The organism is Mogibacterium neglectum, from assembly GCF_030644205.1.
Lineage (GTDB): Bacteria > Bacillota > Clostridia > Peptostreptococcales > Anaerovoracaceae > Mogibacterium > Mogibacterium neglectum.
Map to the genome: position 1 here is coordinate 1,441,787 of NZ_CP128647.1, position 57,671 is coordinate 1,499,457.

Annotated in this window: 50 protein-coding genes, 1 tRNA gene, 3 rRNA genes and 1 riboswitch (2 of these 55 running past the window's edge); of the genes, 7 read left to right on the plus strand and 47 right to left on the minus strand. The window is 42.5% G+C overall.

What is annotated here, in order from left to right; all coding sequences use genetic code 11:
* The 10 genes from uvrA to QU661_RS06745 form a co-directional block, all read right to left on the minus strand.
* Window positions 1-1,211 carry the 5' end (the start) of an excinuclease ABC subunit UvrA gene (gene uvrA, locus QU661_RS06700; protein ID WP_304989477.1) on the minus strand. Its footprint begins 1,642 nt before the window's first position, so only the first 1,211 of its 2,853 coding nucleotides appear in the window; its start codon is at window positions 1,209-1,211; the stop codon falls past the left edge of the window.
* Window positions 1,212-1,232: 21 nt separating this feature from the next.
* On the minus strand, window positions 1,233-3,206 hold the full coding sequence (gene uvrB, locus QU661_RS06705; RefSeq protein WP_304990472.1) for an excinuclease ABC subunit UvrB: 1,974 nt from the start codon (window positions 3,204-3,206) through the stop codon (window positions 1,233-1,235).
* 68 nt (window positions 3,207-3,274) lie between these two features.
* A complete protein-coding gene (locus tag QU661_RS06710) occupies window positions 3,275-3,778 on the minus strand; it encodes a hypothetical protein (protein WP_304989478.1) in 504 nt (167 codons plus the stop codon).
* Between the two features lie 19 nt (window positions 3,779-3,797).
* Entirely contained in the window at window positions 3,798-5,060 is a 1,263-nt protein-coding gene (locus QU661_RS06715) for an ArsB/NhaD family transporter (protein ID WP_304989479.1), read from the minus strand.
* 22 nt (window positions 5,061-5,082) lie between these two features.
* A complete protein-coding gene (locus QU661_RS06720; RefSeq protein ID WP_304989480.1) occupies window positions 5,083-6,201 on the minus strand; it encodes a cation diffusion facilitator family transporter in 1,119 nt (372 codons plus the stop codon).
* A 53-nt stretch (window positions 6,202-6,254) separates the two neighbouring features.
* Entirely contained in the window at window positions 6,255-6,641 is a 387-nt protein-coding gene (locus tag QU661_RS06725; RefSeq protein ID WP_304989481.1) for a thioesterase family protein, read from the minus strand.
* A 92-nt stretch (window positions 6,642-6,733) separates the two neighbouring features.
* Window positions 6,734-9,097, minus strand: coding sequence for a peptidase U32 family protein (locus QU661_RS06730; protein WP_304989482.1), 2,364 nt, complete (start codon window positions 9,095-9,097; stop codon window positions 6,734-6,736).
* Window positions 9,098-9,300: 203 nt separating this feature from the next.
* Window positions 9,301-10,494 carry a pyridoxal phosphate-dependent aminotransferase gene (locus QU661_RS06735; RefSeq protein WP_304989483.1) on the minus strand — a complete coding sequence of 398 codons (1,194 nt, stop codon included), beginning with the start codon at window positions 10,492-10,494 and terminating at the stop codon, window positions 9,301-9,303.
* Between the two features lie 144 nt (window positions 10,495-10,638).
* The gene (locus tag QU661_RS06740; RefSeq protein WP_304989484.1) at window positions 10,639-11,280 is read right to left on the minus strand and encodes an amino acid ABC transporter permease; all 642 of its coding nucleotides are present in this window, start codon (window positions 11,278-11,280) and stop codon (window positions 10,639-10,641) included.
* A gap of 75 nt (window positions 11,281-11,355) precedes the next feature.
* A complete protein-coding gene (locus QU661_RS06745) occupies window positions 11,356-12,189 on the minus strand; it encodes an amino acid ABC transporter substrate-binding protein (RefSeq protein WP_304989485.1) in 834 nt (277 codons plus the stop codon).
* Between the two features lie 417 nt (window positions 12,190-12,606).
* On the opposite strand from QU661_RS06745, the gene QU661_RS06750 reads away from it, so the two are divergent.
* A complete protein-coding gene (locus QU661_RS06750) occupies window positions 12,607-14,007 on the plus strand; it encodes a sodium-dependent transporter (protein ID WP_304989486.1) in 1,401 nt (466 codons plus the stop codon).
* A gap of 124 nt (window positions 14,008-14,131) precedes the next feature.
* Here QU661_RS06750 and QU661_RS06755 read toward each other — a convergent pair whose 3' ends face one another.
* The 4 genes from QU661_RS06755 to QU661_RS06770 form a co-directional block, all read right to left on the minus strand.
* Window positions 14,132-15,655, minus strand: coding sequence for a shikimate kinase (locus QU661_RS06755; RefSeq protein ID WP_304989487.1), 1,524 nt, complete (start codon window positions 15,653-15,655; stop codon window positions 14,132-14,134).
* Between the two features lie 183 nt (window positions 15,656-15,838).
* Window positions 15,839-16,195 (minus strand): DNA-directed RNA polymerase subunit omega, encoded by a 357-nt coding sequence (gene rpoZ / locus QU661_RS06760; RefSeq protein ID WP_304989488.1) that lies wholly within the window; start codon window positions 16,193-16,195, stop codon window positions 15,839-15,841.
* Complete coding sequence (gene gmk / locus QU661_RS06765; RefSeq protein WP_304989489.1) at window positions 16,173-16,835, minus strand: guanylate kinase; 663 nt, start codon at window positions 16,833-16,835, stop codon at window positions 16,173-16,175. Before gmk ends, rpoZ begins: the two co-directional genes overlap by 23 nt.
* Window positions 16,836-16,928: 93 nt before the next feature.
* Window positions 16,929-17,819 carry a YicC/YloC family endoribonuclease gene (locus QU661_RS06770; RefSeq protein WP_304989490.1) on the minus strand — a complete coding sequence of 297 codons (891 nt, stop codon included), beginning with the start codon at window positions 17,817-17,819 and terminating at the stop codon, window positions 16,929-16,931.
* 267 nt (window positions 17,820-18,086) lie between these two features.
* Here QU661_RS06770 and QU661_RS06775 point away from each other — a divergent pair, with 267 nt between their 5' ends.
* Window positions 18,087-19,790 (plus strand): Rqc2 family fibronectin-binding protein, encoded by a 1,704-nt coding sequence (locus QU661_RS06775; RefSeq protein ID WP_304989491.1) that lies wholly within the window; start codon window positions 18,087-18,089, stop codon window positions 19,788-19,790.
* Window positions 19,791-19,969: 179 nt separating this feature from the next.
* Here QU661_RS06775 and QU661_RS06780 read toward each other — a convergent pair whose 3' ends face one another.
* The 16 genes from QU661_RS06780 to QU661_RS06855 all read right to left on the minus strand — a co-directional run bounded on the left by QU661_RS06780 (window position 19,970) and on the right by QU661_RS06855 (window position 31,588).
* A complete protein-coding gene (locus QU661_RS06780; RefSeq protein ID WP_304989492.1) occupies window positions 19,970-20,401 on the minus strand; it encodes a Dps family protein in 432 nt (143 codons plus the stop codon).
* Window positions 20,402-20,523: 122 nt separating this feature from the next.
* On the minus strand, window positions 20,524-21,231 hold the full coding sequence (locus tag QU661_RS06785; RefSeq protein ID WP_304989493.1) for a flavin reductase family protein: 708 nt from the start codon (window positions 21,229-21,231) through the stop codon (window positions 20,524-20,526).
* Window positions 21,228-22,346 (minus strand): RluA family pseudouridine synthase, encoded by a 1,119-nt coding sequence (locus QU661_RS06790; protein ID WP_304989494.1) that lies wholly within the window; start codon window positions 22,344-22,346, stop codon window positions 21,228-21,230. Before QU661_RS06790 ends, QU661_RS06785 begins: the two co-directional genes overlap by 4 nt.
* Window positions 22,339-22,785: a signal peptidase II gene (gene lspA / locus QU661_RS06795; RefSeq protein WP_304989495.1), complete on the minus strand. Its 447-nt coding sequence runs from the start codon at window positions 22,783-22,785 to the stop codon at window positions 22,339-22,341. Before lspA ends, QU661_RS06790 begins: the two co-directional genes overlap by 8 nt.
* 14 nt (window positions 22,786-22,799) lie before the next feature.
* On the minus strand, window positions 22,800-23,471 hold the full coding sequence (locus QU661_RS06800; protein WP_304989496.1) for a DivIVA domain-containing protein: 672 nt from the start codon (window positions 23,469-23,471) through the stop codon (window positions 22,800-22,802).
* 57 nt (window positions 23,472-23,528) lie between these two features.
* Window positions 23,529-23,813 carry a YggT family protein gene (locus tag QU661_RS06805; protein WP_304989497.1) on the minus strand — a complete coding sequence of 95 codons (285 nt, stop codon included), beginning with the start codon at window positions 23,811-23,813 and terminating at the stop codon, window positions 23,529-23,531.
* Between the two features lie 3 nt (window positions 23,814-23,816).
* Window positions 23,817-24,353 (minus strand): cell division protein SepF, encoded by a 537-nt coding sequence (locus QU661_RS06810; RefSeq protein WP_304989498.1) that lies wholly within the window; start codon window positions 24,351-24,353, stop codon window positions 23,817-23,819.
* A 115-nt stretch (window positions 24,354-24,468) separates the two neighbouring features.
* The gene (locus QU661_RS06815; protein ID WP_304989499.1) at window positions 24,469-25,167 is read right to left on the minus strand and encodes a YggS family pyridoxal phosphate-dependent enzyme; all 699 of its coding nucleotides are present in this window, start codon (window positions 25,165-25,167) and stop codon (window positions 24,469-24,471) included.
* Window positions 25,167-26,186: a biotin/lipoyl attachment domain-containing protein gene (locus QU661_RS06820; protein WP_304989500.1), complete on the minus strand. Its 1,020-nt coding sequence runs from the start codon at window positions 26,184-26,186 to the stop codon at window positions 25,167-25,169. The genes QU661_RS06815 and QU661_RS06820 overlap by 1 nt, the downstream gene beginning before the upstream one ends.
* A 61-nt stretch (window positions 26,187-26,247) precedes the next feature.
* Window positions 26,248-26,991 (minus strand): tRNA (guanosine(37)-N1)-methyltransferase TrmD, encoded by a 744-nt coding sequence (gene trmD, locus QU661_RS06825; RefSeq protein ID WP_304989501.1) that lies wholly within the window; start codon window positions 26,989-26,991, stop codon window positions 26,248-26,250.
* A gap of 22 nt (window positions 26,992-27,013) precedes the next feature.
* Window positions 27,014-27,583: a ribosome maturation factor RimM gene (gene rimM / locus QU661_RS06830; protein WP_304989502.1), complete on the minus strand. Its 570-nt coding sequence runs from the start codon at window positions 27,581-27,583 to the stop codon at window positions 27,014-27,016.
* A gap of 123 nt (window positions 27,584-27,706) precedes the next feature.
* Window positions 27,707-27,937, minus strand: a complete 231-nt coding sequence (locus tag QU661_RS06835) for a KH domain-containing protein (RefSeq protein ID WP_304989503.1) — start codon at window positions 27,935-27,937, stop codon at window positions 27,707-27,709.
* 13 nt (window positions 27,938-27,950) lie between these two features.
* Window positions 27,951-28,193, minus strand: a complete 243-nt coding sequence (rpsP, locus tag QU661_RS06840; protein ID WP_094234694.1) for a 30S ribosomal protein S16 — start codon at window positions 28,191-28,193, stop codon at window positions 27,951-27,953.
* Window positions 28,194-28,255: 62 nt separating this feature from the next.
* Complete coding sequence (gene ffh, locus QU661_RS06845; RefSeq protein WP_304989504.1) at window positions 28,256-29,599, minus strand: signal recognition particle protein; 1,344 nt, start codon at window positions 29,597-29,599, stop codon at window positions 28,256-28,258.
* Between the two features lie 32 nt (window positions 29,600-29,631).
* Complete coding sequence (locus QU661_RS06850; RefSeq protein ID WP_304989505.1) at window positions 29,632-29,997, minus strand: sigma factor-like helix-turn-helix DNA-binding protein; 366 nt, start codon at window positions 29,995-29,997, stop codon at window positions 29,632-29,634.
* 94 nt (window positions 29,998-30,091) lie between these two features.
* Window positions 30,092-31,588 (minus strand): APC family permease, encoded by a 1,497-nt coding sequence (locus QU661_RS06855; protein ID WP_304989506.1) that lies wholly within the window; start codon window positions 31,586-31,588, stop codon window positions 30,092-30,094.
* A gap of 380 nt (window positions 31,589-31,968) precedes the next feature.
* Here QU661_RS06855 and QU661_RS06860 point away from each other — a divergent pair, with 380 nt between their 5' ends.
* The 3 genes from QU661_RS06860 to QU661_RS06870 all read left to right on the plus strand — a co-directional run bounded on the left by QU661_RS06860 (window position 31,969) and on the right by QU661_RS06870 (window position 33,620).
* Window positions 31,969-32,214, plus strand: a complete 246-nt coding sequence (locus tag QU661_RS06860) for a hypothetical protein (protein ID WP_304989507.1) — start codon at window positions 31,969-31,971, stop codon at window positions 32,212-32,214.
* 98 nt (window positions 32,215-32,312) lie between these two features.
* A complete protein-coding gene (locus tag QU661_RS06865; RefSeq protein WP_304989508.1) occupies window positions 32,313-32,780 on the plus strand; it encodes a leucine-rich repeat protein in 468 nt (155 codons plus the stop codon).
* Window positions 32,781-32,957: 177 nt separating this feature from the next.
* On the plus strand, window positions 32,958-33,620 hold the full coding sequence (locus QU661_RS06870) for a GntR family transcriptional regulator (protein WP_304989509.1): 663 nt from the start codon (window positions 32,958-32,960) through the stop codon (window positions 33,618-33,620).
* 206 nt (window positions 33,621-33,826) lie between these two features.
* On the opposite strand, the gene QU661_RS06875 is transcribed toward QU661_RS06870, so the two are convergent.
* The 9 genes from QU661_RS06875 to QU661_RS06915 all read right to left on the minus strand — a co-directional run bounded on the left by QU661_RS06875 (window position 33,827) and on the right by QU661_RS06915 (window position 44,823).
* Window positions 33,827-34,519, minus strand: a complete 693-nt coding sequence (locus QU661_RS06875) for a methionine ABC transporter permease (protein WP_304989510.1) — start codon at window positions 34,517-34,519, stop codon at window positions 33,827-33,829.
* Window positions 34,512-35,573, minus strand: coding sequence for a methionine ABC transporter ATP-binding protein (locus QU661_RS06880; protein WP_304989511.1), 1,062 nt, complete (start codon window positions 35,571-35,573; stop codon window positions 34,512-34,514). The genes QU661_RS06875 and QU661_RS06880 overlap by 8 nt, the downstream gene beginning before the upstream one ends.
* 121 nt (window positions 35,574-35,694) lie before the next feature.
* The gene (locus QU661_RS06885; protein ID WP_304989512.1) at window positions 35,695-36,573 is read right to left on the minus strand and encodes a MetQ/NlpA family ABC transporter substrate-binding protein; all 879 of its coding nucleotides are present in this window, start codon (window positions 36,571-36,573) and stop codon (window positions 35,695-35,697) included.
* A 547-nt stretch (window positions 36,574-37,120) separates the two neighbouring features.
* Window positions 37,121-38,086: an alpha/beta fold hydrolase gene (locus QU661_RS06890; protein WP_304989513.1), complete on the minus strand. Its 966-nt coding sequence runs from the start codon at window positions 38,084-38,086 to the stop codon at window positions 37,121-37,123.
* A gap of 230 nt (window positions 38,087-38,316) precedes the next feature.
* Window positions 38,317-38,433: ribosomal RNA gene (rrf, locus tag QU661_RS06895) — 5S ribosomal RNA — on the minus strand.
* Between the two features lie 118 nt (window positions 38,434-38,551).
* A 23S ribosomal RNA gene (locus QU661_RS06900) occupies window positions 38,552-41,443 on the minus strand.
* 249 nt (window positions 41,444-41,692) lie between these two features.
* Window positions 41,693-41,768, minus strand: a tRNA-Ala gene (locus QU661_RS06905).
* A 36-nt stretch (window positions 41,769-41,804) separates the two neighbouring features.
* Window positions 41,805-43,321 (minus strand): 16S ribosomal RNA (locus tag QU661_RS06910).
* Together the 16S, 23S and 5S rRNA genes with 1 tRNA gene alongside form the textbook arrangement of a ribosomal RNA operon.
* A gap of 791 nt (window positions 43,322-44,112) precedes the next feature.
* The gene (locus QU661_RS06915) at window positions 44,113-44,823 is read right to left on the minus strand and encodes a DUF308 domain-containing protein (RefSeq protein WP_304989514.1); all 711 of its coding nucleotides are present in this window, start codon (window positions 44,821-44,823) and stop codon (window positions 44,113-44,115) included.
* 305 nt (window positions 44,824-45,128) lie between these two features.
* Between QU661_RS06915 and sstT the strand changes: the two genes are divergently transcribed.
* Window positions 45,129-46,364 carry a serine/threonine transporter SstT gene (sstT, locus tag QU661_RS06920; RefSeq protein WP_304989515.1) on the plus strand — a complete coding sequence of 412 codons (1,236 nt, stop codon included), beginning with the start codon at window positions 45,129-45,131 and terminating at the stop codon, window positions 46,362-46,364.
* Between the two features lie 373 nt (window positions 46,365-46,737).
* Here sstT and pgeF read toward each other — a convergent pair whose 3' ends face one another.
* From pgeF to QU661_RS06945, 5 genes are all read right to left on the minus strand, one after another.
* On the minus strand, window positions 46,738-47,505 hold the full coding sequence (gene pgeF, locus QU661_RS06925; RefSeq protein WP_304989516.1) for a peptidoglycan editing factor PgeF: 768 nt from the start codon (window positions 47,503-47,505) through the stop codon (window positions 46,738-46,740).
* Between the two features lie 12 nt (window positions 47,506-47,517).
* Window positions 47,518-48,420, minus strand: a complete 903-nt coding sequence (locus QU661_RS06930) for a phosphate acyltransferase (RefSeq protein ID WP_304989517.1) — start codon at window positions 48,418-48,420, stop codon at window positions 47,518-47,520.
* A 245-nt stretch (window positions 48,421-48,665) separates the two neighbouring features.
* A complete protein-coding gene (locus QU661_RS06935) occupies window positions 48,666-49,241 on the minus strand; it encodes an indolepyruvate oxidoreductase subunit beta (RefSeq protein ID WP_297968229.1) in 576 nt (191 codons plus the stop codon).
* Window positions 49,241-51,019 carry an indolepyruvate ferredoxin oxidoreductase subunit alpha gene (iorA, locus tag QU661_RS06940; RefSeq protein ID WP_304989518.1) on the minus strand — a complete coding sequence of 593 codons (1,779 nt, stop codon included), beginning with the start codon at window positions 51,017-51,019 and terminating at the stop codon, window positions 49,241-49,243. The genes QU661_RS06935 and iorA overlap by 1 nt, the downstream gene beginning before the upstream one ends.
* Before the next feature lie 252 nt (window positions 51,020-51,271).
* Window positions 51,272-51,988: a pentapeptide repeat-containing protein gene (locus tag QU661_RS06945; protein ID WP_304989519.1), complete on the minus strand. Its 717-nt coding sequence runs from the start codon at window positions 51,986-51,988 to the stop codon at window positions 51,272-51,274.
* A gap of 384 nt (window positions 51,989-52,372) precedes the next feature.
* A riboswitch (Lysine riboswitch) is annotated at window positions 52,373-52,545 on the plus strand.
* Between the two features lie 96 nt (window positions 52,546-52,641).
* On the opposite strand from QU661_RS06945, the gene QU661_RS06950 reads away from it, so the two are divergent.
* Window positions 52,642-54,294: a Na+/H+ antiporter NhaC family protein gene (locus QU661_RS06950; protein WP_304989520.1), complete on the plus strand. Its 1,653-nt coding sequence runs from the start codon at window positions 52,642-52,644 to the stop codon at window positions 54,292-54,294.
* Between the two features lie 111 nt (window positions 54,295-54,405).
* Here the strand turns inward: QU661_RS06950 and QU661_RS06955 are convergent, their stop codons facing one another.
* The 3 genes in view from QU661_RS06955 to QU661_RS06965 are tightly spaced (at most 28 nt apart) and all read right to left on the minus strand, a layout consistent with a single transcriptional unit that may run on beyond the window.
* Window positions 54,406-54,885, minus strand: a complete 480-nt coding sequence (locus QU661_RS06955) for a DUF3592 domain-containing protein (RefSeq protein ID WP_304989521.1) — start codon at window positions 54,883-54,885, stop codon at window positions 54,406-54,408.
* 21 nt (window positions 54,886-54,906) lie between these two features.
* A complete protein-coding gene (locus QU661_RS06960; RefSeq protein WP_304989522.1) occupies window positions 54,907-56,247 on the minus strand; it encodes a penicillin-binding transpeptidase domain-containing protein in 1,341 nt (446 codons plus the stop codon).
* A gap of 28 nt (window positions 56,248-56,275) precedes the next feature.
* Window positions 56,276-57,671 carry the 3' portion of an FtsW/RodA/SpoVE family cell cycle protein gene (locus QU661_RS06965; protein ID WP_304989523.1) on the minus strand. It continues 233 nt past the right edge of the window, so 1,396 of the gene's 1,629 nt are visible here — the last part of the coding sequence; the start codon falls outside the window, past its right edge — the gene reads right to left on this strand; the stop codon is at window positions 56,276-56,278.

A 57,671-nucleotide genomic window follows, 5' to 3' on the forward strand; every position in this document is an offset into this window, starting at 1 on the left:
ATATAATCTGAATTAGTCTCGCCATATCTTCTCTCTAGACTAGGAATCACACCTTCAAACGTATGATTCATATGGGATACACGGCCAGACTTGCTAGTATAGGTGTATTTGAGCTTACGATTACCAGTTCCATGCAGCAGTTCATTTCTAAAGTCTATCGGCAGCTCCTTGTAAGGAACACCGAGGTCTGTCTTGTGATCTATTGCCAGCTGGTTGAGCATCTGGCGGTAGAATCCCATCGCATCCATCGTCGAGAACACCTGCCCCATCGCGCCATCGAGTATGCTCTTATTCGGTTCGGATACGACGTTATCATCATCGATTTTTAGCGTAAATCCTAGACCAGTGCACGTTTCACAAGATCCATATGGCGCGTTGAATGAGAACATTCTAGGCTCCATCTCCTCGATCCCCACACCGTGCTCTGGGCAGGCGAGTTGAGTGCTAAAAGTCTCCTCCGCATCCTTAGTCTTGCCGTCTTCGGTCTTATACTGAAATAAAATATTGGTAGTCCCTTCACCTTCTTTAACGGCGAGTTCAACCGCTTCAGCAATACGGCTTCTATTTTCAGACCTTAATACAATTCTATCGATAACTATATCTATGGTGTGTTTCACATTTTTGTTGAGGTTAAATTCCTCCTGCTCATCCACTCTAATCATCTCGCCATCGAGCCTAATTCTGATAAAGCCGTCTTTCTTAATACGAGAGAGTATATTCTTGTGCTCTCCTTTGCGCCCCTTGATTATCGGTGCCATGACGGTTAGTCTGGTACCTTCATCGTGAGCCATGATATGGTCAACAATAGTGTCTACAGACTGGCTGGATATCTCCCTACCGCACACTGGGCAGTGAGGAATACCGACTCTAGCATACAGAAGTCTTAGATAATCATATATCTCTGTAACCGTTCCGACAGTCGACCTCGGATTCTTATTAGTGGTCTTCTGGTCAATTGAGATCGCTGGTGAAAGTCCCTCAATTAGTTGCACATCTGGCTTCTTCATGAGTCCGAGGAACTGTCTCGCATACGAGGAAAGTGACTCCACATACTTCTTCTGTCCCTCTGCATATATCGTGTCGAATGCAAGCGAAGATTTACCAGAACCTGAAAGTCCGGTAAATACAATCATCTTATCGCGAGGAATCGTAAGATCCACGCCCTTAAGATTGTTCTCCTTTGCACCTTTAATTACTATGTTTTTCTCCATAGAAATACCCTTTCAAAATATCTATGCTCTCTTGCTGCTCCTTAGATCAAACAGTAGATCCCTGAGCTCTGCTGCTCGCTCGAACTGAAGGTCTTTAGCCGCCTGCTTCATCTCCTTCTCGAGATTCTTAATCGTACGTTGCAGCTCCTTCGTCGTCATTTCCTTTGGATTCTTGAGTTCAGTGTCTCCGGTATACGACTTCGTCGCCTCGATTACATCACGTATAGGCTTTATGATAGTCTGTGGTGTAATTCCGTGTTCTTCATTATATCTCTCCTGGATTTCACGCCTTCTCGCAGTCTCATCTATGGTGTACTTCATCGCCTTGCTGATGCGATCAGCATACATGATAACTCTGCCGTTCTGGTTACGTGCAGCTCTCCCGACAGTCTGAACCAGCGAGGTCTCTGTGCGGAGGAATCCCTCTTTATCAGCATCTAGGATAGCTACGAGCGATACCTCTGGTAGGTCAAGCCCCTCTCTCAGAAGATTGATGCCGACTAGAACGTCGAATTTACCAAGGCGAAGATCCCTGATTATCTCTAGTCTCTCGAAATTATCTATTTCAGAATGCAGATATCTGACCTTGATCCCTTCATTTCTTAGGAATCCCGTGAGGTCCTCTGCCATTCTCTTGGTGAGTGTCGTGATGAGCACTCGCTCTCCATTATCCACAGTCTTATATATCTCGCCGATTATATCATCTATCTGACCTTCAATCGGCCTAACTTCTATTATCGGATCAAGAAGTCCCGTCGGTCTGATAATCTGTTCTGTTGTGACGCCATTTGAGTTCTCGAGCTCGTATTTCCCTGGCGTAGCACTAACGAATAGAATATCGTTAGTGACCTCATTAAATTCTTCGAACTTGAGCGGTCTGTTATCCAGTGCCGAGGGGAGTCTAAATCCAAAGTCGACAAGCGAGCTTTTTCTTGCCCTATCCCCATTGTACATCGCGCGCAGCTGAGGCAGCATTACATGCGACTCATCGATTATAGTTAGAAAATCATCCGGAAAATAATCAAGAAGAACGTAAGGTCTCTCCCCAGGCTTCAGGAAGTTCAGATGCCTCGAGTAGTTCTCGACTCCCTTACAGGTTCCGACTTCCATCATCATATCCATATCGTAGTTGGTACGCTGGGTGATACGCTCAGCCTCAAGTAGCTTTCCATTCTCCTTAAACCATTTTACACGTTCATCAAGTTCTTCTTTTATGGTGCCGACAGCAAGCTGCATGTCCTCCTTGCTAGTTACGTAGTGGGATGCTGGGAATATTGAGATATGATTACGTACACCTGTGATTTCACCAGTCAGAGCGTTCATCTCTTTGATTTCCTCTATCTCATCTCCAAACATCTCGACTCTTACCGCCTCTTCTCCACCAGCAGGATATATATCGATTATGTCGCCACGAACTCGAAATGTACCGCGATGGAAATCGATGTCATTTCTCTCATACTGCATGTCGATGAGTTTTCGCATCATCATTGTCCTGTCCATCTCCACCCCTGGTCTCAGAGATAAGAGCTGATTTCTATACGAATCAGGGCTACCGAGACCGTATATGCAGGAAACACTAGCAACTATGATAACATCTCTACGCTCGAGGACTGCCGCAGTCGCAGAGTGCCTGAGCTTGTCTATTTCGTCATTTATATCAGCATCTTTCTCTATATACGTGTCAGTAGAAGCGACATATGCCTCTGGCTGGTAGAAATCATAGTACGATACGAAGTATTCAACGGCATTGTTAGGAAAGAATTCTTTCATCTCTCCGTGAAGCTGCGCTGCCAATGTTTTGTTATGCGAAATTATAAGAGTTGGCTTCTGCACCTTCTCTATTATCTTCGCCATCGTATAAGTCTTGCCAGATCCAGTAACGCCAAGTAGAGTCTGGAAGCGCTTTCCAGACTCTATACTCTCAGCTATTTTCTCTACAGCCTGTGGCTGATCACCCATCATCTCGAATTCAGAATGAACTTTGAACTCAGGCATTTTAACCTCGACTTTCTCATCATACAAGAACATTCATCCATATACTCAATTCACTGTCATAATTTCAGCTACTTATTTTCAATATCTATCAGTCTTTCATTCTCATAGAGCATTGGGCATTCGCGGGCAATCTGTTCGATTGTCTCTCTTATACGCTCCATCTCTTCAGAGAATTCTTCAAAAGCAGCTGTTGGAACATTTCTATTTAGGAAAAGTTGTTCAATCTCTCTGTTGAACTGAGTTAGATTATCTGTGAGCTCGATGAACTGTTTGAACTTGTCCGATTTGCTAGCGTTTTTAAACTTTGTTATATCGCGTCTGATAAAATCCACAACATCCGTCTCGCCATAGAATTTGCCGAGAAGCATCGGATACGGATTTACCCTGCGTAGGTACATAGCATGATCACGTCTGAGATCCAGCATATACTTGATAGTAAGCTCATCGTTGATTTCAAACTCATATATATTGATATGGGCAGGCATGTTCTTAACGTTCGTCGCACCGAGCTGCTTGACCATCATATTAATCATATCACTTGTTACTCTGTCTGTTGTAAGTGTGTTTGCCATTTATTGCCTCCATTCTCCGCTACATTCCGTACTTAACTAACAGGAATACCATAGAAATAGCTACTGATCCTAGCATAAACGGCATTCCGACGCGCAGATAGCTCTTAAATGTAATCGGGTATCCGTGCTTGGTACTGATATCTGAGAGTACTACGTTTGCCGAAGCTCCAATCATCGTTCCATTTCCTCCAAGACAAGCTCCAAGTGAAATTGCCCACCACAGTGGTTCGACATCCATGCCGTCTGCCTTTAATGCGAGCACTAATGGAATCAGCGTTGCTACGAACGGTATGTTATCGAGGAACGACGACAGAATAGCTGATGCCCATAGCAATATTAGCATCATCATAACTGGGTGGCCTTCTGTCTTCTCGATTACCACAGCCGCCATCTGCTTGATAACTCCAGTTTCCGTAAGTCCTCCAACTACTACGAAGAGCGACATGAAGAACGCAATAGTCGTCCACTCTACATCCTGAATAGCATTCTCAACGCTTGTACCACCTATAATAAGCATAATTGCTGCTGCCGCAAGCGCAATTACAGATGATTCAATTCCTAGCCTATCATGGAATATAAATCCCAAAATTACGAGGCAGATAACTACAACTCCCTTGATGAGTAAAGGCCTATCAGTAATCGATTTATTAGGATCAAGATTCATAATCTTGGATGTATCAAGTCCCTCTACCTCAATCTCCTTCTTATACTCGAAGCGCATCGTGATAATCATGAATACGATTACAAGCACAACGGCAAAGCCAGTGTTTTCGAGAAAGTCCATAAAAGAGAGTTTTGCAGCACTTCCAATCATGATATTTGGAGGGTCACCGATGAGTGTTGCCGTACCTCCGACATTAGATGCGAGAATCTGCGTCATCAAAAATGGTACCGGATTAATCTCAAGCATCTTCGCAATAGCGATAGTCATCGGTCCGACGAGCAGTACCGTCGTTACGTTATCTAATATTCCAGATAGAATTGCGGTGATTAAGATAAAAGCAATCATTATCTTCCACGGATCTCCATGCACCACCTTTGCCGCCTTAATTGCGACATATTCGAACAGTCCCGACTGTCTGATTACAGCGACCAATGTCATCATTCCCACGAGAACACCAATGGTATTGAAGTCGATATAGGAGAGTGCTTTCTCACCGCTCATAACACCTGTGAATACGAGTACCACAGCACCAGCGAGAGCAGCCGCCGCTCTATGAACCTTTTCACTCATGATCAGTCCGATGACGACCACGAACACTACAATAGCAATAACTTCCATTACTTACCCCCTTACACTTTGATCAGTCACTTACATCCAGATCAACTGTGATTTTCACTTCGTATTCTGGATATTTGGACTTAATCTTGTTTAGTATATTATCGCGAACCTGTATCCTGTCCGGGGCATCGAAATCCACGATTATATCGAATAGCATCAGCATCTTCTCTTCATCCAAGTAGAATCCATGCATCTGCAGCACGAACTCTTCCGACATCACAATTCTCGTGATATCGCTCTTGATTCTGAGCGCCTTATCATCAGTCGTATTCATCGAATATACACCGACTGTAGCAATGGCAATACCATATTTCTTATATATCTTTTCCTGAATCAGCCTTGTGAGTTCATCAATCGTCGCAGCTGTATAAGTATCTGGAACTTCGATATGAACCTCGCCAATCACGGTATTAGGTCCATAGTTATGAAGTAGCAAGTCGTATGCCCCATTTATCCCATCTATCTCTAGGATTGTATCTTTGATTTCTTTCGTAAGCCCACTATCTGCTCTTTCTCCTAGAATCTTACTTATGTTCTCTCGGAGCATATCTATACCGGCCTTTATGATGAATGCTGCTATAAATGCACCTAGATAAGCCTCAAGGCTTATGTCAGATACAATGTAAATTCCTGCTGCTACTAGTGTCGAAATCGAGATAATGGAATCAAATAGCGCATCACTCCCTGATGCTACAAGAGATTCTGAATTAATCTTGATTCCAACGGATTTTACATATCTTCCGAGTAGCAGCTTCACAGCGACTGCTGCTCCTATTATCACTAGTGATACGCTCGAATATGACGGTGTTTCAGGATGTAATATATTCTTTACAGATTCCTGAAATGCTGTAATACCGGCATAGAGTACGATTACCGCAATAACCATTGCTGTAAGTTCTTCATATCTTCCATGCCCCAGAGGGTGATGTCTATCGGGTGCTTTACCAGCAAGACGAGTTCCCACAATTGTAATAATCGAAGATAATGCATCGCTCAGATTATTTAGAGCATCCATGACGATAGCGATGGAGTTAGTAGCAGTCCCTATAACTGCTTTAAAACCCGCCAAAAGCACGTTGGCAATTATCCCTATTACACTTGTCCTAATTATTATTCTATTTCTATTAGTCTGTTCATTCATAAATCTAAAACCTCCACAAGTTTATCTCATCCAATCACACTTTTTCAATATAGCTATTCACTTAACTTGCTGTTAGCTTTGCTTTGAAATTTGTCATTCGAGATTATAAATCTCTCGTGTGTACCCTCTCCGATTTTATCTTTCTCGTCAAATGCAGATACCCTGAACACCAATCTCCGCCCAGAAGCCTCGATGAGTTCGGATTCGCATCTCACGCGCATTCCGATAGGTGTCGCAGCTAAGTGCTTGACCTTGATACTCGTCCCTACAGAACCCTTTCCTTCATCAAGTTCAGACTTAACAGAATCAGCAGCTGTTCCTTCCATTAGCGCGACCATCGCAGGTGTTGCATACACTTCTAAGTCTCCGCTCCCCATGCTCCTCGCTGTGAGCTCCTTTGTCACGATAATTTCCTTAAAACCTTTAATTCCTGTATCCATCTCTGTTCTCCAAACTGTTATTATATGCTTGTGCCTAAAATCCTTCAAACAAATTATAGAATTAAGTGCATTCGAGTGATTAGTATATGATGCTAAACATAGAGCCTAAAATGCCCTTCATGTAAGCATTTAATCACCCTTCCTACGATATCACCACCTTCTCCACATGGCAGCACGACCGACTGGCTGCTAAACGCATTATTTAGAATCCTAACATCGTGTTCACGTCTGCTCTTTAGCCTTGCAGCAGGGAATCTGTGCTCGGTCTGCATTAACGGATAGTTCCCTTCTGAAACACTAGCCTTCTCTAAGCTCCAGCGAACATCACTTGCCCCAAGCGCCTTAAGCACTTGGATACTCATGTGATTATATGCGTTTAATCCATAGTCCGCAGTAACTTCCGCTCCTATTTCTATCATCTTTCGTAGCCAGCCGAGATTTGATATGAAGATGCCTCTCGTAAGCGCAAGTTTTACCACCCACTCATAATTTTCCTGTAAAATCTGTTCCTCGATTCCCTTTGTCACGCTTCCTATATAAGGGACTATTTCTGGTGGCAAAGACTCACTACCTCTGCATAGTTCAGTCACTATTCCTGCCATTGGTAGCAGCACTTTATATGATAATCCTGGCACTGCTCCAGTTCTTGAGCTAAGAACCGAAGCTCCGCCATCTGCCTCGAAAGTACGCCAATCGTCTATGCTGCTGAAATATAACTCGAAGCTTTGTGATTCCTGAAGTTTTCCGCTCTGCTGTTCTTTATTTATAGTCCCAGATCGTCCTAGCAAATCATGAAGTTCAGAGATGACGAATTCTATATCAAACTCATTTCTTCTAAACTCTAACGTCTTACTAAGTTCAGATAGGCAGCATCTACGAAGTGAGTTTAACTCCGAAGTCTTTACCCTAATCTGGGAATCGCCTATTATTCTGAGTTCACTTAGTTCAAATGGTGTATTCCCAGTCTTCGAGAGTGCCGTTTCATATCTCTCAACCGGTGTTGGGCTTTCATAATCGAAGTCAAAAGGTCCAGCCTCCACACTTACACTCTTCTGCATGCAGCTTGGCCATCTGTCATCGTCCGGTAGCTTTACTGTGTGTGATTTAAGCACAAGCATATTCCCTTCTATATTCAAGGTCATATTGATCTTACGGCGACGCTTAACTTTTCTGGTGTCCTCATCTTCAAAGAAAGTTGCCCCCTTATACGACTGCCGTGCAACTTCAAGTTGAGACTTCTTAGAGGTCCTGCGTACTATATCACCAACCGATATATTTCCTCTAAAATCTCCAATTCTATACCTCTCAGTACCCAGTTCCTTAACGTAGCTCAGCACCGTGCTTGATAGAGGTGCATCTCCTCTGCCATATATCTCGGCACCATCTCCGATCTCTGGTTCTCTACTAGTAACTATATCCACTAGTGTCGATCCCTTCTTAGTAGCAATGACGCTACCCATATCAAGTCCTTGATTCTTAACGATATCCCCAGACATAAGGCTATTTCCGCTCTCACCCCTCAGATATGCATCGGTAAACTCTCCTCTATTAAATATCTGTAGAAGCGCCTCCCTGTCTTCATTCGAAACTTCTATATATCCCTCATCTTGATACATATCTATGTATTTGCGATATATAGAAGTCACGATTGCTACGTACTCAGCCGATTTGAGCCTACCCTCGATCTTGAAGGAAGCTGCACCGGCAGCGATGAGCCCGCCGAGTTCATCCAGAAGGCACATATCGCGCGGGCTCATCGGGTGGCTCGCCGCCGCGAGCCGCCTGCCGTCCTCGCCGTAGCTCCTATATGCGAGGCGGCAGGGCTGCGCGCAGCTTCCCCGATTGCCACTCCGGCCTCCATAATATCTGCTGTATTGGCACTGGCCGGAGTAGCATATGCAGATGGCGCCGTGCACGAACACTTCGACCTCAAAATCCGAGACACTATCTGATCCGATCCTGCATATATCCTCGATTTCTGGCAGGGCCAGCTCACGAGCTACCACTACGCGCTTATAACCGAGCTCGTGAGCTACCTTTGCGCTATTTGCATCTGTGATAGTCGCTTGTGTAGACATATGTAGCTCTAGGTCTGGAAGCGCTCTACGAACCAGTTCACCGAGTCCAAGGTCCTGCACGATAATCGCATCGACTCCGGAATCATGTAGAAATGAAGCATATCTAAGTGCAGTCTCAAGCTCATCATCACTTAAAAGAGTATTCATAGTAACATAAACCTTCACCCCACGTTTATGAGCATAATCTAGCGCTAGCACTAATTCATCATCATTAAAATTTTGAGCGCCAGCACGAGCATTGAAAAGCTGCCCACCAACATATATCGCATCAGCTCCATTCTCTACAGCAGCCAGAAATTGCTCCATTCCCCCTGCCGGAACCAAAAGCTCTACTTTGTTACTATTTATGTTTCTTCGTTTACTTTTAGCCCTCTCCATACCGCCATTCTCTGTATATCTCTACATTTTACAATCATTTAATCTTTTATTAATTACAATATATCACTTTATTATACACTCTTAATCGTATTTTATAATTATTAATCACAGAAAAAAGCAATAAAAGACCGCACACAAGTGGATGCGGTCTTGACTGAATTGTATATATGTAAGTCTAGCATATATATTATATATAAGCTAAGTTACTTAGCCTTGTATGCTTCGAGCCCTGTACGAATCAGCTGACAAGCTCTCTTGATATAGCTACTCTCTAGAACGTAAGCAATGCGAATCTCACTCTTACCATTTCCCAATGTCGAGTAGAATCCAGCAGCAGGTGCAAACATGACAGTTTCATTATTATCCCTATACTCAGTAAGCAAGAACATTAGGAAATCTTCAGCATCATCTATAGGAAGATCAACCATCATATAAAATGCCCCACCAGGCTTATGACATATTACATCGGGAATTTGCATAATTTCTTCATATGCAGTATCCCTTCTCTTGCAATATTCCTCATTCATCTCTTCATAGTACGAACTAGGAAGCTTAAAAAGTTCAGTAGATCCAATCTGCTCTAGTGTAGAAACACAAAGCCTTGATTGTGCCAGCTTGATTATTCCTGTCATTAATTCTTCATTTTTAGACGCCACAAATCCTATTCTAGCTCCGCATGCAGAAAATCTCTTTGAAACAGAGTCGATAACAATCAAGTTTTTCTTTAACTTATCTATATTAGCAAAGCTTCGCGGCTTAATACCATCATATACATATTCTCTATATGCCTCATCTGCAATCAGCCAGAGATCGTTTTCAATAACAAAATCTGCTATTATATCCATCTCTTCAGCTGTAAGCGCAAGTCCTGTTGGGTTGCCCGGATTAATACAGACGATGACCTTGGTTTTATCTGTCAAGGCAGCCTCTAGCCTGTCTCTGGATGCGTACCGATATCCTTCCTTTGAGCTTGTTGGAATCGGGCATATGCTTCCACCTCTTACGAGTGCAAAAGTCTGATAATTGCTATAGAACGGTTCTGCAATAAGAATTTCATCACCAGGATCTATAATTGCGGTAAATGTCATAGTGAGAGCCTCTGAAGCACCCATGGTAACAACGATATCCGTAGGTTTATATTCAATGCTGTACTCTCTCTTATAATAGTCACAAATAGATTCTAGGAACTTGATGTCACCTTGAGACTGCTCGTACATAAGAACATCTTCATCAAAAGCGCGAACAGCATCCATAAAACATTTAGGCGTCTTTATATCAGGCTGTCCGATATTTAAATAATATATCTTAACGCCAGATTCCTGAACTTCAGTTGCAATAGGGTTAAATTTCCTAATGGGCGAAAATTCCATCGCCTGTGAATTTCTGCTTAATTTCATATACCGCATCTCTTTCTGTAAAAATAAATAATTATTTTCTCAATTATTTATATTGTAGCACAATTAAATCATTTTGTACCCATTTACGTACATACTATAACTTTTAATTTAATTATCGTACTGATTAAAAAATCAAATAGCTTTTTAGTACTGTGAATATTTTGCTTCCGCCCTGCTTAGCCCAAGAGTCATAATAAAGGTAAACAGTAAATAAATACCTGCAGCTAGTACATATGGAATAAGGGTTCCATCACGATTAACTATACCTTGAGATACCTTCATCATCTCAGCTAACGTGATAGTCGAAGCGAGAGCCGTGTCCTTGATAAGCGTAATTACCTCATTTGAAATCGGGGGAATTACTATGCGGAACATCTGTGGAATTACCACTTTAGCGAGAGTCTGCCTCTGCGCAAATCCTAGAGAGTAAGCCGCTTCATATTGTCCCTTATCTATGCTGTTAAATCCTCCTCTATATATTTCAGCAAAGTATGCCGCATAATTGATCGCGAACGTCAGCACAGCTGTTGGAAATGCCTCCATACGAATTCCAAGCTGAATAGGGAAAAAGAAATAAAAGAAGAACAATTGGAGCATAAGCGGTGTTCCTCTGAATATAAATACGAAAGTCTTACAAAACCACCTCAATGGGGCAATCTTACTTTGTTCTCCGAGGCATATCGGTAGTCCAAGTGGTAGCGACAAGACCAACGTTAACGCGAATAACTTTAGCGATATCAGTGCCCCGCTAATCAATACCGGCATAATCTCCTTTATGTAAGCCATCATAATCTCCTTCAACATCTATAGCCAATGCCAGCTAGGCATTGGCTATGCAAATTAGATATACTAACAATATTCCTATTTATCATATCCTTCAAATACCACCAAATCCTTACCAAACCATTTCTCGCTGATTTTCTGGGCTTCACCACTATCAATAATCTCTTTGAAAGCCTTATTGAATTCTTTAGTGAGTTTCTTATCACCCTTTCGGAAGCCTACAGCATAGTAGTCAGCGCCGAAGTTAAATGGGGACTCATATAGTTTATCCTTGTTTTCATTGTTATAAATCGCATAAACTTCATCGATTGCTACCGCTTTGATACGACCTGCCTTCATATCTAGGATAGCTTCGTCATACGTCTTATATTCTGATATATTATTCTTAAACTCATTGTACTTATCGTTCTTCTTGATAACCTCTAGTGCAGATGAATCAGCTTGTGTACCAATTTTAATATTCTTAAGATCATCGGCACTATTGACTTTCACATTTGGATCGAGTGACATGATTAGTATTCTATTCTTAAGATACTTGTTTGATAAAGACATACTTTTCTGTCTGTTAGAAGTTGCAGACATGCCGTTCCACACGCAGTCGATGTTCTTTGACTTGAGTTCCCCCTCCTTAGCGGACCAATCGATGGGTTGGAACTTAACCTTAATTCCCATCTTCTTAGTAACAGCTCTAGCTAGGTCAATATCAAAACCGACTAGCTTATCAGCTTTGTCCCTAAATCCCATAGGCGCAAAAGTATCATCGAGACCAACGACAAGTGTTCCCTTATTCTTGACATATTCAAGGTCAGATTTTGAATTAGTTCCACATCCTGTAAGTCCGATTGATGTCATAATAATCAATGTGAAAGCAATACATCTAATCATGTTCTTTACCACTATTTTATTTTTCATAGCTTCTCTCCATTACATTTCTAGTTCTTAATAAAATTTAAAATTCTTCACTATTAATACACATCACTACTTGTTCGTATCAGACTAAGCTTCTATCATCTTCCTAAATATACATATGTAGGAATCATCTCTACTGATTAAAACCTAATCTAAACAATCCGCTTTCAATTTAGCACAGTAAAGTAGTAATGTGATAGTGTAATGTTAGCATCTGTTACTATGCATGTCAACGGGTAATTTTAAACATTATTTACTTGTACATATTTTATCGATGATAATTTTTTTACACACATTAAATAATAAATTTGTATTTTTATCGATAATTTGAGCTTATTTTTTGTTTCTATTGACAACGTATTAAATTTTCTTGTATAATACCAACATTCGAAACGAGAAATTTAACCGGAGGAACAAAAAATGCCTAAAAAGGAAGTAAAAAGAGAGTCTTGGGGTAGCTCGATGGGCTTTATGCTCGCTGCTATAGGGTCTGCCGTTGGACTTGGAAACATGTGGGGATTCCCATACAAGCTGGGAATGAACGGAGGCTTTGCCTTCCTAATACTTTATTTATTACTAGCTGTATTCGCAGGATATGTACTGATTATGACTGAGCTTTCTCTCGGAAGAAAGACACACAGCTCTATCATCCTCGCTTATAGAGAGGTGAGCAAAAAGTACACGATCGTAGGATGGTTCGGTGCACTCGCTCCATTCTTCATACTCGGATTCTATTCATATCTAGGTGGATATTGTCTAAAGTACACTATAGCGAATCTCGGAGATTTATTTGGTGCAAGCTGGGGTGTAAACGGCTTATCTGGTCCTGAGTACTTTGCAAGACTATCAGCAGACCAGACTCAGTCAGCAGTTTATACAGCTATATTCCTTGTTTTAACAATAATTGTTGTTGCACGTGGTCTATCTGAAGGAATAGAAAAATTCAACAAGGTAGCTATGCCTGCACTTTTCGTAATGCTACTTGTTATCATCATAAGAAGTGTAACTCTTCCTGGTGCTTCTGCAGGTCTCTCATTCCTGTTCAAGCCTAACTTTGAAGTATTCAAGGGCACCGGCTGGATAACAGTTCTTGCCGCAGCAGGCGGTCAAGTATTCTTCTCGCTATCCCTCGGTATGGGTATCCTTGTAACATATGGCTCATACATGAAGAAGGAGCAAAACATAGAGAAGAGCAGTTTGGTTATACCTTTTGCCGATACAGTAATCGCACTTATGGCTGGTCTTGCTATCATGCCTGCAGTATTCGCAAGTGGACAGAGTCCACAGGGTGGTGCTGGCCTTCTGTACATGACTCTACAGACAGTATTTAATGGCATGGGTAAGCTTGGTCCTATATTCGGTGTGCTATTCTATGGACTCGTAGTAATAGCAGCTATCACATCGTCTATGTCAGTACTCGAAGCAATCATCGGTTCGTTCATCGACTACGGTCTCAAGAAGGGCTATGGAAATCAGCGTAAGAAACTCGCTTGGGGTTTTGGACTAGTTTGCCTCTGCATGGGATTGCTCGTTGCATACGATGGTCTTGGGAAGTATCTTCCACCTATGTTCGGAAAATTCAGCTGGTTAGATGGTTTCGACCTCCTTGCAGAAGGTGTACTGATGCCAATAGGCGCATTCATAACTACTATCATATTTGGTTGGATTCATCCAGATATGCTTCCTGAAGAAGTACATATTGGCTCTGAGTTTAAGTCTGAGAAGTTCTACAGATTCTGCCTCAAGTGGGTTGCACCTGTATTCACATTCTTCATACTTATAGGTCAGCTTAATACGTTCTTCGGACTAAAGCTATTCTAAGATATATATTTTAAATGAATTTTAGACATCCGTTTCAATAAATTAAGTGAATAATAGAAAACGACCTTCAGCACAAGCTGAGGGTCGTTTCTTGTTTATAGAACACAAATTGCTGAATTGCTTGTTATCTGCCAATTCCATAGATATCTCTTTCAACAATATGCCTTATATGTAGCTTATATCTTTTAGCTACACTTCTAGCAAACCTTCTTATATCTCGCATATACTGCGACTGCTTCGAATCCGCTTCGTTCTTTTTGTTAAAGGTTACATGTTCGTCTGCCATGCGCTTTTCGCGTCCAAACCTATACTTGTTGTTCACCTTTATATCCGCAATTCCATGGTACAAATTCGCCCTTTCCCTGTACAGGTTGTAGACACCTTTCCTCTGGCTTAGCGGTCTGTTCTTAGTAGCAAGAAACTTTGTCGGCCTATCAATATATATAACGAGGCTGTTCTCGCGAATTATTTCTCTATTGGTTTCCTTCAAGATAGAGCCTCCTCCAGTCGCAATCACCTGATGATTTCTAGCGCACACTTCTCGAAGCTTCTTGCTCTCTATATTTCTAAATACTTCGACTCCAGATTTCTCAATTATCTGATTTATAGCGCATCCTTCCTCATGTGCGACCGCCCTATCTATATCTACAAATTTACGTTTCATGGTAAGTGCTACTTGTCTTGATATAGACGATTTACCACTGCCCGGCATCCCAACTGTCACCAAATTAAGCTGTTCTCTAAGGAGCCTCTCCATGACAGATGCAGCGAGCGAATAATCCGGCTCCATATTTCTGCCTTCCCAGATGTCTCTTGCATATATGCCCTGCCATATGAGCATCCCTAGTCCACCGATAGTTTTTATTCCTGCTAATTCCGCATCCTGCATGAACTTTGTTCTATGAGGATTGTATATGAGATCAACCGCCATTTCAGTTTGCTCTAGGCTTTCCCAGTTTACATCACAAGCATCTAGCGGAGACTTACCATTATCTGGGAACATACCAACCGGAGTAGTATTAATTATAATCTCAGCATCTCGCCACTCGTTATCATCGTAATTATATATTTCACTTAGCTTTTGCGAGTTACCAGGCTCACCTATCTGTACTAAACTATCTACTTTATCTCGGTTTCTAGAAACTCTTACAATTTCATTAGCGCCTAATTTTTTCATAGCGTATATAGCCGATAACGATGCTCCGCCAGTTCCTAATATCGCAACCCTTTTACCTGCTACAGTCTCCGCTTTAAACAGCTTCATTAGCCCTAGATAATCAGTATTATAACCTTTGAGTCTCCCATCTGGTAGCACCTTTACTGTGTTTACAGCCTGTATAACTTCAGCCTCTTCAGAAAGCTCATCTAGATGCTCTATCACGGCCTCCTTATAGGGATTAGTTATATTGAAACCGTAAAAACCCGCCATGTGCAGGACTTCTCCTAGCCTTTTACTATCTCGTAGCTCAATTAGGCTATATGCATAGCCACCTATTAGCCCATGCAGCTTCTTTGACAGGCTATGACTTACATTGCCTCCAATCAAGCCATATTTCTTCTCTTCTATAAATACCCCTTGCCCACTCGCCTGCTTTTCACCGATTGTAGCGAGTAGTTTCATAAGGTCCGCTTCTACACTATTTCCCATAAGCAATCTCTCTAATATTCTCGGCAGTACTTGCAATCTCATCAAATTGTTCTGTATCACTGCTTACCAATTTAAATGGAATATTTGTAATGTAATTCTCCATCGTACCGCCTGATATATCTATATATAAAAAATGGAAATCTAAACGACTTCCATTTCAGTTACCATATTACATCCCAGAGCTTAAGCATCCAGATCTGTCTCTTCTGCAACTGTTTCCTCTACTTCAGCTTCACTCTGAACCTCTTCGGCATTCTCGACTTGAGCTGCGTCGGAAGCCAAAGCAGCATCACATTTAATATCTAGTTCAAAGTTTTCAAATGTCTCGCCCTCTTCTTTGTGTCCATCACTTCTCTTGTAAGTTATGAGTCCTTCAGCTATCTCGTTAGTTGCAAGGCTCACAGGTCTCTCTGCTTCAACATCTGTAAGAACTGGCTTACCGTCAATGATATCTCTGGCCCTCTTTGCTGTTAGTACAACCAGTGTGTATCTGCTGTCTGTTAGCTTGTTAAGCTCGTTAATTGCTGGATATAACATCATGATGATTTTCCTCCTGTATTCCCCTCTCGTATTCTCTAACGATTGGCATTATCTTGTTCGGCACACGTCTCCTCTCAGCCATAATTATGGCCTTAAGCTCATACACGGCATCATCAAGCTCGTCGTTGACCACATAGTAGTCATACTCACCAATCAGTTTTATCTCATTAATCGCTTCGTTAAATCTCTTGTCGATTACTTCTTTAGTCTCAGTGCCTCGGTCTATAATCCTCTGGCGCAGCGTAGCGAAATCTGGTGGTAGAATGAACACAAGCACTGCTTGTTCTGGCATCTTCTGTTTTATCTGCAATCCACCTTGAACATCAATCTCTAGAATGACATCTCTGCCTCTTTCAAGCTGTTTAATGACCATGTCCTTAGGTGTACCATAAATGTTATCAAACACTCTCGCATACTCTAGCATCCCACCATTCGCAATCTTCTCTTCGAACTCATTTACCGTAACGAAGTAATAGTCTTTACCATCTACTTCACCTTGTCTTGGCGCTCTAGTCGTCATCGAAGTTGAAAGTGAAATATCTACAGACTCAAGCAATTTCTTGCAAATAGTACCCTTTCCTGCGCCTGACGGTCCCGATATAACAAATAGTCTGCCGTCATTGTGACTCGACTTTCCCATCACTGTCTCCCATATTAAATATTTGGCTAACATTATACCACAAAAACGCTTATCACTCTAGCTATCACAATATCTATTCCGAGGCTACTTCATCTATTCAATATTCTGAATCTGTTCGCGAATTTTCTCTATCTCAGCTTTGAGTTCTAGCATCCATGATGTGATATCCATATCATTTGACTTGGATCCAATCGTATTAGCCTCTCTGTTCATCTCTTGAACTAAGAAGTCAATCTTCTTACCTACAGTCTCTTCATCGCTATTTATAAACGCTCTGAGCTGGTCTACGTGACTGCCGAGCCTCACGATTTCTTCTGTTATATTCGCCTTGTCCGCGAAGATAGCCGCCTCAATGGCAAGCCTCTCCTCTGGAATTTCTACGCTACCGTCTAGAAGTTCAGTGATTCTCGCTTGCAGCCGTTCCTTGTATTCCCCTTCAATCTTTGGGGTTTTCTCTGCTATAAGATTCTTGGTATTTTCAATGATATCGGCCCTGTTGAGTATATCTAGTGCCAATTTTTCTCCCTCAACAGTTCTCATCGCACTAATGCCTTCGAGAGCTTCCTTGAGTGCCGTCATCAGTTCTCTTGTAATTTCCTCTTCATCCTCTGCAGCTGGTGAGGTGGTCAGCACATCTGTCATTCCAGCGAGAAGACTTAATGACACCTGTCCATCACCTGCGAGATCAAAGCTATGCCCTAGCTCAGTAAGCGCATCATAATATAGTTTTGCCGCTTCTAGGTTAAGGTTTACATTCGTTTCACTCTTGCCAAAATTATCTATGGACACACCGATTTCAATTTTACCACGCTTTAGGACTTCCTTTGCAGCCGCTTTTATTTTCTCTTCTGCAAAAGAGTATTTTCTAGGCATCTTTACGGTTATATCGCAGTATCTGTGATTCACAGCCTTAACCTCTACGGTTATACTCCGCTGATTATCGCAATATATGCCTCTACCGTATCCTGTCATGCTCTTGACCACGTATCCACCTCCTCGTGTTTAACCAATTTATTATATCTTTTATGCACTTTAAAGTAAACAATTAGAGCTTTAGTTGCCATATACCTACAAGACCAAAGAATCTTTCAAAAACTCTCTAAAATCTCATGAAAGTTTGTATATACAAAGTTTGTCAAGTCTAGGTGTTAAACCTCTGCACAGCTTGAAAAATGCGGATCTCCGTGATATGCTATTTACCATCGTGTCGTCATCAGAGCAAATTTTTCTGATGTCAGAAAGGAATACGAATTGGCATTTGACGGTATAATCACATCCGCAATAGCATCAGAGCTATCGAACACCATTACGCTCGGCAAGATTGAGAAAATCTATCAGCCGACGGGAGAAAATTTATTAATACAGATTCATACGAGAGAAGGCAATGTAAAGCTCCTTGCCTCGTGCGGTAGCCAGTCTGCGCGCATCTGTCTCACAGATGATAAGTACATTAACCCGATGCAGCCTCCTAACTTTTGCATGCTTCTAAGAAAGCATATTCAGGGTGGACGCATAACAGAGATAAGGCAGCGAGATTCTGAGCGCATCATAGAGCTCGATATTGAGGCTCAGACAGAGCTCGGTTTCACCACCTCCAAGAGACTCATCGTTGAAATTATGGGGAAGCATAGCAACATAATTCTCATCGATATCGATTCTGGCAAAATCATCGATGCGATCAAGAGGATTTCTATAGATGTAAATAGATACAGACAGCTGCTTCCAGGTGTTGTCTATGTGTATCCACCTGAACAGGATAAGACGCCTTTTAAAGCAGCATCTGCAGAGGATTTTACGAACAGAGAAGGTGTAACTCTCAGTGAAAAGCTCATTATGAGCCGCATCTCGGGAATTTCTCCAGCCATCGCTAGAGAACTTCTTTCTGTTGATGAACCTGCCATTCGCCTAGCTGAGATTGCCGAATCTGCACAGACGGGATCATTTACACCTGTTGTATATTTTGATGAAGATGATATGCCTCTCGAATTTCACATAACAGAGCTATCAGAATACCACGAACTAAGGCAGAAGGAATTTGACAGTCTCAGTCATTGTATTGAATTCTACTACCAGCACCGTGCAAGCACTAATATAGTCAAGCAAAAAATAGTACCGCTACACAAAGTCGTGAAATCAGCGCTAGACAAGGCGCTCCTCAAGAAAAAGAGATTATCTGAGGACCTGCTTAAGGCCGAGAATTCGGATAAGTATCGCCTATATGGTGAGCTTTTGACAGCCAACATCCACCTGATTCAAGCGGGTGCTCGATCTGTAGAGGTTGTAAATTACTACGATGGAAGTAATATCACTATTCCGCTTTCGAAAAAACTCTCTGGCGCTAAGAACGCCCAGCAATACTTTAAGAAATATTCAAAGGCTAGAACAGCGATAAAAGAGAAGGCAGCCCAGCTCGAAGAGGTTGAGGCTGATATCATTTACCTTGATAGCGTAATACAGAGCCTTGACTCTGCAAACACTGAGCTAGAGCTGGATCAGATCAGAGAAGAACTATCAGAGACTGGATACATTAGATACCGCGGCAAGCCGATTCAGAGACGAAAGAAACAAAAACAGACACCGCTCGAGTACAGACTATCTGACGGACACTATGTATTTGTCGGTAGAAATAACAAGGAAAACGACCAGCTTACTACAAAGACCGCTAGTCGTACCGATATCTGGTTTCATACCAAGGACATTCCTGGTTCACACGTCATCCTCGTAACTGAATCAGGTGAGTCACTTGAAGATATTTCAGCTGGGACCATATATGAAGCGGCTTCCATAGCTGCCTACCATAGCAAGGGAAAGGATAGCGACAACGTCCCAGTCGACTATACTCTAGTTAAGTATGTCAAGAAGCCTAGCGGTGCGAAGCCAGGAATGGTGATTTTCACGCATAATTCTACAGTTTATGTCGCTCCAAAGCTGTCTGGTTATACTAACAATAACTAGGTTCTTCAATTCATTTAGTTATATGATAAAAATATAAAACCGCTATTATCACTCTAGTTTAGTGATTTTAGCGGTTATTTATTCCTAGTTTGCAGTATTCTAAATGAACAAAAATACCGCGAATTGTCGCGGTATTTGTATCTGATTATTATATGGCGGTGAACCCTCTAAGATACCTATTAACCGAGAAGTGCTCTTACAAACCAAATCTGCTTATTATAATAAGCTATCTGATCCTCGAATATGGATACACCAGAGAACCAACCCTCATTATCGCAAGCATTTCTAAGTTCTGTTGCCTGCTTACGGAGTTCTTCAAGGTCTTCCTTTACGATTCCAAGAGCCTCTTTAATATCGAATTTCTTGGCGTCAATCTCCTTTATCGATGTATTTTTAAGGTAATCAGCCATCTTTACATCAGGAGATGCTGAGTAAATTTTCAGATGCTCTGCAACAGCATCGTAGTATTCAAATATCTCGTTATAGAGGCTTTCAGTAAATTCGTGCACTGCTACAAACTGTGGTCCTTCCACATTCCAGTGAATATTATGAAGTTTAAATATCATAACACCTAGATTAGCAATGTAATTATTAAAATCTCTTTCTAACATTTTGAACCCCCTTTATGTTTAAACCCTTGTAGTTAGTTAAGACTAACTACACTTCGATGTCATACTATCATAAGGTGTCCTATCTAGCAACCGCTATAGAGAATTTTAATCTCCATACTTGATTAATTATAGTTTTTTCTTTTATCAATATTACTCTTAGCTTTGATACCATTGTTAGGTTGCCTGCTGGAATTCCTACGGCTTCTTGATTGCTGTCTTCTAGCACCTCTCGCTTCCTTCTCCTTGCGGCGCCGCGTCTTCTCCTTCATGACAGAAAATCCAAATCTACCCATATCTTCATCATCAAGTCCATAGTATCCGCCATGGTTAAAGGCGATAAGATTCATTCGACCAAAATCATAGCTACCGTTCTCATCTACAAATTCGGCACTGATATGAGCATCTACGACTTCAGCTATAAACATATCATGAGTTGGGTACTCTCGTACTTCCATAACCTTGCACTCAAGGTTGATCGGCGATTCGGCAATCATCGGAGTATCATTGGTCACTCCGGGGATCAAGGTAAGACCGAGTTCGTTAGCCTTGTCGATATTACGTCCAGATCTCACCCCAGCAAAATCAGTTGCTCTTGCGAGCTTCTCAGTGGTAAGGTTTATTACGAACTCTCCATTCTCTGAAATTATCGCATGACTGTACCTTGATTTTCTCACAGAAATATACAGAATAGCAGGGTCAGAATTGATGATTCCGGTCCACGCAATCGTAATGATATTGTTCCTCTCCGTAGTACCTGCAGTCACCATAACAGCTGGCAACGGATACAGCAGTGTGCCTGGCTTTATCTTTATTTTCTCGTTATTACTCATCTGTTCTCCATATCATCCAGCTTGTCCAGCACCTCTTGAAAATACTCAGGTATCTCGCTAGAAAACTCCATGTACTCACCTGTCCTAGGGTGTTCGAATCCTAGTAGTCTAGCATGAAGAAGCTGACCAGTCAGTCCAAAAGGATGTTTCTTCGGTCCATATAGCGTATCCCCAACTAGTGGATGCTTGATAGAAGCCATGTGGACTCTAATCTGATGTGTGCGTCCCGTCTCAAGCCGTGCAGCTACAAGAGTGTATTTACCGTAACGCTTCAGGACTCTAATGTGCGTGACCGCATCTCTTGCTCCTATTCCGTTTACAGCCTTTCTGAGTCTATTGATGTCATCACGACCGATTGGCGCATCTATGGTCAGTTTATCTTTCTTGATGTTATCAAAGACTAGCGCTACATATTCCCTAGTAACTGAATGTACCTTGAGTTGCGCGGCAAGCGATTCGTGTGCACTGTCATTCTTGGCTATCATCAGTAGGCCGCTCGTATCCTTATCAATCCTGTGGACGATTCCTGGTCTAATCGCTCCATTTATGGACGAGAGTGAATCTCCACAGTGATACATTATGGCATTAACGAGCGTTCCACTAGGGTTTCCAATAGCAGGGTGCACAACCATGCCGCGTGGCTTTTCAACTACTATTATGTCTCCATCCTCATATACTATATCGATAGGGACATCCTCAGGGGCAGCGTCGATTGGCTTCGCCTCTGGAATGGAAATCATTATAGTTTCGCCTGACTTGACTTTGTACTTTTTTACTACCTTCTTCCCCGAGACGCTGACTAGACCGTCCTCGATGAGATTCTGAGCGTAGCTCCTAGAGAGGTCGGTCACTTCACCTATGTAAGCGTCAAGTCTCTTACCTTCATCGGATTCTAAGGGGGTAAGACTCTTGACTTCTCTAATCTGCCCATGTGAAGCAGTACCAGGTTGCAACGCTAACTCTTCACCTGTTACATCATGGCTTTCCATATTGCCATCTCCGGCTAAGCTCATATCCGCTTGAGTAGAAGTCTCTGTTCCCCCGTATGCGAAGTTATCCAGCTTCTCTGGTGCAGCATCGCGTATATTCACTTGTTCCTGTCTTGGCTTAAGCATCTTTTCTGTCCCCAATTATTACCCACAGAATCAGAACTGCGCATCCGATCGTAACGCAGATATCTGCAACGTTAAACACTGGGAAGCTCCCCACCGAAATCATGTCCGTCACAAATCCCAGAACAGTTCTATCGATGAGGTTTCCAATTCCACCAGACATTATGAGAAGTACTCCAAACTCTGCGAGCCTCTCTTTTTTCTTTCTGAGGTGTAGTAGGAATAGTATTCCCGCTATCATTGTTATTATAGGCAAAATTACTGTGATGAGCTGCGAGTTCTGGAATAAGCTAAAAGCGGCTCCCCGATTCTGGACGTATGTAAAATCTAATACGCCACGGCAAACGGGGAGCGTTTCTCCAATTTCCATGCGGCTTCTCACAGCGAATTTTGTAATCTGATCTATAATCAGAAGCCCACTCGCTATAATTACCAACATCATGAATCTTCTCTATTCTACTTTAGTATAATAGTATCGTCGATTGAACCCTGTTCCTTAGCAAGGTTCTTAAGGCTCTCACTGAGATCTGAAACTGTAGCCTTTTCAGTATTCTCCTCAGCCTTATCCTCTTTCTTCTTGATAACAAGAGTATCCTGAGTAACTGCAGCTTCATCTCCACCAAATGGCGTCTTGAGCTCCTTGTCGATATCAGGAATGTCACTTCTATCAAGGTCAGGAAGAAGACCATACTCGTCGTTGTCTAACTTTTCCATCTCGAGCTTAAGCATAGCTTTGTAGTTGCTTCTAAGTCTCTCAACCTTCTGTTTGAGTACCAGGTGCTCATCGTTGAGCTTCTTAACTGTAGTTTTTGCTTCTAGAAGCATGCTCTCAGCCTCTAGCTCAGCATCTCTCATCATGAGCTCAGCTCTTCTCTCAGCACTTGCAGAGATATCAGCCATAAGCCTCTTAGCTGTCTCGAGTGTGTCGAGCATAGCTGTGTCAGACTTCTGCGACTCCTCAAGCTGCTTCTCGAGGAACTTAATCTTGTGAGCCATGTTTCTATTATCATTAAGAACCTTCTCATAGTCAACAATTATAAGGTCTAGAAATTCATCAACCTCTCTTGAGTTATACCCCTTTTTGTCACGAGTAAAATCTTTCTTATCGATATCTATTGGCATTATCATAGCATCGGTACCTTCCCTTCTATTTCTCTCTTAATCAAGTATAATTATGGCTTTCGCCTAAAAAACATTCGTTATCAGCCTTATGGCTAACACCTGGAAAACGCGAATTAGTAAAAACGCAATCATCGGCGCCCAGTCTAGACCCATCTGCCCGTGGCCATTCTTATAGATTATCTTTCTAATCGGATTGACAAGCGGACTTGTAAGCTGGGTTCCCATCTGATATAAGCCTCTCATGAACTCACTAGTTCCTGCAAACCAGCTTAACACCGCTGTCACTACAAGCATCATCTGTAGTATTGAGCAAAACCACGTGATGGCTCTTATCAGAACTAAATCCATCAATTACCTCCAAGGGCTGCTTTTCTCGCCAAGCTGTCCACCTTCAGCACTCTCACGGTTAACCTTCGCAGCTATGTCAACATTAGCAGGTGCAAATATGAATATGTTAGATGTCACTCTTTGTACATTTCCATTAAGTGCATATGTTGCTCCACTAAGGAAATCGAACATCTTACGAGCTAGCTCAGTCTCAACATGTTCTAGGTTAATAATCACAGGCTTTCTCGACTTAAGATTATCTACGAGCTTAGTACACTCGTCGAAATTCTTAGGTTCGATTACAAGCATCTTAAAAGGACCTGAACCATTCATCGAATAAGCTTTATTCTGTGGTCCCTTTGAAATTAGTGGCTCAATCTTATCATATGCCGCATCTGACTTGTGAATGCCAGTCTCTGGACGAGATTGACCCATTGGAGCGACTGGTTTCTCGTCGCCTCTCATCTTATCCATTTCTTCAGCGATTTCATCTTCTGAAACTTCGATTTCGTCCTCTGACTCCATTCCGATCGCCGCTTTAAGAGCATCCTTAAAACCCATGACTCTTTCCTCCATTTTACGTCAATTTAATATCCATACTATTATATTATTAATTTTCATCGTTCAATGAAAACTGCGTGAGATTTTCTCACCTATATCATCTTATTCTACCACATTAACGGTAATCGCGCTGTCCAAAAATTGAACTTCCTACTCTTACAATCGTAGACCCTTCCTCAATAGCAATTTCAAAGTCCGCAGACATTCCCATTGATAGTGTGTCTATATATGCACGCTCTTTAGGGAAGTCGAGTTTCTTGAGTTCTTCAAAAATTCCTTTCGTCTCCTTAAAGTATCTACGGGAATCCTCCGGATTATCCGCCATAGGAGGAATACACATAATACCGCGAACCCGCACAGAATCACATTCAGCCACAATACACTCTATAAGCTCCTGTACATCTCCCTTAGGGATTCCTGTTTTTGACTCCTCCTCAGCAAGGTTAATCTCAATCAGAACATCCATTACAAGACTTGCAGCTGCTGCCCTCTTGTTAATCTCCCTTGCAAGCTTAAGCGAATCAACAGAATGAATCATAATTACCTTATCAATTATCTGCCTAACCTTGTTAGTCTGTAGATGTCCAATGAGATGCCACCTCTCCGGATGGACTTCATCATACTTGCTCAGCAGTTCCTGAACCTTGTTTTCACCAAAGTCAGTAGCCCCTGCATCGATCGCTTCCTTTAGTTCAGCCGGCTCATGCTTCTTCGTAACAGCCATGAGAATTACATCTTCTGGACTTCGTCCCGAGCGCTTTGCAGCAGCATCCTTACGCTTCAATATTTCTAAATAATTGTCCCGAATACTCATTATTTGCTAACATCCTTTGCATTTTTTATATCGCGCCTGCTCGGCGATTTAACAACTTCGTCATAAGTGCTAATCGTCTTGACATAATTGCCTTTGCTATCCATGTATATGTCTTCATATACGGCAGCCTTCTCACCATTATTAGCCTTGATACTAATCGCCTTGAATTTCAGCCTCCCGATTTTATCCTTAGTGATGATGCCTTTTTTGCCATCTTTCTTGACAATGCTTTTAGTCAAAATCACTACACCATCTGAGCTTGATGCAGTAACATTAGCTTTCTCAAATCTACCTGTAGTGAAACCGTCAAAATACTGTCTACATCTAAGAATTATACGCGCACTCTTCCCTTTTCCTTTGTGGAGACCAACGACAACAGCATTCATATTCTTATTAGCAATGGAAATCTTGACATTTTGCCCCTTAGCATAGTGATTGGCCGTCTCTGAATCCGCATAAAAAATATACCACCAGCTACCATTTTCGATTACCTTAAATACAGGTTCACCTTTAGCTACTTTCCCGTCAGACAGCTCACTAATTTTTGACTTTCCTAGTTTTTCAAATTGGTTCTCTGACATATTAAATATATTATCCGAATTCAGGTATTCAAGGCCATCTAGCTTATAAGTGATATATCCTGGATGTTCGGTGTTTCCGTTATCAGTGCTTATAACAGCATCTTCCTTCTTAATCTTCTTCAGAAGAGAATCATACTTATCGCTAGAACTACTAGCTCCTTCTCCAGAGATCTTGACAACCTTAGAGTTTCCCTTTACCAGCTCACCTTCAGTAACTGTACGCTTAACATTCCCTGCTTTTCCAGCTGTGTAAACGGTCTCATTTCTCACTATGTAGCCTTCTGTCTCGTCTTTAACTTCAACGTTTCCGTACTTTGCTACATAAGACCTATCAAAAAGACCTGCAACTGAAGGCAGCACATATACGATTACCAAAACGGTAATCAATGCAATTACATATATCGCTCCCCAGAATAAAGTCTTTTTTTTCTTCATCATCCACACCTCTACAGAATGATTTTACACGAAAGATTGTACTATAACAATGCTTTATCAGCACCTAATTCTCAATAACTGACTCAATTAGAAGACGTTCCTTCTTGGGGTATGCCTTTTCATCAGTTCTGAATTTCTCAACGAATTCCTGCCACATATCAGGTCTTCTTTCTTTTGTTATCCTCATAGATTGCTCAAATCTCCAGAGCTCTATTCTCTTGTGGTCACCGCTAAGTAGAGCCTCTGGAACTTTACCCTCTTCCATGGTCCTTGGCCTTGTGTACTGAGGGTATTCTAGAAGTCCCGAATAGATTGATTCCTCTAGCACTGACTCATCTGATGCCAACACGCCCGGAATAAATCTGGCAACCACATCGACTAGCACCATCGCGGGCAGCTCTCCGCCCGTCAGCACATAGTCCCCAATCGAAATCTCCTCGGCGGAGAGTTCGGTGAGGGCTCGCTCATCAACACCCTCATAGTGCCCGCAGAGGATTGTGAGCTCGCCCTCACCAGCAAGCTCTTCAGCAGTCTCCTGAGAGAGCTTGCGCCCGCGAGGCGACATGTATATAGTTCTGCCTGCGAACTCATTCTGCCTATAACAAGAAACGATAGGCTGAACCTGCATAAGCATACCTGCGCCACCTCCAAAAGGCGTGTCATCGACGCGGCAATGCTTATCCTCAGTATAATCTCTTATATTAACAATATTTAACTCGATAATTTCATTATCGGCAGCCCTTCCTATCATGCTTGACCTAATCGGTTCAAACATCTCTGGAAAGAGGGTCATAATATTAATTCTCATCTACTGCATTCTCTATCTATTATTAAATTAACCCTGGAATTAGTGTGATATCAATAGTGCCATCCTCCAGCGAAACTTCCTTTATAAAGGCATCAACATATGGAATCAGCACCTTTCTGCTGTCCTCAGCTAGAACCACCTCTAGTAAAGTCTGAGATGGATTATCAATCATATCATTTACATCTCCGATGATTTCTCCACTCTCAGAATCGCGAGCACGTAGTCCTATTAAGTCACGGTAATAGTAGTGTCCTGGCTCAAGTTCAGCTAGTTCACTTTCTGGTATGTAAAGTTCTGCACCTGTTAGCTTTTCAGCTGCGGTTCTATCTGCAACATTATAGAACTTCACTACAGGTCTTCCCTTTTGATACCTGATACTCTTAACCTCGAGCTCAATCGATCCATCTACTCCGTAAACTGCATTATCTCCTCCAAACTCTGAATATTTCTTACCATCTACAAGTAGCACCGCCCCCTCATAGAGGTTTTCAGATTCTTCCGCGTAGAGGCGCACCTTGGTCTCCCCCTTTAGGCCAACTGCAGCTCCAACCTTTCCAACACTAACCATCGTATTGTCTTTTGCTAGTGACATATTCTCCTCCTTGGATGCACTCACACCCTCTATCCACACTAAAAATTCACTTCCCTCATTATAGAAAATAAGCATGCGTGAACCACGCATGCCTTGATAATGATAATTGCCCGAGTCGCGCTATTATTCAACGATATCAACAGTGACTCTCTTGTTCTGCTTGATTGCAGCTGCCTTCACAACAGTTCTAATTGCTTTGGCAATGCGTCCCTGTTTGCCAATGATCTTACCCATGTCCTCTTTTGCAACGCTGAGTTTAATCACTATCTCGTTGCCGTTCACTTCTTCAGTCACGACAACATCGGCAGGCCTTGATACTAGTGCTTTGGCAATTGATTCAACTAAGCCGGCCATTATCTCTTCCTTCCTACTTCAAGCAACCCGACTTCTTGAGCAGCGCTCTTACGGTGTCGGTAGGCTGTGCTCCGTTAGCAAGCCACTTCTGTGCAGCCTCGTTATCGATATTGATCTCTGCTGGATCCTTAAGAGGATTGTATGTACCAATCTCTTCGATAAATCTTCCATTTCTTGGAGTTCTTGAATCTGCAACTACTACTCTGTAGAAAGGCTTCTTGTGAGCTCCCATTCTCTTTAATCTGATCTTAACCATTTGTTCCTCCTGATTATCTTTAAAAAATAATATTTATGCTTAACAAATAAATTTGTTATAAGCTAACCCATTAGTCCTCTAAAAAGTTTGTTCTTCTTAAGTGCCGCCGGATTATTAAACTTCTTCATCATCGACTTCATCTCATCAAACTGCTTGATAAGTTGGTTGATGCTCTGTACCGTCTGACCGCTTCCAGCTGCGATACGTTTTCTCCTACTTGCGTTTAAAATATTTGGATTCTCACGCTCTGCATTAGTCATCGATTGGATAATCGCCTTCATTCTATCGAGGTCTTTCTTACCCTTCTCGAAATCAATCTGTTTCTTATCAGCTGCTGAGATTCCGGGAATCATATCGATAAGCTTCGCAATTCCGCCCATCTTGCTGATCTGTCCCATCTGCTCTAGGAAATCATTCAGGTCGAATTGATTCTTCCTAAACTTCGCTTCCATTCTTGCAGCTTCTTCTTCGGTATAAGCATTTTCAGCCTGTTCGATGAGGCTCATGACATCGCCCATTCCGAGGATTCTCGAAGCTATCCTGTCTGGGTGGAATGGCTCGAGGGCATTATACTTCTCACCAGTACCCATGAACTTAATTGGCTTGCCAGTAACCATCTTGGTTGATAGCGCAGCACCTCCGCGGGAATCTCCGTCCATCTTGGTCATGATTATGCCATCTATGCCGAGTTTCTCATTGAACCCCTCTGCGATGTTAACCGCATCCTGACCTGTGAGTGCATCAACCGCAAGTAGAATCTCGTGAGGTCTAATGCCCTTCTTCAACTGAACCAGCTCTTCCATCAGTGCTTCATCTATCTGCAAACGTCCTGCTGTATCGACAATCAGAACGTTACAGCCCTTACGCTGAGCCTCTTCTAGAGCAGCCTTAGCGATAACCAGTGGCTCATTCGACTCCCTCATGGTATACACAGGAGTATTTACAGCCTTACCAACTACCTCTAGCTGATCTATAGCCGCTGGCCTATACACGTCACATGCGCATAGCATCGGCTTCTTGCCATTCTGCTTTAGCCAAGCAGCCAGCTTTCCACAGGTTGTTGTCTTACCAGTACCCTGGAGACCAACCATCATATAAACAGTAAATCCACTTGGCGAATATGTGAGCTTGCTGTTCGCTCCGCCCATCATGTCAACAAGCTCTTCCTTCACAATCTTGAGCACTTGCTGCCCTGGAGTAAGACTCTTGAGCACATCTGCACCCATCGCCTTCTCTTTAATAGTAGCAATAAATTGCTTTACGACCTTGAAGTTAACATCAGCCTCGAGTAGCGCTAGCTTTACCTCGCGCATCGCCGCATCGATGTCCTTCTCACTTACAACACCTTTGCCTCGTAGATTTCGAAATGTTTCTTGTAATTTTTCCGATAAACCTTCGAATGCCATACCTTATCCTATCTCTCCATATATGAAGGCTCTTATAGATCGAGAGCCCTATGCATAAATTCATTCATCTTTGAAAGTGCTCCGCGAAGCTCCTCCGCATCATCCACCGAGCTCATGCTTTCCAGCAGGTTATCAGCTTCAGAAATCAGAGCATTATTAGCTTTCCACTCTGCAACGAGCCCTAGCGCAGCTTCGTACTTCTCAAGGCTGCTCTCTGCTTTCTTGAGTACGTAGTGAACACCTTGCCTACTGAGTCCAAGTTCTTCTGCAATCTCTGTCAGCGACAGATTATCCTCATGATAGAGATCCATAATCTCGCGCTTGTTCTCATCTAGCAGACTACCGTAGAAGTCATACATTAAGCTCGCATATTCAACATTGCTTATAATTTCTTTCATACCGTAAAACTATAACATAACAAAAAACAGCTGTCAAGTATTTCTCTTGACAGCTGTACCTTTCTTTTGATTTATCTGGTTTCCCAGTTCCTATTTACAAAGCTCTTACTTCATTTGCCGAACGCACTTCTCTATGAGCTCTCAGCTCTTCGAGATCTTCTACAGAATACTCCACCGCTATATCTAGATGTTTTCCAAACTGTTCTCCGTACTTCTTCTTGTTTAATACAAAGAATGCCGCTCCCATCAGAGCCCATCCGCCGGCCATCAGCCACTCCTGCATCGCAAGCGTGCTTCCTGAGCCTGGAATCAGGTACATAGATACCATTCCTCCAGATAGGACAGTCGCCATAACACCTACAAACTTATAGTGCTTTACGCGATAAGGTCTTGGCATATCAGGCGCCTTACGTCTTAATATAAGGAACGAAATTGATACCATGCAGTAAGCTAGACAGCAGCCGAGATTTCCTGCATCACATATCCATACGAGCATCTGCCTACCCGCAAGAGGAGCGAGCATTGAGATAACTCCGATTAATATTAGTGCATTTACAGGTGTCTTGTACTTATGATGTAACTTGGCAAACGCCTTCGGTATCATGTTCGAATCAGCCATCGAATACATCGCACGGCTTCCGCCAATCATAAACGAGTTCCAGCTAGTAACGATTCCGCACAAACCACCGATTATAACTACATCCGCCATCTTTTTCATTCCGTAAGCTTTTGCCATAGCATCAGCCGTTACTAGTCCAACGTCACCCATCGATGCACTAATCTCCGAAGAATTCATCAGATAACCAACTGCTAGTATTACTAGCGAATAGAATGCAACCGCCATCATAATTGACATTATGAGAATCTTACCTATCTTCTTTAGTGATCCCTGTATCTCCTCAGCAGCTTGCGGAATTACGTCAAAACCAATGAAAAAGAATGGTGTCATTACCGCTACATGTAACACATGACTTAAGGTAGACTGTTTCCCCTTGCCTGCAAAAAGCTGTGGCATAAGGTTGCCTATATCTCCTTTAACGATAGATGTTCCGATGAGCAGTATGCCCACACTAAAGATTATAGCTGTAAGTATCGTCTGAACTATTGCCGCCGTCTTTGCTCCCTTGATATTGACAAAAGTCATAAGAGCAGCAATTGTAGAGGCTAGAGCAAGCCAAGATGCATAAATGTCAAAGCCCGCAACAGTATATAGGTAGCCCTTCAGGAATCCTGGGAATATATAAGAAATAATCGTTGGGAATGCACATGCCTCAAAGCAACCAACTCCGACGTATCCAAGTATAATTCCCCACGTACAGATGAATGATCCGGTTGCTCCCATCGCCTTGTAGCTGAACACATGCTCTCCACCGCACTGCGGCATAGCTGCAGTAAGCTCTGCATAAGTAAGTCCTACAAAGAAAATCATTATGCCTCCAAGTACAAATCCAATTGCCGCTCCGAGCACACCGCCTCTATTTATCCAGTCACCAGTTGAGATTACCCATCCCCAACCAATCATCGCACCAAAAGCTATTACTAATATATCTTTCGATGATAGTACTTTATCGAATTCAGATTGTTTCGTCATTTAAGACACATCCTTTCAAATGTTTATAATCGATGTTGTGTTTCTTTCGTATGCTTTGATATATAATTGAATCTATAATCGTATTAACTGATAGACGTATTATATTAATGAAATAGCTAGTCATAATACAAGATTTCCAAGTGACAACACCTACTGACAACATCATTTTATCTTGATATGTTCACTTTGTCAAAAGTTTATTTTGTGAAGATTTTTTTATCTATTACTATCTATATTCTTTTTATTATTTTGCTCTAATTGTTTGTATCACCTTGATAAGTCACTTAAAACTAATAGAATTGTTTTAATATACTTTATTAATTTAATAAGGTATTGTTTTTCAATTGTAAAAATTGATTTTATTTACTATGGAGGAAACAATGAAAAGAAAACTTGTTGCATTTTTAATAGTATGCATCGTTATGCTGACAGGCTGTGGCGGCGGTTCTAATTCGGATTCTAAGAAGCTTGATAACAACTCAAAAGTTACTAAGAGCAACTTCAAGAAATTCCCTGCTACTGATGGCAAACTATTCGAGTACACCCTTGCTGATGATGGAGATGTTAATCATATCAAGATTACAGGTATAAAGACTCCTGATGAGATAAGCTTAAGGTCGTTGTAGTCCCTAAGACTATCACCGTCAAGACAGTTGATGGGAACGTTAAGAAAACTGTAGTTGCAGTATCAGGGCTTTCTAATCTTAAAAAAGCTGAGGCTATAGTGCTCCCTAACACTGTGAAGGAAATCGGTGATAGCGCTTTTGTTAATAATGACAAGCTCAGATTTGTTCACCTAGGAGATTCTGTGGAAAAAACTGGCGGAAAATTATTTATAAACTCTCCTATTGAGTTCATAGATATTCCAGATAGCATGCAGCATATGGGTAACACGCTGAATAATTATACTTTGCTTAACGATCAGATTGCACAGTCAATTGGTAGTGATCGTCCTCTAAAGTACATTAGGATTCCTGGTACACTTACAGATTTCAGCAATCTTTACCTACCTGCACAAGAAGGTAAAGGCCCAATAGTAAAAACTCCTAAAGGTAGCGAAGGTGAAAAGTGGACTAAGTACTGGGGCTTCAAAGTTGAGTACATAAAAGGCAAAGTTGTCACTCCTGAAAGATCTCTTTGGGGAGAACAGCTTGAGAAACAGCAAGCTGAAAAGAACAAAGAATCTGAATAGGTTATTCTATAGGTCATTTGTATTTGTTTTTCAATTATTTGACTAAGAATGTTATAAACAATCCCTTCTATCTATTTAAGGGATTGTTTTATTTTTAAAAGAAACCTCAATTATATTAGTCCTACCACTATTATGATATAATTAATAATATGGTTTGTGTTTACAGGAGGTCACCCTATGTCATCAATTGAAGATACTAGAGTTTACGAATCGAGATACCAGCAGATTGCTGTTGAAATGGCTGAGAAAATCGCTGAAGGTTGGTATGAAGTAGGTGACCGAATCACCTCACGCTCAACTATAGCCACAACATTTCATGTATCACCAGAGACTGCTAGAAAGGCCATGCAAGTCCTCGTTGATATGGGAATAGTTACAGTAAAGCACGGAAGTGGTACCTACGTTGCTTCTCGCGAGAAAGCCCAGCTTTATTTTGAGAAATTTCACGATACCGTCTCTATAGCGCAGACAAGAGAGCAAATTGTTGAAGCCATTGCCACTCAGCGCCGTGATCTTGAGCATCTCGCTAAGCTCCTTGACGAGTTAGTAGCTCGAAACACTAGAGATCACAACACATCTTACCTGACTCCACACGATATGAAAATAGATGCTAACTGCAACTTTATAGGACAGTCAATTGGAGAACTTGATATCTGGCAGCAGACCGAAGCCACAATCGTAGCGGTAAAGCGCGGTGACGAGACCAACATATCACCTGGACCTTATGAGAGGGTGCAGGTAGGTGATGTAATTCTATTTGTCGGAAGCGACCTATCGAGACAGAAGATGCTCAACCTCTTCAACTCACCAACGCCAGACCCAGCATCACTCACAGACTAATCTAAGTGCAAAGATTTTCAGAATCGAACACCAACAAAACAAAAGGAGAACCATGGCAAAGTACACCCTGGTTCTCCTTTCATTATTTTATGTATCCCTTTTTACGAATTCCGTTATACCAGACCCTTCTGCCAGTATTAACACCCCTTTTAGTTCAATCTATATGTCCAATAACCTTATTTTACGCATCTTTTACGCAAGATAAATTATCTTCTTATCCGCTTATCTTCATTTATTGCCATTCTCGTTCCAACAGTCTGGAATATCTGTACTAGCACAATGAGTAAGAATACAGCGATGAACATTACAAGCTTCTCTGACCGGTAGTAACCGTAGTTAATCGCAATTTTACCGAGACCACCGCCGCCGATAATTCCCGACATAGCAGAGTAGCTAAGCACTGTTGTAAGTGCAATTGTTATATTCGATATCAGCGATGGGACGCTCTCAGGAATCAAAACCCTGAAGATAATCTGAAAAGGGCTTGCCCCCATGCTCACTGCGGTTTCTATGATATTGCCATCCACCTCTCTGAGGCTACTCTCAACAAGTCTAGCTACAAATGGGAATGCTGCAAATACAAGTGGCACTATAGTCGGTACTGTCCCGACAACTGTATGTGCGAAAAACCTCGTAACCGGAAAAACCATAATCATCAGAATTAGAAACGGGATGGACCTAAGCAAATTTATAACCGCATTAAGCACCGATAGTATAAACTTTGGTAATGGCAATATTCCGTCCTTTTCTCCGACTACAAGCAATACGCCTAGCGGAAGACCTACAACTAGTGCGAGGAATGTCGAGATTATCGTTACATATACAGTCTCCCATATGGCGAACGGAATTTCATTTTGCAATATATCAAGCGCAAGTTTTGTAGATTCGGGACTAAACATTCGCCTCACCTCCTATATCATTGTTTTCTATGGGTTTTTTATCACCTCTGTATTTAGAGCCGCCAACAGTAACAGTTACACCATGAGCTGCACTGAGATATTTAACAGCTTCATCTACAATCTTTGGATCATTTGGGACCTCTAGCACAATCCTTCCAAAAGCTTTTCCTTCTACAGACTTTGTCGACGCATAGATAATGCTAGCACAAATCCCTTTATCTTGCGCTAGAGAAGTAATCAGTGGAGCGTGTGTAGTCTCAGATTCATTAAATAAAACTTCTATTGTCTCCGAGCTCTCTGAAGCCACAATCGCTTCCTGTCTCTCCGGAAATACTAATCTCTTCGCTGCTTCAGATTTTGGATTTGCGAAAATTTCAGAAACCTTACCGCGTTCAACAATCTCTCCATGGTCGATTATGGCAACCTTGTCGCAAATGCTCTGTACAACCGACATCTGATGTGTGATTATAACCACTGTAATCCCAAGTTTTTTATTGATATCACGAATGAGGTCTAGTATCTGGCCTGTCGTCTTTGGATCGAGTGCACTTGTCGCCTCATCACAGAGCAAAACCTTAGGATTAGTTGCTAGCGCTCTTGCAATCGCAACTCTCTGCCTCTGTCCACCAGATAACTGTGCTGGAAATACAGACGCCTTATCTTCTAGACCTACTAGCTCCAAAAGTTCATTGACAGCTTTTCTCGACTTCTTTTTATTAACGCCTGCAAACTTTAATGGCAGTTTGACATTTTCTCTAACGTTTTTCTGCATAAGTAGATTGAAGCTTTGAAAAATCATCGTAACATCACGGCGAATTTTCCTAAGCTGCCAGTCCTGGAGTTTGGTTAGATCAATATCATCGATTAAAACCTCTCCCGACGTTGGTTTTTCTATCATATTTATGCAGCGCACGAGCGTGCTCTTCCCCGCACCACTCATTCCGATAATTCCGTAGATTTCACCGTCTTCTACTGTAAAATTAATGTTTTTTAATGCCTCGACAGTACCAACTTCTGTCTTGAACGTCTTGTTTAAATTCTTTATCTCTATCATGCTCTATCATCCTCCCTAAACTCAACAATCCGGCGCCATATCGCATATTGTACGCGCTAGTTGCTAGAAGCAGCTTGCTCATCGCATGCGTTGTCCGCCGGATTATTAGTTTAATTTTGATTTACTTGAGTTTCTTAAGCTTATCTAGAGAATCTGACTTTCCAGCATATAGACCCATTGGCTCATTGTGGATTGCAGCTACAGATACTACCTTTGTACCCTGCTTCTTGTTAAAGTCATCTAGATATGGTACGTGCTGGAAGTAGTTAGCATCAACCTCTCCACTATCAACCACCTTGTTAGGCTGTACGTAATCTGTGAACTCTTTAATCTCAAGGTTAATTCCCTTCTTAGCCAGAATTTTCTTAGCTTCCTGTAGAATCTCAGCATGTGGTGTTGGAGATGCAGCAACTGTGATAGTTGTGCCCTTTAGTGCAGCATAGTTAACGCTTGAATCGTAACCATCAGTTGGGTTCTTAACAACGCTTACTATGGAGCCATCATATTTCTTCTTAATGAAGTTAGCAACTTCTTTGCTCTCTAAAGCAGCCTTAAGCGCCTTAATCTTATCGCTGTTCTGATTTCCTTCCTTAACTGCAAGGATATTCGCGTAATCAGCAGCACTATCTTCTTTTATGAGCGAGTCCTTAACTGGGTTAAGCTTAGCTTCGATTGCGTAGTTTGAGTTGATAACACCGAAATCTACATCCTTTAGAGTATTTGAAACCTGAGCCGCTTCCACTTCCTTAAACTCAATTCCATTAGCATCCTCAACATCCTTAATAGTAGCAGTTATGCCAGCACCCTTCTTTAGCTTGATGTATCCATTCTTCTCAAGTAGAAGAAGTGCTCTTGCTTCGTTTGTTGCATCGTTTGGTATAGCGATTGTTACCTTTTCGGATTTCTTTCCGCATCCAGACAGGACTCCTACAGATGCGAGTATTACCACTAGCAGTGTAACTGCTGTAATTCTAATCTTTGATTTTCCCTTAATGTTCATGTTAGTTTGTTCCTTTCTTATTTGCTTACTTGCTATTCTTTTTCATTTAAGTGTTAACGTGTTTATTTTACTTTAGGCAATAAAAAACTGCCCACATCTCATGCAGACAGCTCATTCGATTACAGTCTTGATGATTGTCTTCGCTAAGAGTCGCTCTCCTTTATTCAGCTCTTATTGTAACTAGCTGACTTGATTATCTATAACTCTTAGCAGATAAAACATCGCAAATGGCGTTCTGCTTATTCAAATATTCTGTTGTCCACATGCACATTCGCATCTCTCTTGAATTTTTTACGCAGATCATTGCGATATCTCCTCTCTCTTTGATGTCCTAATGATACAACGAAAACAAAATCCCGTCTAATTCGTATATATTATTCCTAGCTATAGATTCAACCTATAGAAATGAGCACATAGTGATAAGCTGTGTCAAATAGATGTATTAGTTAGCATCAATATATAAAAGCCTGAAGAGAAATATAATAAATTCCATTTCCCTTCAGGCTAAATTTAACAAGATATGTTTTGCGAAAAAAATGCAAATGATTTATGAAGTATATTTCTCCATCATGCTTTCAAACCCGCAGCCAAGCACATTATTATAAAACTCAGCAAGATTCCACATTACCTCGGTCTTTAAATCTGGATAGTTATGTATTTCATGGCGATATCCAGAATATAGCTGCGTCTTAACATCATGACCTGTGTCGGTAAGCCAATTTGTAACCTCGTAAACACCTCTACCGTACTGCCCTACAGGGTCTTGATCGCCTGCAATATTGTATATCTTAATATGGGTAGGTACCTTAGCTGCCCATTCTGGACCAGTAATATAATCAATCATCTCACAAAAGTATAGAAACGCTTGATTAGTTGTAGGCTTCGTAAAAGCATCTAACGGATCTTCCGCATGATCTCTCTGTACATAAGGGTCCTTGCAAATCCATTCATTCCCTATAGTCACTTCCTCATCGCAGCGAGCAAACATCCATCCCATAAGCGAACTTGCAACAGTAGGATCTGACTCCTTGCTCTTACCATCGGATAATATTTTTTTCAGACTATCAATGCTAGCCTGAAGGTCTGGCCATATACCAGAAGTTCCGCATAACGTTACAGCAGTCAGTTCATCACCGTACTTCGACATAAAATCTCTAGCGATGAAAGAACCCATGCTATGTCCAAATAGCATATATGGGAGATTTGGATATTTTTCCTTAGTAATCTCCATGAGAGTGTGTTCATCTTCCATCATGGTGTGGAATCCTTCATCTCCCCAATCACCCCAGTTATCATTAATAATAGCAGTTTTACCATGACCTACATGGTCATCGGCAGCAACAATATAACCCTCATCTAACAAGTTAACAATCATATGAAGGTATCTGCGTGAATGCTCACCAAACCCATGTATTATCTGAACAATACCTTTAGGTTCACAAGCAGGAACGTAAATCCATGCCTGAACATCATCTCTCTTATTATAAGAACGGAAACTAAACTCATGTAACATAATAGTTCTCCTTTCAGAAAACAGTAAAATATTAGATAAATTAAGATTAACACAGGTAATATTACAAGTCGAGCATATAGTGGTTGCTATAAATTAATAATACGTAACGATTAAAATAAACAAACAAAAACAGTTAAAAAAACAAACCATAAAGAAACTAGAATAAACTCAGTCAAAAGCTTATAAATAAAAAGCATACCATATAGGCAGACTAAATAAAAGCATAAAAAAACCGGCGACGTCCTAATTTCCCAGGCAGCTTCCCACCAAGTATCTTTAGCGCTAAAGAGCTTAACTTCTGTGTTCGGGATGGAAACAGGTGTAACCTCTCTGCTATTGTCACCGGATTATGTAAATCGCTTTCGCAATCTACTCATATTTTGTAGTAAGATGTGTCTTCATCATCTTCTACGCTTTTGAGAGATGTACCCTCAAAATTGAATAACCACCTCATGCTTAAAACCATTTGGTCAAGTGTTCGACCTATTAGTATCAGTCAGCTCAATACGTTACCGTACTTACACCTCTGACCTATCAACGTGATAGTCTCTCACGGGTCTTACCTTTCGGAGGAAATCTTATCTTGAGGGGGGCTTCGCACTTAGATGCTTTCAGCGCTTATCCCTTCCATACGTAGCTACCCGGCTATGCCCTTGGCAGAACAACCGGTACACCAGAGGTATGTCCATCCCGGTCCTCTCGTACTAAGGATAGCTCCTCTCAAATTTCCAACGCCCACAGCGGATAGGGACCGAACTGTCTCACGACGTTCTGAACCCAGCTCGCGTACCTCTTTAATGGGCGAACAGCCCAACCCTTGGGACCTACTTCAGCCCCAGGATGAGACGAGCCGACATCGAGGTGCCAAACACCCCCGTCGATGTGAACTCTTGGGGGGTATAAGCCTGTTATCCCCGGGGTAGCTTTTATCCGTTGAGCGATGGCCCTTCCACTCGGAACCACCGGATCACTAAGCCCGACTTTCGTCCCTGCTCGACCTGTATGTCTCGCAGTCAAGCTCCCTTTTGCCTTTGCACTCTTCGCGCGATTTCCGTCCGCGCTGAGGGAACCTTTGGGCGCCTCCGTTACTCTTTAGGAGGCGACCGCCCCAGTCAAACTGCCCACCTGACACTGTCCCTGTACCGGATCACGGTACTAGGTTAGATTTCCAACATTACAAGGGTGGTATCCCAACGGTGACTCCTCCAACACTGGCGTGCTGAATTCTTCGTCTCCCACCTATCCTGTACATGCAATGCCGAAAATCAATATCAAGCTACAGTGAAGCTCCACGGGGTCTTTCCGTCCTGCTGCGGGTAACCGGCATCTTTACCGGTACTACAATTTCACCGAGCCTATTGTTGAGACAGTGTCCAGATCATTACGCCTTTCGTGCGGGTCGGAACTTACCCGACAAGGAATTTCGCTACCTTAGGACCGTTATAGTTACGGCCGCCGTTTACTGGGGCTTAAGTTCTGTGCTTCGGTTGCCCTAACACTTCCCCTTAACCTTCCAGCACCGGGCAGGCGTCAGCCCCTATACATCAGCTTTCGCTTTAGCAGAGACCTGTGTTTTTGGTAAACAGTTGCCTGGACCTCTTCACTGCGGCCTGCCGAAGCAGGCACCCCTTCTCCCGAAGTTACGGGGTTATTTTGCCGAGTTCCTTAACAATAGTTCGCTCGCTCACCTTAGGATTCTCTCCTCATCTACCTGTGTCGGTTTGCGGTACGGGCACCTTGGATCTCATTAGCGGCTTTTCTTGACAGCGTGAAATCGATTGCTACCGGTCATTTGACCACCCCATCACAGCTCAACCTTATAGAAAGCGGATTTGCCTACTTTCTAGCCTTACTGCTTGGACACGCTCAACCAACGGCGTGCTCAATCTATCCTTCTGTGTCCCCACTTCATTCAAACAATCCTTGGTGGTACAGGAATATCAACCTGTTGTCCATCGCCTACAGCGTTCGCTCTCGGCTTAGGTCCCGACTTACCCTGAGAGGACGAACCTTCCTCAGGAAACCTTAGATTTTCGGCGGACGGGATTCTCACCCGCCTTACGCTACTCATGCCAACATTCTCTCTTCTATACCGTCCAGATTTGCTTTCACGCCTCCTTCTACCTATATAGAATGCTCCTCTACCAATTAGTTATACTAATTCCAAAGCTTCGGTGGTAAGTTTGAGCCCCGTTTATCTTCGGCGCAGGATCACTCGACTAGTGAGCTATTACGCACTCTTTAAATGTATGGCTGCTTCTAAGCCAACATCCTAGCTGTTTGTGCAATCCCACATCCTTTTCCACTTAACTTACTCTTTGGGACCTTAGCTGTTGATCTGGGCTGTTTCCCTTTCGACCATGGAACTTATCTCTCATAGTCTGACTCCCAAGTATGATATCACGGTATTCGGAGTTTGATAGTTGTTGGTAACCGGTGAAGGCCCCGCGAACAGTCAGTGCTCTACCCCCGCGTATCTTTACCTTGAGGCTAGCCCTAAAGCTATTTCGAGGAGAACCAGCTATATCCGAGTTCGATTGGAATTTCACCGCTATCCACAAGTCATCCTAACCTTTTTCAACAGATATAGGTTCGGTCCTCCATAACCTTTTACGGTTACTTCAACCTGCTCATGGATAGGTCACCCGGTTTCGGGTCTACAGCATGTAACTCTCGCCCTATTCAGACTCGATTTCTCTACGGCTCCATTGCTCCAGCAACTTAACCTCGCTACATACCATAACTCGTTGGCCCGTTCTACAAAAAGTACTAGGTCACTTGCGCTCCCTATGCTTGTAAGCATCAGGTTTCAGATTCTATTTCACTCCCCTCCCGGGGTTCTTTTCACCTTTCCCTCACGGTACTATTCGCTATCGGTCACTGGGTAGTATTTAGGCTTGGAGGGTGGTCCCTCCTGCTTCAGACCGGGTTACACGTGTCCGGTCCTACTCTGGTGCCACCTATGCGCTTTCTGCTTCGCCTACAGGAGTATTACCTTCTTTGCTTGAGCTTTCCAACCCTATTCGGCTCGCATAACTTCGTCAATGTCGGTGGTCCACAACCCCAAACTGTAAACAGTCTGGTTTGGCCTCTTTCCCTTTCGCTCGCCGCTACTCAGGAAATCGATTTTTCTTTCTCTTCCTAGGGCTACTTAGATGTTTCAGTTCACCCCGTTCCCTTCATTAAGCTATGTATTCACTTAATGATACATACGCATTACCGTATGTGGGTTCCCCCATTCGGAAATCTGCGGGTATATCGGATATGTGCTCCTTACCGCAGCTTATCGCAGCTTATCACGTCCTTCTTCGGCTCCCAGTGCCAAGGCATCCACCCGATGCTCTTTGTACTTGACCATTCATCTCTTTCGAAATGTTCTCTTGCCTAGTTAGCGTTAACTAGGTCTTATTCACTATTGTATTTTCTCTCAGTGAATTCTGGTTTCTCTCAACAAATAGTCTGTTTGAAATCGTTACCCAATTTGAATCTCCTTCTAGAAGATTCGGCTTGTATCTCGATTCGTTGTCTATTTGTCTTCATTTACACTTGGTGTGTTATTCAATTTTCAAGGTACATCCTGCCACATTGTGGCATTTGCCTTTCGGCTGGTGGAGAATAAGGGGATCGAACCCTTGACCCCCTGCGTGCAAGGCAGGTGCTCTCCCAGCTGAGCTAATTCCCCATAAACTATCATAGTGTAGAGACTAGGTCTCCTTAGAAAGGAGGTGATCCAGCCGCTCGTTCTCGAACGGCTACCTTGTTACGACTTCACCCCAGTCATTGGTTTTGCCTTAGGCGATAGATTAATTAACCGACTTTGGGCACCCCCAACTTCCATGGTGTGACGGGCGGTGTGTACAAGACCCGGGAACGCATTCACCGCAGCATTCTGATCTGCGATTACTAGCAACTCCAACTTCATGTAGGCGAGTTGCAGCCTACAATCCGAACTGGGATCGGTTTTGGTGATTTGCTCCACTTCACAGTATTGCATCCCATTGTACCGACCATTGTAGCACGTGTGTAGCCCAGAACATAAGGGGCATGATGATTTGACGTCATCCCCACCTTCCTCCGAGTTGACCTCGGCAGTCTCGCTAGAGTCCTCAACTGAATGTTAGTAACTAGCGACAAGGGTTGCGCTCGTTGCGGGACTTAACCCAACATCTCACGACACGAGCTGACGACAACCATGCACCACCTGTCTCTGCTGTCCGAAGAAGGGACCGGTTAAGGTCCTGTCAGCAGGATGTCAAGCCCTGGTAAGGTTCTTCGCGTTGCTTCGAATTAAACCACATGCTCCGCTGCTTGTGCGGGTCCCCGTCAATTCCTTTGAGTTTTACTCTTGCGAGCGTACTCCCCAGGCGGAGCACTTATTGCGTTAACTGCGGCACTGAGCCCTAACGGGCCCAACACCTAGTGCTCATCGTTTACGGCGTGGACTACCAGGGTATCTAATCCTGTTTGCTACCCACGCTTTCGTGCCTCAGTGTCAGTTACAGTCCAGAAAGCCGCCTTCGCCGCTGGTGTTCCTCCTAATATCTACGCATTTCACCGCTACACTAGGAATTCCGCTTTCCCCTCCTGCACTCAAGTAGCCCAGTTCGCAAGGCAAGTAGAGGTTGAGCCTCTAAATTAAACCTTGCGCTTAGGTAACCACCTACGCACTCTTTACGCCCAATAATTCCGGATAACGCTTGCCCCCTACGTATTACCGCGGCTGCTGGCACGTAGTTAGCCGGGGCTTGCTCCTAAGGTACCGTCATTTGTTTCTTCCCTTAGAACAGAAGTTTACAACCCGAAGGCCTTCATCCTTCACGCGGCGTTGCTGCATCAGGCTTTCGCCCATTGTGCAAGATTCCCTACTGCTGCCTTCCGTAGAAGTTTGGACCGTGTCTCAGTTCCAATGTGGCCGATCACCCTCTCAGGTCGGCTACTGATCGTCACCTTGGTGAGCCGTTACCTCACCAACTAGTTAATCAGACGCAGGCCCATCCCTGACCGATAAATCTTTGACCGATGAAGCATGTGCTTCATCGGTGTCATGAGGTTTTAATCATCGTTTCCAATGGCTATCCCTCTGTCAGGGGCAGGTTGCCTACGCGTTACTCACCCGTCCGCCGCTTTCCGTTAGCATAATCCCCCGAAGGTTCATGCGCTAACATCTCGCTCGACTTGCATGTATTAGGCACGCCGCCAGCGTTCATCCTGAGCCAGGATCAAACTCTTAATAAATGTTATCTGAAGAATCTTTCGATTCGTCCAAATCCTGTTAATGGATGACGCTTATCGCGTCTCGACTCGTTATTTCCGAATCATTGTTGTTTGTGTTTGAATTGTACAGGGACATACGACATATTGTACATCGTTTGTCTCTTATACGATCTTGAGATCTAATCTCCGGTTTTCACCGTGTCGATCTCTTGACCAGTTTCTACACTATGAAGTTGTCATGGTTCTGCTGACTGCGTTTGAGCGATTTTTGTTGCCCGCTCTCTCGCGACAGCTTAATCATTATAGCGCACCATTTTGGACTCGTCAAGCACTTTTTCCATCTTTTTTAAGATTTCTTGCTTGCCACGCCCTGGCTCGCTCTCTCGTCATCTATTAGAAGTAACGAGTGCTGTTATTATAGAAAATTTAACACTCTTGGTCAATAGCTTTTCCCACTTTAAATTACAATATATTTTATTATTATCTCTTTCGTATTATCCTATCTATATATATGTATAGCTTGTCCCTGTTTTATCTATATATGTGCCACTTATTTCTTTGGCTACTTTGCATACATTATTTTATTTTCTATATATATTGCCAATTATTTGATGTGGACCTACATATACGTATTTTGCATTTTTTTATTTATTATAGGATTAAAAAGATGCGGATTTCCTCCGCATCTAGTTTTTCCCTTTTTCTTTCTTGTGCACAGACCTTTTGACGTAAAGATTTGTAACTATTAGTTCCTCTTTATATATTCCCGCCTATATAGGTTAATCAAATTGAGCCCTATCAAAATCAAAACTCTACTTCTTTTTTCTTCTCGCTCCATCTATACTCTCACGCCTAGATCTTTCTTTTGAGATTTCCTCTTCAAGCTTTTTAATCTTATTACGTTGTTCCCTCGATCTACGTGTAGCTTCGATAGCTATTCTTGTATTTCTCTTCTCTTCCCTTTTTGCTCTTTCCAGCTTCTCTTCGTTTTTACTTAAGAACTCCGGCTTGTTATAATCTAAGCTCATGCCGATTCTAAATCTATCTATCCCTATAAGTATTGCAGCAATTCCAATGAGCAACATCACATGCAAGTTTAGCACACTCTTATTGAAGAACATATATGCGCCGAGCAATACCATAGCTGTCCCGATAACAAAGGTCCTTTTCTCACTTAAAGAATTGGTTTTGATATCGATATTTATACTAAAATCGGCAGCGAGTCCGCTAGTCATGAGCACCATCGCAAAGATGGCTGTAACAACTACATCCTCGCTCACCTGTCCAGATAAGAACATTACTCCTAGAAATGTAGAGATTACCGCCTGGACAACATATGTCTTCGTTATCATGTTCTCTTCATATCCAACATTTCTGAACACAATAAGTTCTAATACTCCCATTATAAGAAGCGCGCTACCTACAACAAATGCAACAGATGTAAATGCCGCAGTTGAGTTGGCCACACAAAAAGTACCTACTATTACCATTATTGCACTAGAAATCATAGCTAATAATCTCATCTAGCACCTCCCAATCTTTTCTAATTTATTAAGTTTACCACACTCGGTATTTTGCCGCAATGAACCTTTACACGCATATACAACTATGTAACATCTACTATCATTTAATTAATTGTATTTGCTTAGATCTTAGATATGTGGCTTAGTTGTATATGTATAGTTGATAACGAGTATTCACGCAAGCTCACCTCAAGACTGTTGCTTTGCACAAAACATTTGTCACAAAATTGTTTTAATTGCACTATATTGCTATTTGTAGTATAAATATCGGTGCGAAATATTTTATTTAATTGAGGGGGTTCTATATGAAATCCATTTTTAGAGCTTGGAATAAGCTTAGCTTGATTGTACAAATCATCATCGGTCTTATTATCGGCATTTCGCTTGCCGTTATTGCACCAAAACAACTCGCGTTTTTAACACTATTTGGTGACCTATTCGTCGGGGCACTCAAAGCAATCGCTCCACTTATGGTTTTTATCCTTGTAATGGCTGCTATCGCTCAGCATAAAACAGGAACTAAAACTAATATGTCTACAGTTATTGTCCTATACATTATCGGTACACTATCTGCAGGCCTTTGTGCTGTTGTTGCCAGTTTCTTATTTCCACAGACTCTTATTCTTGCAAAATCCGTAGAGAAGGTCACAGCACCGGATAACATCATCTCGGTTCTTAAAACCGTCCTACTTAACGCTATTGATAATCCGATTAACGCAATTGTTAATACAAACTTTCTAGGTGTTCTCGCGTGGGCAATCATTATCGGTATCGCTTTAAAATCGTCTTCTGATTCTACAAAGGGACTTTTATCAGATCTTTCTGATGCTATTACCAAGTGTGTTCGTTGGATTATTCAGTTTGCGCCTATTGGTGTAATGGGACTCGTATTTAAATCAATCTCTGCTAGCGGAATAGGAGCTCTTGCAAAATACGCATCACTTATCTTGCTACTCGTTGGAACTATGGTGTTTATAGCACTGGTTATCAATCCGCTTATCGTATTTTTGGCTTCACACCAGAACCCTTATCCGCTTGTATTCAAGTGTCTAAGTAACAGCGGTATCACGGCATTCTTTACGCGAAGCTCTGCAGCTAATATTCCTGTTAACCTGGAGCTCTGCGAAGACCTTGGACTAGATGTAAATACATACCCTATTTCAATTCCACTAGGAGCAACAATTAACATGGCTGGCGCAGCTGTTACCATCGCAGTAATGTCATTAGCAGCTTGTAATACAATGGGAATAAAGGTCGATATACCTTCTGCCGTCTTGCTGGTATTCTTGACCGCAATTAGCGCAGCCGGTGCTTCCGGAGTTGCTGGAGGTTCTTTGCTTCTTATTCCACTCGCTTGCTCACTGTTCGGACTACCTGCAGACATCTCAATGCAAGTTGTGGGTGTTGGATTTATATGTGGAGTAATTCAGGACTCTTGTGAAACTGCGCTCAACTCATCCACAGATGTTCTGCTAACTGCAACAGCCGAACTTTATGAATACAGAAAGAGGGGCGAAAAGAAGATTCTCAACATTAAGTAATTATGATTGATTTAAAAATTTATCTATTACGATTTTGATGTTATTGAGATGTTTAAATACTAACGACTTACTCTGTCTATTTCTTAAGAATCCGAGCTGAACCTCTTATCATCTATTGTGGTATTTTTTATGATGTGTTCGCTGGATTGTAACTGTAGATATAGACTAAAAGCCTGGGATAGCTATAATCAAAAATATAAAAGCTTGAGATAGCCATAACCAAAATATAAATCTGGGATAATGTAACCAGAAATACAAAAGCTCGGGGCTCCGCCCCAAGCTTTTTTCGTTTCTGTATCGTCTGATACTCGTGTTCTGTTTGATTTTCTATCTTTCTTAATCAGCTTTGCTGAATTATACGAATGCAGACATACTACTTAAGCATCAGCACCGCCATCTGACCGCCTCTCTTGAGTCCGTCTCTTCTGTGCGAGAAATACCTTTCTCTCTCGGCAAACGTGCATCTGCCGTCAATCTCTATCTGCGATTCAGGGATGCCCGCGCTCATAAGAACAGCCTTGTTAATTATCGGCAGTGAGACATAGAACTTACCTTGATCCGGATTATACGTATATGCACCAGGAATATCCTTTACGCTCATATCCGAAATTGCTGATATTACGTCTTCGCCACATTCGAAGTGTTTTATGGAAATACACGGGCCAATTGCAGCATGTAGATCAGCAGGATTTGAATCGAATTCATCCTTCATCTTCTCCACTGTACGTCTTGCAATTTCAAGGGTTGTCCCCCTCCAGCCCGCATGGCTCAGCCCGATAACTTCATTAACTGGATCATAGACATAGATTGGCGCACAGTCCGCATGCGATGTAATAAGTGCAACGCCCTTAGCTTTTGTTACCATTCCATCTACACCTAGCTGCCTCGGCTTATACAACCCTTCACCGCAGTTCTTCTCATCTACACGAATCACTTCATTGCTATGCGTCTGATGAAGCATGACAAGTTGCCTCGTGTCAATTCCTAGCGAACCGCACCATAGCTTGTAATTTTCGAGGATATTTACAAGGGCATCATCTGTCGTTAGACTAAGATTCATCGAGTCGTAGCATCCCGTGCTTACCCCACCATTTCGAGTGCTATAATCGCAAATTAATTTGTCCTTAAATTGTTCGAACATCTAATAGAAACCTTACTTTGATGCTGCAGCTGCAAATACGATCGAGTAGAACTTCTCGTCAGCGCCGGAACCACGTGAAGTGAGTACGATTGGAGCCTTTGCACCAACGACAAGACCAGTCATTCTACCGCCGCCCTGGATTACCCAAGACTTTCCAATGAAGTTACCAGCAGCCATATTTGGAACGAGCAGAACGTCAGCATCTCCTGCTACCGGACTCTCAAATCCCTTGAAATCTGCTATTTCCTTGCTTAATGCGATATCGTAAGAGATTGGTCCTTCTACTACGCAGTCCTTTATTTCACCCTTCTCGTTCATTTCCTTAAGAGCTGCTGCATCTACTGACTCAGGCGCCTTCTCGTTAACCTTTTCAGCTGCGCAAAGTGCTGCAACCTTTGGATTCTCATATCCCATGTTGTGAAGTGTGCCTACAGCATTCTCAATGATCTGAGCCTTCTGCTCTAGTGTTGGATGAAGAAGCATTCCACCATCTGTAAGAACTACGAGCTTGTGGTAGTTAGGAACTTCAAATAGTCCTACATGGGACATTACCTTACCCATGTTAAGCCCCGTCTCTTTATTTACAACCTGCTTGAGAAGATCAGATGTCTGCATCTTACCCTTCATGAGGAAATCGCCCTTTCCCTCGTTGATAAGTCTTACAGCAATCTTAGCGATTTCAACATCATCATCTGCATTGTAGATTGTTGCATCTTCTAGAGACAGACCGTGTTTCTTGATAGTCTCTCTAATCATATTTTCTTTACCAACGAGAACAGCCTCAACGATGCCTTCCTTTACAGCATTGCTTACTGCCTCTAAAGAATGCTCACAGTGAGCACAAGCTAGGACAATTCTCTTCTTGACAGGATTACTTCTGACCATTTCTGCCATTTCTGCAAAATTCTTTAACATACATTACCTCCTTAAATAACATAACAATTACTTTGTATGTCTGCCGTGGATTGGTTATTTCCTTAAGCTCCTATATTATAGCATAAAGACGGCTCATTACATTAGTTATATGTCTATTAACGTTATAATCCATGCGATTTTTAGCACCTTTATAAAAAAGGAGAAGGTCACCCCTCTCCTTAATCATCTTATTAAACATCTATCAGCGCGACTAATGGTAATTAGTCCTGATAGCTACGGATTCTTTATAGATCGTATCCTGCCTTGAATGCTTTCTTGTTTAGCTCAACGAATTTAGGCTTTACGTTCTTCTCAATCTGAGCATCCCAATCTACATCGTCTAGAGAACCTATAGCCTTAACTAGTGCTCCGAGGAGTACCACGTTCATAGCCTTAGCATTTCCAAGATCTGTAGCGATTTCTCCCGCCTTAACAGCAGTTACCTGGCACTTTGACTTTAAATCCTCGATGATATCATCTGGATACTCTGCCTTACCTAGATTAACTGGAGCAGGGTTGATTTTGAAGTCGTTAACTACCATCTTACCGCCAACCTTGAGGTACTCAAGCCATCTTAGGGCTTCCATTCTCTCAAATGCTACGATTACGTCCGCAGATCCCTTTCCTACGATTGGGGAAAGAACTTCTTTTCCGTATCTTACCTGAGTGCTTACACTTCCGCCACGCTGTGACATTCCGTGAATCTCACTCATCTTAACATCGTAACCAGCTTCCATTAGGCCGCTCGTAAGAATCTTACTTGCAAGGATTGTTCCCTGTCCACCTACTCCTACGAGGAGAATATTCTTAACATCACTCATTATCTCTGCACCTCCTCAATAGCATCAAATGGGCATACCTGCTTGCAGACTGTACAGCCTACGCAGCTATTAACATCGATAACAACATCATCCTTTGAAGACATGAGAGCTGGGCAACCTGTTCTTACGCAAGCCTTACAGTTTCTGCACTTGTCCTGAATGATGTGGCACTGAGTCTGGTGAAGTCCCTTGAACTCATCAAGATCCTGCTGGCTGAACTTCTTGAGTACGCATGGCCATCTTGTAATGATAACTGTTGGCTCCTCGCTAGCGATACAAGCGTCGAGAACCTTGTCAACTTCGTCAAGGTGTAGAGGATTTACTGTGTAAATATTCTCTTCCTTGATTCCTACTGCCTTAACTAGAGCAGGAATATCAACCTCTGGTGCTGGCTTGCCCATAAGTGTGAATCCTGTTCCAGGGTTCTGCTGGTGACCAGTCATACCAGTGATTCTGTTGTCGAGGATAACGCTGATGCTATCGCTCTGGTTGTATACAGCATCCATCAAACTTGTGATACCGCTGTGGAAGAATGTGGAATCTCCAAGTACACCTACAGCCTTAGTCTTTGCACCTGCAACTTTGTAAGCCTGTGCAGCACCGTGAGCCATTGATAGGGAAGCTCCCATACAAATAGCCGTGTCAAGTGCGCTAAGTGGAGCATTTGCTCCAAGTGTATAGCAACCGATGTCTCCGTTGATCATGAGGCCCTTCTTCTTCTTGATTGCCTGGAAGAAGCCTCTGTGAGGACATCCTGCACATAACGTTGGAGGACGTACTACAGACTGAAGATCTGAATCGTAAGACTCTGGCTTAACTCCTGTGAGCGCTTCTCTAACGATATCTGTGTTGAGCTCGTCGAACTTTGGAATCTGCTGATTTCCAATGCACTCAATTCCGTGAATCTCGAGGAACTCCTGTAGATATGGATCCATCTCTTCGATTACATATACTTTATCTACCTTGCTACAGAAATCCTTGATTAAATCTGTAGGTAATGGGAATGTCATTCCTAGCTTGAGGTACGAAGCATCCTCACCAAATGTTTCCTTAGCATACTGATAAGAAATGCCAGAGGTAACAACACCGATCTTAGTCGAGTGCCATTCAGGCTGGTTGATTTCTGTTTCATTTGCATAAGCTTCCATGTTAGCTAGTTTAGTCTCGAGATTAACTCTCATCTTCTTAGCGTTAGCTGGTGCAGAAACGTACTTTTCAATCTGCTTCTTATAAGGAACGTACTCATGCTCTTCTCTATCGCCGAGTTCTACAATTCCCTTTGAGTGACAGACTCTCGTTGTTACATGGAAAAGAACTGGAGCGTCGAATCTCTCGGAAAGACCAAATGCCATCTTCATGTAATCCTTACACTCCTGAGAGTTGGAAGGCTCTAGCATAAGCAGTCTTGCTGCCTTTGCGTAGTTTCTGTTGTCCTGCTCGTTCTGTGAGCTGTGCTGACCTGGGTCGTCAGCCGATACGATAACAAATCCACCTGTAACTCCAGTATATGCAATTGTGAAGATAGGGTCTGCTGCAACGTTAACACCTACGTGCTTCATAGCGCAGAATGATCTAACACCTGCAATGGATGCACCGATAGCAGCTTCTGCAGCTACCTTCTCGTTAGGAGCCCACTCTGAGTACACATCGTCCTTGTACTGAGGCATATTCTCGAGGATCTCGGTGCTTGGAGTACCGGGATAAGCCGAAGCAAACTGGCAGCCACCTTCATATGCGCCGCGAGCAATAGCTTCGTTGCCCGACATAATTACTTTCATCTACTTACCTCCTTAAGTTTAACCGCATTAAACTTGTCATAAATATAATTGAATTATACAAATGAATATATTGCTCGTCAAACAATGTCTTTTCGCTATTTTTTTGCTATTTTGTATCTTTTGACAAAATTATATGTGGCTACACTATAATCTTTGTTCGTTCAGCCTTTATTTATGCAACTATGATTATATTTTTGTAAGAATTTTACATTTTAGCTGAAAATAATTTAGCGGATAATATCCGTTTACAAATTATACAGTTTGATATGCAATGCACTGTTCCCTCTCCATGAAAAAGTGTATCCCTCGAGACGAATCCTTCCACCTATCTGGCTCGAATCCGTTAGCTGGCTCTACCCATTTCCCCCGTTCATAATAAAAATCTGGATCCACTGTAGACTGAGCCCAATCGTAACTAATCGTCTCATCGATGCTCTTAATTGATAGTACCTTTGCCTTATCACATCTGCAGGTTTCCCGTGTAGCTGAAACTCTTCTAGCTTCTCTTGGAACCAGCAGTTGAACCACCCTGAGTTCAGAGCAGCATTTCCACGCTATAAATGCACCTGACTCTGGAGGCACTTGTCTGTACCACTTGGTATTTTCGTCTATGATTATACCATCGAGATTGGCGCCCTCGAGGACTGCGGCATACAGGTTGGCTCCACTTATGTCGCTGTCCGAGAGATCGATATCGCGGAAGATGGCTTCGGTCATATCGGAATTGACGAACTTGCAGGCGTGCATCGGGCACTCTCGGAAGAGTGTGCCCGATATGCTAGATTCGCTAAAATCTGCACCTGTGAGGTTGCAGTTTTCAAAGCTGCAGAGTTTAAACGTAATATTTGTCAGATCACAACCTTGGAGATTCGTGTCCGCGATGGCACTCTCTTCTATTATGAGGTGTTTTGATTTATCTCTATCTGTTATTAGCTTTATAATATCGTCTGATGTGAATGCTCTATTCATGAACTTTCATCTCCCCAATTTCTTACGATTTCTCGCATTATCTTCTAACTTTGAAACTTCTGATTAATGCACAACCCCACGTATGTCATATTGATTATCTCATTATGCGTTCAATATGCATTTAATACATTTAGAAATTCAGCATAGCACCAACAAGGCTCAAGTCATATGGCTAACATTCTAATTGAATTATATCATTTTGCACTGAATTTTAAACGGGTAGATAGTTTACTATGTTGTGCTATTAAGTTAATTCCGAAAGCTTATAAATTTACACTTTAATTATTCGTTGTGTATTTTTACAAATAATTTAAATTAATTTGGCTTTTTCCTTGACTTTAAACCAAAGTTAGTATTAAGATATAAATAGCTTTTGAATAAGACTGACTCGATAGAGGTCGCGGAGCTCAAGATTACCTGGTAGCTACAGCGTGGGAAGCTGCTGCTAGGAAAAGGGAAATCCGCCGAAGGAAATATCGCCCCAACGATATTTCCTGGGTCGGTGCATAATATGCGCCGAACTGTCACATCGTAAAATGTGGAGCGCTATCAATGGTATATGGCTAATGTGTATTTTTTCATTGCTTACGTACGAACCATGGATACGTTTCAGACGTTATTCATGGCTATTTTATTTATACGGAGGTTTTAAAATGATACGCATTAACAGAAGTAGAATTATGTACGTGTTCGGGCTCACCGCACTCTTCATAGCGGCTGTGCCGATTGTGGCAATGGCGGCTGACAACAAGCCAGCAATGTATGCAACGATATGGGCTGTACTACCGCCTATCGTCGCTATCGGACTAGCACTCATCACAAAAGAAGTGTATAGCTCTCTGTTCATTGGAATTCTAGCTGGAGGCCTAATCTATTCGGGAATGAATTTCCCAAAATTTATGAATCATGTAATGATTGATGGATTCGTCTCATCACTGTCTTCAGCCGGAAATGTAGGAATCCTAGTATTCCTCGTCATCCTCGGTATGCTGGTATCTATGATGAACCTATCAGGTGGTTCATCAGCTTTTGGAAACTGGGCAGCTAAGAGGATTAAAACTCGTCGCGGTGCACAGTACTCGACCGTTACTCTCGGAATTCTCATATTCGTCGATGACTACTTCAATTGTTTAACTGTTGGCAGTGTTATGAAGCCGCTTACCGACAAATACAATATATCTAGAGCTAAGCTAGCGTATTTAATAGATGCAACTGCAGCTCCAGTTTGCATCTTGGCCCCTATTTCATCTTGGGCTGCAGCTGTAAGCGGGTTTGTAGAGGGGAAAAATGGTCTAAACATATTCATTCAAGCTATTCCTTATAACTTCTACGCGCTTCTCACCATCGCAATGATGTTCATGATTATAACTATGAACTTCGATTACGGAAAAATGGCAGCTTATGAGAAGAATGCCGTGGAAAACGGTGACCTCTTTACAGTGCAAGACACTGCAGCATTGAAGAATGACAATGCTGCCGAGACATTGCATCAAGGAATAGTAATGGATTTGATGTTCCCAGTAATAGTGCTCATCATCTCTTGCATCACCGGCATGCTATATACTGGAGGATTCTGGAGTGGCAAATCATTTGTAACTGCATTTGCAGGCTGCGATGCATCCACTTCTCTAGTGCTCGGAAGTGTTGTTTCACTGGTTATTACTATCGTTTACTACATGATTAGAAGAGTCGTTCCTTTCTCGGAGCTTATGGAATGTGTACCAGAAGGATTCAAATCAATGGTTTCACCAATTCTCGTCCTTACGATGGCATGGACTTTAAAAACTATGACTGATTCACTTGGGCTAGCGCAGTTCGTTGCCAACATGATGGATAAGATTCCTGGTGGATTGATCATGGTAATACCTGCTATGTTCTTCCTCGTATCTTGCGCTCTAGGTTTTGCGTCTGGCACATCGTGGGGAACCTTCGGAATACTAATTCCTATAGCACTTGCAGTAACTGCGAATAGACCTGATATGATGATTGTCCTCATATCTTCCTGCATGGCTGGTGGAGTTTGCGGTGACCACTGCTCGCCAATTTCAGATACGACTATCATGTCATCTGCAGGTGCATCTGTTAGACACCTTAGCCACGTTGAGACTCAGCTGCCTTATGCTGTGACCGTCCTATCTGTATCAGCCGTATGCTATGTAATTGCTGGTATCATGGAATCTCCATGGGTTGCGCTTGCGGTAGGGCTCGTACTCCTATATGTAGTTCTGCGCTTCTTCAAGAGAAGAGAAGGTTCGTATATAGTTGATGAAACTCAGGCTATTGAGACTGCAACTGCCCAGGGTTAAGAAGTATAATATCGATGGATCTTTGAAAAATATTATCTTTAACTTTGCTGAAAAAGACTGAAAGAGGGAGCTATCACTGCTATGTGATAGCTCCCTTTCTTCATTTATCGATCAGAGATACATAAATGGAAGTATATGCATTGTAGCCGCTATGATAAACAGACCTAGTAGGATGAACATGCTACCGAGAAGACAGAAGGCCTTCTTGCCATTACTATTTATATCTTGCGGGTTTAACTCCTCTATATAAAATCTAGCAGATGAACGTTTGTCGTAAATTACAGTGATGGGAACCTCACCTTTCCGCTCACACTTTCTTAAAAATGAAGCCTTGCTATCTAAACCAAAGAACGTTTTGTTGTATCTGAGATTCCTACCGCTTTCACTTTTGAACGAAATCTCGCAGTCACACTCGAAGCTATATCTAGTGCTTCTGATCTCGAGTACCTTTAGGAAGCCTTCCGTTTCAAGTACATTTGTGCCATCTAACACTAGACTATTAATGTCTTTTTCCTTGCCTGAACAAAGTTGCCCTGTATATATAAATATCCAGCCTATTAATATCATTATAAGAGCTATAAAATACATCATCTAATCTGCACCATTAGTATCCTAATTGTTCTGCACTAGCGCAAGCAAAGTTTTATAAGCCACAGGTCCAGCAACCTTATAGCCAGTACCACCGTTTTTCACCCATACTACGAAAGCATATGGATGATCTGCATCATCTATAAATCCAACAAACCACGCATCAGGTGTTCCGCTCCCAGTCTCTGCTGTTCCAGACTTTGCATAGATGTCGAGTCCTCGGAAATTACTCTCCCCATATGTGACCTTAACGTCATTTTTCATCATACTCTTCATCTTACCTGCTGTGTCACTACTAAGGTATTTGCCTAGTGAATCACCACCGGTAACCTTTTTAAGGAAATTAGATGAACCTATTATGTAAGGATTTATAGCTTTGCCGCCATTTGCAATAGCTCCCATGTAGACCATCATAGACGCAGGATTTACGAGATCCTCCGCCTGCCCAATACCTGCCCAACTAAGTTTAATCGGGTCATCCTTTGGAAAAACGAATGTCCCTTTTGCTGTCTTAATTCCGTTTATATCAAGTGAGTTGGTAAGTCCAATCTTCTTGACGTAATCCCTCATGGCACTTGCGCCAACCTTACGAGTGATTTCTCCAAACGCACCATTACAAGACTTTGCGAGTGCCATCTCGAAGTCAACATGTCCATGTCGCTCTGTACACTTTATCGGCGACCCATTTACATACGTAACACCAGTGCAGTTAAAACTGAAATCATCTATATCATCGACATTATCAATTGCCGCCGCAGCTGTTACCGTCTTAAATGTTGAGCCTGGCGTGAGCCTACCCGAGAGAAATGTATTGAAATATTCAGATGAGCTAGAATTTGTCGGAAGTACCCCCTTAGGATCAACCGATGGCGTGCATACCATCGCCATTATCTCTCCGGTTTTATAGTTATATACTCCGACCATTCCCTGGCGGTTACCGAGTGCCTTGTACGCAGCTAAATTAGCCTTTGCATCTATGGTTAAATTGATTTTGCTTCCGTCCTTAGTGGTATCATAAGTCCCGTTTAGCAGGTCGTACCCTATGAGCTGCGGTCTAAATACGTTGATTGCACCCGTAGCAATATTGCCCTTTGGATCTCCAACCGCATGAACAGTTGCCTTTCTAAGCGAAGCGTCAGAAGGATACACGAGTCCATCCTTTGTGCAGTTAAGCAGCATCACGCCATTTCTGTCATAGATAGTGCCACGGTTGACTTCACCGTTAGTATATATCTGCCTATTTCCATAGAAGCTCGCCCAGTCTTGTCCCTTTGTTACGAACCTCCATGTAAAAATCAATATTCCTATGAATAGCGACGCGGCAAGCAGCAGACAGATATTCGCTCTACGCTCTAGTTTCCGCATATGCTACCTCCTTTTGTCTTCGTACCCATCATGGTCTCCTCTTAATCGCAAGGCTTGCATCCTTACGCATATCCGCAGCCTTAAAGTACGCCAGCATTGCCCATGAACACATCGCACTCGTACCACCCGTAGAGACGAATGGGAAAGTAACTCCAGTTAGCGGAAACAGGTCTACTGCTCCAAATATATTTAGCATGGTCTGAAAAATCATCATCGTCGCAGCACCGCACGCTGCTATCGTGTAGAAAGCCGATCTTCCTGCCACGATTGAATTTACCGCAAACAGCGAAAGTGTAATGATACATAGAACGAGCAGAATTGATATTATGAGGCCCCATTCTTCAGTGACAAACCCGAATACGAGGTCTGTGTTGGAGGCTGCAACGGTCTTTAGAGACCCATTCCCTGCGCCAAGGCCGAGGAGACCTCCACCAGATGCATAAGACATGGTTCTAGTCTGCTGATATCCCATACCGTTGATGAAATCTGGTTCCCACACATGCCCCCAAGCATTGAATCTGCTCAGTATGTATGGCTTAAATCGGAGTACAAGTATACCCATGATTCCAGCCGCCCCTATCGTGAGTATAAGTCTCGAAAAATCACCACTCCTCAGGAACGAAATTACCAGATACGTAACGAAGAAGATAAGCGCACCTCCGAAGTCTCCCATCTTAGCAAGGCAAGCCAGACAGAACAATGAAAACAGCATGAAGCCGTAGAGATTTTTCTTGTTGAATAGATTCTCCATCGTCGCTGCCCCGATGCATATGAATGCGAGCTTGACGATTTCAGAAGGCTGAATTGAGATGCCACCGACTGTAACCCAGTTGGCAGCTCCAAATTTAGTCGTTCCAAATATCACATTGAACAGCAAAAGCCCTATAGCAAGCACAGCGAGCACTGGCTTAATCTTCTCCGTCCTCTTGAGGTCACGCATATATATGCACATGAATATGAATATAAAGATACCAACAAGCGTCGCCATATACTGTTTCATAGTGAGTGAAGGATTTGCAGAGGTCGTAACCGCTAGTCCTATAGTCGACATGAAGAATGCTATCATCTCCATCTCAAATCCCTTGCTACCCATCGCCCTAAAGAGAATCACATAAATCCACATAGTAGCAGAAAGCAGCGGAATTGAAAGAAGCGCCCCCGGAGTGAGGTTCGTCCCCATGCCAATTATCAGCTGTATCATCGTCAGAAATTGAAATGCAGTGATAGCAACCATAAGCGGCCATGGCGAGACAGGTTTCTTGTCCATCGAGCGCATAGCATCATTATTCTTTTCCTCTTCGACGCTTATCGCAGCGAGTGTGCACTTTGCACCACCCATTACGATTTCGTCGCCAGGATTTATTATGTATTTCTTACGCGGAATGAGCTGAATCCCATTGATAATAGTTCCATTCTTGGAATTC

Bases quoted from the DNA above. Each gene is read 5' to 3' on its own strand.
- QU661_RS06835 (WP_304989503.1), bottom strand. From the start codon at position 27,937: ATGGCCGGCTTAGTTGAATCAATTGCCAAAGCACTAGTATCAAGGCCT.
- QU661_RS06870 (WP_304989509.1), top strand. From the start codon at position 32,958: ATGTCATCAATTGAAGATACTAGAGTTTACGAATCGAGATACCAGCAG.
- QU661_RS06735 (WP_304989483.1), bottom strand. From the start codon at position 10,494: ATGAAATTAAGCAGAAATTCACAGGCGATGGAATTTTCGCCCATTAGG.
- QU661_RS06805 (WP_304989497.1), bottom strand. From the start codon at position 23,813: ATGGATTTAGTTCTGATAAGAGCCATCACGTGGTTTTGCTCAATACTA.
- QU661_RS06885 (WP_304989512.1), bottom strand. From the start codon at position 36,573: ATGAACATTAAGGGAAAATCAAAGATTAGAATTACAGCAGTTACACTG.
- QU661_RS06710 (WP_304989478.1), bottom strand. From the start codon at position 3,778: ATGGCAAACACACTTACAACAGACAGAGTAACAAGTGATATGATTAAT.
- QU661_RS06725 (WP_304989481.1), bottom strand. From the start codon at position 6,641: ATGGATACAGGAATTAAAGGTTTTAAGGAAATTATCGTGACAAAGGAG.
- QU661_RS06815 (WP_304989499.1), bottom strand. From the start codon at position 25,167: ATGAGTATTCGGGACAATTATTTAGAAATATTGAAGCGTAAGGATGCT.
- lspA (WP_304989495.1), bottom strand. From the start codon at position 22,785: ATGATGTTGGTAATTATAGCGAGTGGGCTTCTGATTATAGATCAGATT.
- QU661_RS06810 (WP_304989498.1), bottom strand. From the start codon at position 24,353: ATGGGTTTTAAGGATGCTCTTAAAGCGGCGATCGGAATGGAGTCAGAG.
- QU661_RS06785 (WP_304989493.1), bottom strand. From the start codon at position 21,231: ATGAGTAATAACGAGAAAATAAAGATAAAGCCAGGCACACTGCTGTAT.
- QU661_RS06855 (WP_304989506.1), bottom strand. From the start codon at position 31,588: ATGACGAAACAATCTGAATTCGATAAAGTACTATCATCGAAAGATATA.
- rpoZ (WP_304989488.1), bottom strand. From the start codon at position 16,195: ATGATGTTATATCCAGCAATTAACGAGCTTAACAAGCTAACAGACAGC.
- QU661_RS06755 (WP_304989487.1), bottom strand. From the start codon at position 15,655: ATGGGAAATAGTGTAGAAGCGGACCTTATGAAACTACTCGCTACAATC.
- ffh (WP_304989504.1), bottom strand. From the start codon at position 29,599: ATGGCATTCGAAGGTTTATCGGAAAAATTACAAGAAACATTTCGAAAT.
- QU661_RS06935 (WP_297968229.1), bottom strand. From the start codon at position 49,241: ATGAGTGATGTTAAGAATATTCTCCTCGTAGGAGTAGGTGGACAGGGA.
- QU661_RS06960 (WP_304989522.1), bottom strand. From the start codon at position 56,247: ATGCGGAAACTAGAGCGTAGAGCGAATATCTGTCTGCTGCTTGCCGCG.
- QU661_RS06715 (WP_304989479.1), bottom strand. From the start codon at position 5,060: ATGGAAGTTATTGCTATTGTAGTGTTCGTGGTCGTCATCGGACTGATC.
- trmD (WP_304989501.1), bottom strand. From the start codon at position 26,991: ATGAGAATTAATATTATGACCCTCTTTCCAGAGATGTTTGAACCGATT.
- QU661_RS06780 (WP_304989492.1), bottom strand. From the start codon at position 20,401: ATGTTAGAAAGAGATTTTAATAATTACATTGCTAATCTAGGTGTTATG.
- iorA (WP_304989518.1), bottom strand. From the start codon at position 51,019: ATGAAAGTAATTATGTCGGGCAACGAAGCTATTGCTCGCGGCGCATAT.
- rimM (WP_304989502.1), bottom strand. From the start codon at position 27,583: ATGTCACTAGCAAAAGACAATACGATGGTTAGTGTTGGAAAGGTTGGA.
- QU661_RS06790 (WP_304989494.1), bottom strand. From the start codon at position 22,346: ATGCTTAAGCCAAGACAGGAACAAGTGAATATACGCGATGCTGCACCA.
- QU661_RS06930 (WP_304989517.1), bottom strand. From the start codon at position 48,420: ATGTTAAAGAATTTTGCAGAAATGGCAGAAATGGTCAGAAGTAATCCT.
- QU661_RS06800 (WP_304989496.1), bottom strand. From the start codon at position 23,471: ATGATAATGCCAATAGATATCGATAAGAAAGATTTTACTCGTGACAAA.
- rpsP (WP_094234694.1), bottom strand. From the start codon at position 28,193: ATGGTTAAGATCAGATTAAAGAGAATGGGAGCTCACAAGAAGCCTTTC.
- QU661_RS06720 (WP_304989480.1), bottom strand. From the start codon at position 6,201: ATGAATGAACAGACTAATAGAAATAGAATAATAATTAGGACAAGTGTA.
- QU661_RS06740 (WP_304989484.1), bottom strand. From the start codon at position 11,280: ATGGCTTACATAAAGGAGATTATGCCGGTATTGATTAGCGGGGCACTG.
- QU661_RS06955 (WP_304989521.1), bottom strand. From the start codon at position 54,885: ATGATGTATTTTATAGCTCTTATAATGATATTAATAGGCTGGATATTT.
- QU661_RS06875 (WP_304989510.1), bottom strand. From the start codon at position 34,519: ATGTTTAGTCCCGAATCTACAAAACTTGCGCTTGATATATTGCAAAAT.
- QU661_RS06745 (WP_304989485.1), bottom strand. From the start codon at position 12,189: ATGAAAAATAAAATAGTGGTAAAGAACATGATTAGATGTATTGCTTTC.
- pgeF (WP_304989516.1), bottom strand. From the start codon at position 47,505: ATGTTCGAACAATTTAAGGACAAATTAATTTGCGATTATAGCACTCGA.
- QU661_RS06850 (WP_304989505.1), bottom strand. From the start codon at position 29,997: ATGAAAGAAATTATAAGCAATGTTGAATATGCGAGCTTAATGTATGAC.
- QU661_RS06820 (WP_304989500.1), bottom strand. From the start codon at position 26,186: ATGATGAAGAAAAAAAAGACTTTATTCTGGGGAGCGATATATGTAATT.
- QU661_RS06915 (WP_304989514.1), bottom strand. From the start codon at position 44,823: ATGAGATTATTAGCTATGATTTCTAGTGCAATAATGGTAATAGTAGGT.
- uvrB (WP_304990472.1), bottom strand. From the start codon at position 3,206: ATGCCTGAGTTCAAAGTTCATTCTGAATTCGAGATGATGGGTGATCAG.
- gmk (WP_304989489.1), bottom strand. From the start codon at position 16,835: ATGGGAAAGTCGAGTCACAATGACGGCAGACTATTTGTTATATCGGGA.
- QU661_RS06950 (WP_304989520.1), top strand. From the start codon at position 52,642: ATGATACGCATTAACAGAAGTAGAATTATGTACGTGTTCGGGCTCACC.
- QU661_RS06945 (WP_304989519.1), bottom strand. From the start codon at position 51,988: ATGAATAGAGCATTCACATCAGACGATATTATAAAGCTAATAACAGAT.
- QU661_RS06880 (WP_304989511.1), bottom strand. From the start codon at position 35,573: ATGATAGAGATAAAGAATTTAAACAAGACGTTCAAGACAGAAGTTGGT.
- QU661_RS06890 (WP_304989513.1), bottom strand. From the start codon at position 38,086: ATGTTACATGAGTTTAGTTTCCGTTCTTATAATAAGAGAGATGATGTT.
- QU661_RS06730 (WP_304989482.1), bottom strand. From the start codon at position 9,097: ATGGAGAGGGCTAAAAGTAAACGAAGAAACATAAATAGTAACAAAGTA.
- QU661_RS06860 (WP_304989507.1), top strand. From the start codon at position 31,969: ATGAAAAGAAAACTTGTTGCATTTTTAATAGTATGCATCGTTATGCTG.
- QU661_RS06750 (WP_304989486.1), top strand. From the start codon at position 12,607: ATGCCTAAAAAGGAAGTAAAAAGAGAGTCTTGGGGTAGCTCGATGGGC.
- sstT (WP_304989515.1), top strand. From the start codon at position 45,129: ATGAAATCCATTTTTAGAGCTTGGAATAAGCTTAGCTTGATTGTACAA.